Origin of the sequence: Xenorhabdus sp. NBAII XenSa04, from assembly GCF_963866145.1 — a bacterium.
GTDB lineage: Bacteria > Pseudomonadota > Gammaproteobacteria > Enterobacterales > Enterobacteriaceae > Xenorhabdus > Xenorhabdus indica.
In genome coordinates, this window is sequence record NZ_CAWMEB010000453.1 from 1 (window position 1) to 41380 (window position 41380).

33 protein-coding genes are annotated in these 41380 nt (G+C 41.3%); 10 read left to right on the forward strand and 23 right to left on the reverse strand.

The annotated features are described in order from the left end of the window. Window positions 1–131: 131 nt before the first annotated feature. Entirely contained in the window at window positions 132–947 is an 816-nt protein-coding gene (gene rlmA, locus AAC147_RS19810) for a 23S rRNA (guanine(745)-N(1))-methyltransferase (protein ID WP_047684294.1), read from the reverse strand. A 159-nt stretch (window positions 948–1106) separates the two neighbouring features. Between rlmA and AAC147_RS19815 the strand changes: the two genes are divergently transcribed. After that, window positions 1107–1676 (forward strand): GNAT family N-acetyltransferase, encoded by a 570-nt coding sequence (locus AAC147_RS19815; protein ID WP_047684214.1) that lies wholly within the window; start codon window positions 1107–1109, stop codon window positions 1674–1676. Here the strand turns inward: AAC147_RS19815 and AAC147_RS19820 are convergent. The 9 genes from AAC147_RS19820 to guaB all read right to left on the reverse strand — a co-directional run bounded on the left by AAC147_RS19820 (window position 1673) and on the right by guaB (window position 12908). Continuing rightward, on the reverse strand, window positions 1673–3001 hold the full coding sequence (locus AAC147_RS19820; RefSeq protein ID WP_047684217.1) for an MFS transporter: 1329 nt from the start codon (window positions 2999–3001) through the stop codon (window positions 1673–1675). The two genes, AAC147_RS19815 and AAC147_RS19820, sit on opposite strands and share 4 nt — an antisense overlap. Window positions 3002–3010: 9 nt before the next feature. Continuing rightward, window positions 3011–4534 carry a signal transduction histidine-protein kinase/phosphatase UhpB gene (uhpB, locus tag AAC147_RS19825; protein ID WP_047684219.1) on the reverse strand — a complete coding sequence of 508 codons (1524 nt, stop codon included), beginning with the start codon at window positions 4532–4534 and terminating at the stop codon, window positions 3011–3013. Beyond that, window positions 4534–5142, reverse strand: a complete 609-nt coding sequence (gene uhpA / locus AAC147_RS19830; protein WP_047684297.1) for a transcriptional regulator UhpA — start codon at window positions 5140–5142, stop codon at window positions 4534–4536. The genes uhpB and uhpA overlap by 1 nt, the downstream gene beginning before the upstream one ends. A 139-nt stretch (window positions 5143–5281) precedes the next feature. Then, a complete protein-coding gene (gene uhpT, locus AAC147_RS19835) occupies window positions 5282–6658 on the reverse strand; it encodes a hexose-6-phosphate:phosphate antiporter (protein WP_047684221.1) in 1377 nt (458 codons plus the stop codon). A gap of 267 nt (window positions 6659–6925) precedes the next feature. Beyond that, window positions 6926–8089: an AAA family ATPase gene (locus AAC147_RS19840; protein ID WP_047684224.1), complete on the reverse strand. Its 1164-nt coding sequence runs from the start codon at window positions 8087–8089 to the stop codon at window positions 6926–6928. A gap of 144 nt (window positions 8090–8233) precedes the next feature. Next, complete coding sequence (locus AAC147_RS19845; protein WP_047684227.1) at window positions 8234–8989, reverse strand: OB-fold protein; 756 nt, start codon at window positions 8987–8989, stop codon at window positions 8234–8236. 278 nt (window positions 8990–9267) lie between these two features. Continuing rightward, window positions 9268–9471 carry a hypothetical protein gene (locus tag AAC147_RS19850; RefSeq protein WP_047684229.1) on the reverse strand — a complete coding sequence of 68 codons (204 nt, stop codon included), beginning with the start codon at window positions 9469–9471 and terminating at the stop codon, window positions 9268–9270. Between the two features lie 311 nt (window positions 9472–9782). After that, on the reverse strand, window positions 9783–11360 hold the full coding sequence (guaA, locus tag AAC147_RS19855; RefSeq protein WP_047684232.1) for a glutamine-hydrolyzing GMP synthase: 1578 nt from the start codon (window positions 11358–11360) through the stop codon (window positions 9783–9785). An 81-nt stretch (window positions 11361–11441) separates the two neighbouring features. Next, window positions 11442–12908: an IMP dehydrogenase gene (gene guaB / locus AAC147_RS19860; protein ID WP_047684234.1), complete on the reverse strand. Its 1467-nt coding sequence runs from the start codon at window positions 12906–12908 to the stop codon at window positions 11442–11444. A 173-nt stretch (window positions 12909–13081) separates the two neighbouring features. On the opposite strand from guaB, the gene xseA reads away from it, so the two are divergent. Next, window positions 13082–14449, forward strand: coding sequence for an exodeoxyribonuclease VII large subunit (gene xseA / locus AAC147_RS19865; RefSeq protein WP_047684236.1), 1368 nt, complete (start codon window positions 13082–13084; stop codon window positions 14447–14449). 128 nt (window positions 14450–14577) lie between these two features. Next, the gene (locus tag AAC147_RS19870) at window positions 14578–15057 is read left to right on the forward strand and encodes an Hcp family type VI secretion system effector (protein ID WP_047684239.1); all 480 of its coding nucleotides are present in this window, start codon (window positions 14578–14580) and stop codon (window positions 15055–15057) included. 26 nt (window positions 15058–15083) lie between these two features. Here the strand turns inward: AAC147_RS19870 and AAC147_RS19875 are convergent, their stop codons facing one another. The 7 genes from AAC147_RS19875 to maeB form a co-directional block, all read right to left on the reverse strand. Further along, window positions 15084–15503 (reverse strand): WapI family immunity protein, encoded by a 420-nt coding sequence (locus AAC147_RS19875; protein ID WP_047684242.1) that lies wholly within the window; start codon window positions 15501–15503, stop codon window positions 15084–15086. A gap of 13 nt (window positions 15504–15516) precedes the next feature. After that, complete coding sequence (locus AAC147_RS19880; RefSeq protein WP_047684244.1) at window positions 15517–16221, reverse strand: hypothetical protein; 705 nt, start codon at window positions 16219–16221, stop codon at window positions 15517–15519. A gap of 238 nt (window positions 16222–16459) precedes the next feature. Then, a complete protein-coding gene (locus AAC147_RS19885; protein WP_047684247.1) occupies window positions 16460–18712 on the reverse strand; it encodes a TonB-dependent receptor domain-containing protein in 2253 nt (750 codons plus the stop codon). 123 nt (window positions 18713–18835) lie between these two features. Then, entirely contained in the window at window positions 18836–21025 is a 2190-nt protein-coding gene (locus tag AAC147_RS19890; protein ID WP_197056404.1) for a S9 family peptidase, read from the reverse strand. A 24-nt stretch (window positions 21026–21049) separates the two neighbouring features. Next, window positions 21050–21853 (reverse strand): TonB family protein, encoded by an 804-nt coding sequence (locus AAC147_RS19895; RefSeq protein WP_047684250.1) that lies wholly within the window; start codon window positions 21851–21853, stop codon window positions 21050–21052. A gap of 112 nt (window positions 21854–21965) precedes the next feature. Then, window positions 21966–22868, reverse strand: a complete 903-nt coding sequence (locus AAC147_RS19900; protein WP_047684253.1) for a ChaN family lipoprotein — start codon at window positions 22866–22868, stop codon at window positions 21966–21968. A 151-nt stretch (window positions 22869–23019) separates the two neighbouring features. Further along, a complete protein-coding gene (gene maeB, locus AAC147_RS19905) occupies window positions 23020–25299 on the reverse strand; it encodes an NADP-dependent oxaloacetate-decarboxylating malate dehydrogenase (RefSeq protein ID WP_047684256.1) in 2280 nt (759 codons plus the stop codon). A gap of 553 nt (window positions 25300–25852) precedes the next feature. Between maeB and AAC147_RS19910 the strand changes: the two genes are divergently transcribed. The 5 genes from AAC147_RS19910 to AAC147_RS19930 all read left to right on the forward strand — a co-directional run bounded on the left by AAC147_RS19910 (window position 25853) and on the right by AAC147_RS19930 (window position 29420). Then, window positions 25853–26488 carry a response regulator gene (locus AAC147_RS19910; protein WP_047684258.1) on the forward strand — a complete coding sequence of 212 codons (636 nt, stop codon included), beginning with the start codon at window positions 25853–25855 and terminating at the stop codon, window positions 26486–26488. Between the two features lie 456 nt (window positions 26489–26944). Continuing rightward, on the forward strand, window positions 26945–27367 hold the full coding sequence (locus AAC147_RS19915) for an ArsC family reductase (RefSeq protein WP_047684263.1): 423 nt from the start codon (window positions 26945–26947) through the stop codon (window positions 27365–27367). An 11-nt stretch (window positions 27368–27378) separates the two neighbouring features. Then, window positions 27379–28506, forward strand: coding sequence for a succinyl-diaminopimelate desuccinylase (dapE, locus tag AAC147_RS19920; RefSeq protein WP_047684266.1), 1128 nt, complete (start codon window positions 27379–27381; stop codon window positions 28504–28506). After that, entirely contained in the window at window positions 28503–29180 is a 678-nt protein-coding gene (locus AAC147_RS19925) for a M15 family metallopeptidase (protein WP_047684269.1), read from the forward strand. Before dapE ends, AAC147_RS19925 begins: the two co-directional genes overlap by 4 nt. 30 nt (window positions 29181–29210) lie before the next feature. Further along, window positions 29211–29420: a YpfN family protein gene (locus AAC147_RS19930; RefSeq protein WP_072032546.1), complete on the forward strand. Its 210-nt coding sequence runs from the start codon at window positions 29211–29213 to the stop codon at window positions 29418–29420. On the opposite strand, the gene AAC147_RS19935 is transcribed toward AAC147_RS19930, so the two are convergent. Both AAC147_RS19935 and AAC147_RS19940 read right to left on the reverse strand, forming a co-directional pair. Continuing rightward, a complete protein-coding gene (locus AAC147_RS19935) occupies window positions 29350–31620 on the reverse strand; it encodes a tRNA(Met) cytidine acetyltransferase TmcA (protein WP_047684271.1) in 2271 nt (756 codons plus the stop codon). The two genes, AAC147_RS19930 and AAC147_RS19935, sit on opposite strands and share 71 nt — an antisense overlap. After that, window positions 31617–32069: a DUF441 domain-containing protein gene (locus AAC147_RS19940; protein WP_047684274.1), complete on the reverse strand. Its 453-nt coding sequence runs from the start codon at window positions 32067–32069 to the stop codon at window positions 31617–31619. Before AAC147_RS19940 ends, AAC147_RS19935 begins: the two co-directional genes overlap by 4 nt. Before the next feature lie 302 nt (window positions 32070–32371). Between AAC147_RS19940 and AAC147_RS19945 the strand changes: the two genes are divergently transcribed. Beyond that, complete coding sequence (locus AAC147_RS19945; protein ID WP_047684277.1) at window positions 32372–32707, forward strand: hypothetical protein; 336 nt, start codon at window positions 32372–32374, stop codon at window positions 32705–32707. A 141-nt stretch (window positions 32708–32848) separates the two neighbouring features. Here AAC147_RS19945 and purC read toward each other — a convergent pair whose 3' ends face one another. The 3 genes from purC to dapA all read right to left on the reverse strand — a co-directional run bounded on the left by purC (window position 32849) and on the right by dapA (window position 35629). Further along, on the reverse strand, window positions 32849–33562 hold the full coding sequence (gene purC / locus AAC147_RS19950) for a phosphoribosylaminoimidazolesuccinocarboxamide synthase (RefSeq protein WP_047684280.1): 714 nt from the start codon (window positions 33560–33562) through the stop codon (window positions 32849–32851). A 104-nt stretch (window positions 33563–33666) separates the two neighbouring features. Further along, complete coding sequence (bamC, locus tag AAC147_RS19955) at window positions 33667–34713, reverse strand: outer membrane protein assembly factor BamC (RefSeq protein WP_047684283.1); 1047 nt, start codon at window positions 34711–34713, stop codon at window positions 33667–33669. A 16-nt stretch (window positions 34714–34729) separates the two neighbouring features. Next, window positions 34730–35629, reverse strand: a complete 900-nt coding sequence (gene dapA / locus AAC147_RS19960) for a 4-hydroxy-tetrahydrodipicolinate synthase (protein WP_047684286.1) — start codon at window positions 35627–35629, stop codon at window positions 34730–34732. 246 nt (window positions 35630–35875) lie between these two features. Between dapA and AAC147_RS19965 the strand changes: the two genes are divergently transcribed. Next, window positions 35876–36433, forward strand: a complete 558-nt coding sequence (locus AAC147_RS19965) for a glycine cleavage system transcriptional repressor (protein WP_047684291.1) — start codon at window positions 35876–35878, stop codon at window positions 36431–36433. 112 nt (window positions 36434–36545) lie between these two features. Here AAC147_RS19965 and AAC147_RS19970 read toward each other — a convergent pair. Then, window positions 36546–41380: non-ribosomal peptide synthetase (locus AAC147_RS19970; protein ID WP_047684303.1), on the reverse strand; the 4835-nt coding region annotated here is incomplete at its 5' end.

Sequence of the window (41380 nt, forward strand, 5' to 3'; positions counted from 1 at the left end):
ACGGATTGAATACGTGACCTGCTGCGAGTCATGTTAACAGATATTAGCAGCAGCCAGTTAGCCGGAACACATTGGCCTGTATTGATCTGTGCCAGATATCAATCAATAAAACGAGCTGTTGAAAAAATAAATTAAATACGACGATAAACTTTCAACATAAAATCAACTTCACAATTAAATGATGGCTTAGCTATCAAATTGTTTTTGATCTCTTCAGAGGCTCGCCAGGCAAACGGCGTCATCTGTAATAAATTATAGGATTGTTCACCATCCAATTGCATTTCATACGCCAGAGTTTCCGCCGAAATCAATTCAAAACCTTCCAATTGTTCAGTATTCTCAGGATGCAGATGAACTTCCTGATAAATTAATTCTTTCAATTGATATAAATGACGCGGGCCAGGTGTAACAGTCAGGACAATGCCTTCCGATTTTACTACTCTGGATAATTCCGCCGCTTTGCAAGGAGCATAAATTCGCAAAATCCCATCAAGAGAGCTATCTGTAAACGGCAATCGATGGCTGGACGCCACACAAAAGCTGACATCCGGGTAACGTTTCGCCCCATAACGAACAGCGATTTTCGCCACATCCAAGCCATACACTGTAATATGCCGTTTAAGGTTCAACGCCTTTTGTACCGATGCAGTGTAATAACCTTCTCCGCAACCAATATCCAGCAATACCTTAGTTCGTTCAGGTAAAAAACAATCAAACAATTCAATAACTTTTTGTTGTAGTATTTGATAATAACCTGCTTGTAAAAACACCCTTCTCGCCTGCATCATCTCAGCACTATCACCCGGTTCTTTTGAACGTTTATGCTGAACTGGTAACAAGTTAACATAACCTTCTTTTGCACAATCAAACTGATGATTCTTTTCACAGCGCCATTGATGATGAGAAAACAGCAGTGGCAAATGGCATAATGGGCATTGATAAGACATAGCATTCCGATGGGATAAAAGACAGAACAAAAAGCTACTATACCATGTTTCGTTTAGCATGTTTTTATAAAACCGGGGTGATATCAGATTGACGGCTAACCCTTTAAAACCCATTATATCCCTCACAAGAAATTAACATTTGATTGAACGGTTAAAGGTATGTCATTTAATGATCTGGAAACTAAACGCCTTTTGTTAAAAAAGTTGGCTTATGATGATGCTTCTCAAATTCAACAAAAGTTTCCTCACTGGGACATCGTAAAATATTTAGACAGTCACGCCGTACCCTGGCCATATCCTGATAATGGCGGACAATATTTCGTCAATAACATTGCTATGCCAGCAATACAAGATCAAAAAGCCTATATCTGGTCACTCAGAATTAAAACTAATCCTAATGAGCTGATTGGTATCATCGGGTTATATAACAAACACGATAATAATCGCGGTTTTTGGCTCTCTTTGGAATATCAAGGGCGCGGATTAATGCGCGAAGCATGTGAAAGAGTTACGAGTTACTGGTTTAATGAATTAGGCAACACCGTGCTCAGGGTATCTAAAGCCAAAGTTAATGATAACTCAAGAAAGATTTCATTAGCTGAAGGCATGAAAGTGATAAGAACTGAGACAAAAGAGTATGTATCGGGCAAATACGATTGTGAAATATGGGAGTTAACTCAAGAAGATTGGTGTAATCGACAGAGATTACACCTTAGTGAGAATAATTAACTCTGCTCCCTTTGCCGGGGAAATTGGGCTTGCAAAAAAGGCAATAATAATAAGCCAATCATGACAGCACAAACAGAAATCGTAATAAATAAGCCAGTCCAGTGGTAATTTTCTAAGATAATTGCAAATGGATAGCCACTCAGTGCTGCACCAGTATAGGCAAATAAGCCAACAAATCCCGTTGCTGCACCCGCTGAATCTTTATGCGAGCATTCCGCTGCGGCCATACCAATCAATAGCTGTGGACCAAAAACGAAAAAACCAATAGAAAAAAAACCTAACGATTGGAAAATTAAATCGGTCATGGGCATCAACCATAACGCAGCTACTGATAAAAAAATACCTATCGAAAATATTAAATTAATAGGGCCACGATTGCCGCCAAATAATTTATCAGAACCCCAGCCAGCAACCAGTGATCCTATAAATCCGCCGACTTCAAAGAGCGATACGGCAAAATTTGCACTTACCAAATCATAGTGATGGTATTCAGTTAGATAAAGATTTCCCCAATCGTTGATAACAGTGCGAACGATATAAACCAATATATAACTACAGGAAAGTAACCAAATGTATTTATTCCGGAAAACATAAGTTCTCAATATTTCTCTGGTACTTAATCCTTTACCTTGATTTTCATGCTTTTTTTCCAAAAAATCATTGCGGTACTGACCAACAGTCGGTAATCCCATAGAGGTCGGTTTATCACGTAATCGCCAACACAATAAAATTCCACCTAAAATCCCCAGACAACCCGGCACGATAAACCCTTCACGCCAACTAAAATTCCAGGTCAAATAACCAACAAAAAGTGCAACTAATGCGCTTCCAACATGATGCGAAGTATTCCATAGAGACCACCAGAAGCCACGCTCTGAGCGTGAATACCAAGTGGTGAGTAATTTAACACACGAGGGAGAAGCCCATCCCTGAAACCAGGCATTTAATACCCATAGACAGGTAAACATAATAATGGAACTGGACAAACCGAAAAGAATGTTAATGATACCTGTAGCAATAAGTCCGATCCCCATGAAGTAACGCGGGTTAGAGCAATCGGAAAGAATACCGGAAATGAATTTCGAACAACCATAAGTAATATAAAATAACGTGCCAATCAAGCCGATATCCCCTTTATCAATGCCCAGATCACTAATCATAGCGGGCATTGCATAATTAAAACTTTTGCGGGTGAAATAAAACAGCGCATAACCCACATACAGGCTTAACATAATATGAAAACGCCAGTAACGATATTGCTCCCGGATTTCTACAGCAGACAAATTATTTGGATTTATTGGCTTAGGTTGAGAAAAAATTATCATGACCATTTCTTAAAGTTTGGGCAAAATGATCGATAAATTCGTACCCGTGCGTGTCGAATCATCCTGCTGTTTTTCGCTATAAACTGAGAAATTACCGCCGAGTACCTGTACACGTTCACGCATACCGCGCAAGCCAAACCCTTTCATCTGATCTTCTGTTTTACAGCCAATACCATTGTCTTTAATCAATAAACGGATCATTTCTTCAATGGAGAAATGTAATTTAATACTATCGGCTTGGGAATACTTTAACGCATTATTCAATGCTTCCTGACAAAGACGATACAACGTGGCTTTCGTCGCATCACTTAATTGTTCTATAACAGTATCGGAATCAACCTCCCAATGGATTTCGACTGATATTCCCAGAGCTTCAAATTCCATATCCCGCAGTAATTGTTCAATAGCCTCTTTCAGCCCCAAATCATCAAGTATCTTAGGACGTAAACGGCTTAATAACATTTTAGTAGTATCATAAATATTAAGAGATAATGATTCTATGGTCTTGGCATAATTAACAATAGTGGAAGTTGCCTCAACTCGCTGAATAATATTGGCTTGTGTACGAATAGCTGTAATATTTTGACCTATTTCATCATGCAGCTCTCTGGCAATATCTCGTCTCACCGATTCCTCTGCTTTCACCAATTGGCGTGACAAACTGTGATTACGATGCAACTCTTTCTTTAACTGTGCATTGAGATCACGCTGACGCTGAACCGCCATCCCAAGCAGTATTCCTGTCAAGGTTTGAGTCAGAAGAGATAACAGCAAATCGGTAACTTCCATATTAGAAACACCACTACGGGCGGCAATTAACGCAACACTGTTAAGTAAAGTACCGAGCAAAGCTCCCTGCCAACCGTACCGAAAGGCCAGCAAAATAATCGGAATTGCGAGACAAAACGGCGCAAAATAATGTAACTCACTGGGTATCCAGATTTGAAGAAAGATGTTCAATAAAAATAGCAGGCTATAAAAAACTATCTGATTCCAATGAAAACGAATTCGGGAAGCAAGGATATTGGCAGTCAACGGTAACCAGACATTTTGGAATAAATAGTGCCAGACTAAGTAACACAAAGGAACCAACATGACTCCTCCGGTTAAGCTTACCAAAAGTGCGATAGTTAAAACCGGGTTATGGTGAATAACGGACATAACATTAATGATTGAAGTCACTACAATCACAAATGCCATAACAGCCAATCGTTGCCATTGATTACCATGGTAATAACAGCCAGCAATCCAAACAATAGGAAGGCTCACTATGCTGGCTGTTAACACGGTAAGCCATTGAGGCTGCCCCATTAACAGAGCCAAACCAATAGTAAGTAGCCATTCTGTACCATATAATGTCGGTAAATACCGTTTGGGAATATGCAAAGCGATGCCAAGACGCAGGGCAAATGGAAAAAATAAAATAGCCAGCTCTAAATCATTAACAAAATAGTAGGCTATCACCCACAAACAGAACCACCAACAAGAAAACAATAACCCACCGCAAAACGAATTGATCAGGTATCGATACATTAGATATCACTAGAAGCAAAATAATTCGCTAAGCCCACGTTATTTGTCACACCCAATTTACTCATCGCATTGGCCCGATGAACATGGATCGTTTTATGACTCAAGCCTAACTCAACCGCCACCTCTTTAACGTCCATCCCTCTGGCAAGCATTTCTGCTACTTGCCTTTCCCTCTTAGTTAAATGTTGTAATGAAGCAGGGTTATTTTTTGGTGAAGTCAATTTAAGCACAATATCCGGGGTGAAATAACAACCATTATTCGCAATAGTACGTACAGCCTGTACCAATTCATCTGGGCTACAACGTTTACTAAGATAGCCACGTGCTCCCGCCTTTAACGCACTTTCCACCATTGTGGCTGAATCGTGGACACTCAACATAATACAGCCAATACCGGAAGGAATATCCTGTAATAATGAAAGCCCACTTTCATCTGTCATTGAGATATCAAGAATACAGACCATTGCTCCAGATCCAGGAAGCCCATGCCTCGCTTCAGCACACGAACTAAATTCACCAACAACCTCAATATCAAGTTCTAAACTCAGTAACTGAGCAAAACCAGAGCGTACCACTACATGGTCATCAACTAACGCTACTTTAATCATCGTCATTTATTATCAGATCAGAAAAACCGTATAAATTACTCTCATTAATATAGCTGTGCAATAAACCAGGAACGGATACGTTTCGCCCAAAGACGCTACTGTAGATGAAACAGTAGCGTCAGAATATTTTCTATAGAATTTACTGTAATTTTCTGCTGCTTCGGATTTTTCGCTCTTCAGCAATGGCAACAAAAACAAGTAAGCCGATACAAATAAATGCAGAAATATCAAGTGCTGCAAAAGTGCCTTTCCATCCCGTTAAACCAAAAATAGGCACACCATCTGCAATCATCCCCAAACCTAATTTAGCAAAGCTGTCACCGATTAAATACGCAAAAGTACCTTTAACACCATCTGCAACGCTAATTGCCTTTTTGGGTACAAAACCAACGGCTGCCACACCAATCAACAACTGTGGGCCAAATACCAAAAATCCGAGTACAAACAGGGAACCTAAATACATAAACTCGCTGGTTGCATATTGATAGAATTCAAGACTGACAATGATTAAGCCTAATGAAATACATGCGACCAGAGCACGACGACCATTTGCCAAATCTGATAAATAGCCCCACATTAGCGTTCCCACCAACGCGCCGACTTCAAACATAGTAAAACCAGAAATCGCAATCTCTTTAGAGTGCCCTAACTCCTGATATGCATATACTGTTGACCATTGGTCGATACCAATCCGCACGATATAAAGGAAAATATTGGCAAAGCAAAGAAGCCAAATCACTTGGTTTTTCAGGACATATTCAACAAAGATCTCACGCTTGGTCATTTTGTTTTCTTCTGCCGCAATATCTTCTTCGCTGACCTTCTCACCAAACAATTCTTCAACTTTGCCCAAGCCGTAACTTTCCGGTGAGTCGCTACCGTAACGTAAGCCGATAAAACCAATGATCAACGCAATAATAGAAGGGAAAATAAACATCCCTATCACATGACCATCAAACAAATAGTTAGCACCAAACAATGCAACCCCTGCTGCGCCTGCACCACCAACGTTATGTGACATATTCCACAGTCCAAGATAAGTTCCCCGCTTACTACGGGGCGTCCATTTGGTAATGGTGGAATAGCTTGCCGGGCCTCCTATACTCTGAAAAAAACCACTCAAAGCATAAAATGCTACCATCAAGAAAACACTGATACCTGAATTGCCCATACTCATACTAAAACCAAGCATGGCAAGGCCAGATAAGATCAACATAAATGGCAAGAATTGCTTAGTATTCTTCCCATCAGCATAGTAAGCGACTAAGGTTTTACCAACACCATAAGTAATAGAAAAACCCAACCCTATCAGACCAAGCTGAGTCATCGACAAACCATAAGTGGAAACCATATCGTTCTGGGCAATATTAAAGTTCTTTCGCACCAGATACATAGCCATATAACCAATAAAAACCACCAAATAGGACTGTATAAAGGGCTTAAACCACATTTTGCGGCGTACTTCGATTGGTAAATCCAACGTCGGTTGGCGGACTTGTTCAAGAATTTTAAGCATGTGAAATCCTCAGATAATCACGATAAAAAGAGCCTTTTTAATACAGGTGGAAAAAAGGTGGATCGCTGAAACGCGAAATTTTTCGTAGGAATTATTGTTACTGTCAGTATAAAGAAGTGATAAAAGGTTGGCTTGAGCTATAGTCTTAGTCAAGCTAGGAATATTTCCTAGCTTTAGGTTTATCTACTGTAAAACGTGAAAAGAGTCACAATCTCTGTTTGGTAAGGCGTGGTTAGTAGAGAAAAGTACGGCTCAGAAAACAAGTTATTAATTCTTATCTGGCCAACGCCATAACGGTTCTTCCAACATATTTATATCAGTCACATGGGTTTCACCAAGTTGCTTTTTGAGTTGAATATGCTGACAGTGTGAAGATTGCTTTAGTGCCGCAATCAAGACTGGTGAATGTGAAATGACCCACACTTGTGTTTGACTGGATGCCTTTATAATCAATTTAGCTAGTGAAGGCAAAAGTTCTGGATGGAGACTCGTTTCTGGTTCGTTTAATACCATCATTGACGGTGGGCGTGGAGTTAGTAATGCCGCGATCCATAATAAATAACGCAGTGTTCCATCTGACAATTCCGCACCAGAAAGAGGACGGATTAAACCATGTTGCTGAAACTGTATAGTAAACAGCCCTTCTGTGGGGCGAGAAATTGCTACCAAAGCGCCTGGGAAAGCATCATCAACAGACTCATCCAGCAATTGTGCGTCACCAATTTCACGAATTGTTTGCAACGCAGCAGCCAGATCACGTCCATCATGACGCAATACAGGAGTTCGTGTCCCAATCTGCGCCTTACGAGCCGGAGCATCACTATCAGTACGGAAATGATCATAGAAGCGCCAACCACGAATAAATTCACGCATATGAAAAACTTCCGAAGCAGTTAAAGGATCAGCCAGCTGATCAAACATGCTGGTAAAATTGTTAATGTGTCCTGATACGATTTGCCATCTTCGGCCTTCCCGAACCCGGATGATCGGGCCTTTGCGCTCAACCAGTAAACCAGCCGGATGATAACATTCTCCACCCCAAATACCTTCTTGTTTAATTTCAGGATCTAACGCAAAAGCAGACTGTGACGGCTCAGGTAAACCAAGGGAAATAGAATAACCAAATGAATCTGTTGCAAATCCGAGACGTAACCGCTTTACCTCTTTTCTCACTCCCCCTTGCACTACCCCTCCCGCACGCGCTGTTCTCGAAAAAGTTTCCGGCCCTGCCCAAAACGCAGAGTCCAACCCACCTTCAAGTGCCAGAGAATTAACAACACCACCTTGTGCTGTCTCAGATAGCAAGCGTAGTGCGCGGTATAAATTAGATTTACCGCTACCGTTTGCTCCTGTAATCACATTAAGGGGACCAAGTACGATACGAAGATCGCGAATAGAACGATAATTATTGATAGCTAATGCTGAAATCATAATGTTCCAAATGCAAATTATTGGGGGAAATTCACCATATCAGATTTCAACCGCTGTGTATGAGAGGCAGTCGGTATAAGTTTACGATAATCAGTTGAAGGCATAATATCCATAATGATTCTGATCGCTCTAATCGAAGTCCGTTTATTTTTGATTATCCAACATTTTTTTATACTGTTCTATTTGCTCTTTGTTTTCTGCTGCAAACTTTTTCCACTTTGGATTATTTGCTTGTTGCAGGCAAGATATATCAATTCTCTTACAAATAGAGAAGTTGTTAGTTGATAAACTAACTAATTTTGATAACGCCACTATAACAACACCTTTCTTATTAGATTCATCCCTATCACCATTAATTGCCTTATTAACTTGGAATACCAGAGACTGGATTACTTGCTCTTTCGCGTTACTTTCTGGTATGCAATCCTTCACAACAGGCTCACCAACGACCGTCCCAACCACTTCGCATGCCAGGGTAATCTTTTGCCCCTTATGTAATTCAAGGACATAATCTTGAAAATTATTACTTAATGTTACATGCACAGTATCTAAGAAACTGCCGGCACTTAATGCAATAAACGATTTACCATCAGAAGGATAATTATTTATACTTTTAATTTTTCCGGAAATAATAACTTTTTTATATTTTAATTCTCTGTTTGCTCTTACTTCATTTTCAGAATATTTTCTGTATAAATCTCTTGCAGTTATGTACTTATATCCATAATCACTGGATACCTTACCGCCAGAAAATAACTTATTGACATCATTATCAACTAAAGATTTCGCAAACCTCGCATCATTCTCAGTAAAAGGAATAATTTTGCTGCTTGCCAACGCCATTTGGCAAAATAATACAGAGGCAATGGCAATACCTATTAACATCATTTTTTTATTCATAATCAACGACCTAATGTGAATATGATAAATTCAATTTTTTGTATGAGACTCAATTCACATTACATTGAATAATAGTCGATGTAAAATATAATATTTAATTATTATTATCACTATATACGTTATTGTTAACTAACAAAGCACATAGAAAAGATAAATATATGCAGGCATAGCAGTTCTCATTGACTGGATGGAACAATCAGTGGATCACATGATGCTATGCCTGTCCATTTTTCGGGAACTTCTTAGCGCTGAAGCAAGTTATTAAATATGGTGGTATATTAAAGTTGGTATATTCCAACAATAGCAACTCTTGCTACAGAGCTATCCAATTCTGTAGCATGGGTTAAAGCATTATTTTCCAATAGACCTAGAAAATCAGCAGCCGAGGTTTTGCTCATATCAATATCCAGCGCGATTTGAGTACTCACTGAAGTGTCATTATTACTATCAACACCATTATAAACAACAATATACTTATCCATACATTCTCACCCCTTATTTTTTCTTATATACGCTACATCGAGTATTTTTTTGCCATTTAATTAATACTTGTTTTAAATTTTATTTAAAACTGTCCTTAGCTTAGAGCCAGAATACATGAATTAATTTATCATCTCGCGTAGCATCTGGCTATTACGATTATTTTACCACTTACTATATATTTTTATAATACCGAGAGAAATGACCTGCTGGTACGGTGTGATTTTGTGAGATATGAGTATAAAAAGACCCTGATTTCAGGGTCTTAATTAAAAAATCATGATGATTTGGTGAGGCTTAGGAAAGCTTTAGATTATTCCCACTCGATTGTTGCGGGCGGTTTACCGCTGATATCATAAACAACTCGCGATATGCCATTGACCTCATTAATAATACGATTCGATACGCGACCCAGGAAATCATATGGCAAATGTGCCCAATGCGCGGTCATAAAGTCAATGGTTTCTACTGCACGCAGAGATACAACCCAGTCATATTTACGACCATCGCCCATTACACCAACAGAACGAACTGGCAGGAATACGGTGAATGCCTGACTGACTTTATTATACAGATCCGCCTTATGCAGTTCTTCAATAAAAATAGCATCGGCACGACGCAGCAAGTCACAGTATTCTTTTTTCACTTCACCCAGTACGCGAACACCAAGACCGGGCCCTGGGAATGGGTGGCGATACAGCATGTCATATGGCAGGCCCAGTTCCAGACCAATGCGACGAACTTCATCTTTAAATAGCTCTTTCAGTGGCTCAACCAGACCCAGAGCCATATCTTCCGGCAAACCACCCACATTGTGGTGAGACTTGATCACATGCGCGTTACCTGTCGCAGAGGCCGCAGATTCGATAACGTCCGGATAAATCGTGCCTTGCGCCAGCCATTTGACCTGAGTCTGTTTTGCAGCTTCTTCATCAAATACATCAATAAACACATGACCAATAGTTTTGCGTTTAGCTTCTGGATCATCAATTCCCGCCAGCGCAGAAAGAAAGCGATCTTCCGCTTTAACATGGACAATATTCAGGTCAAATTTACCCGCAAACATTTCCATCACCTGATCGGCTTCATTCAGGCGCAGCAGTCCATTGTCTACAAATACACAAGTCAGACGCTTACCAATTGCACGATTCAGCAACAGCGCGGTTACAGAAGAATCAACACCACCAGACAGTGCCAGAATAACGTGATCATCGCCAATCTGTGCACGCAGACGTTCTACGATATCGTCAATAATGGAAGCTGGTGTCCACAGCGCTTCACATTGACAAATATCCAGCACAAAACGTTTCAGGATATTCAAGCCTTGATGAGTATGAGTCACTTCCGGGTGGAATTGCACACCATAAAAACGTTTTTCATCATTTGCCATGATAGCAAATGGACAGCTATCTGTGCTGGCTACAGTTGTGAAACCTTCGGGAATAGCGGTTACTTTATCACCATGGCTCATCCACACATCCAGTATCGGCGTACCTGATGCATTCAGTGCATCCTGAATACCACGGAACAGCTTACTGTCACCTTTGATCTCAACCTGAGCATAGCCGAATTCACGCTCATTAGAATTAGAAACTTCTCCGCCCAGTTGCATGGACATGGTTTGCATACCATAGCAAATTCCCAATACCGGCACGCCTGCATTGAAAACATACTCTGGGGCACGTGGACTGTCGTTTTCAGTTGTGCTTTCGGGGCCACCAGAAAGGATAATGCCGTTCGGGTTAAATGCGCGGATTTGTTCTTCAGTGACATTCCATGTCCAAAGTTCACAATAAACACCAATTTCACGAATACGGCGGGCAATTAGCTGCGTGTATTGCGAGCCAAAATCAAGGATCAGAATGCGATGTTGATGGATATTAGTTGTCATTCGAGGTGGATTCCCAAAACAAGTGGCAATAAAACAATAAAAGTTAGTGACCCGCAATTGCGGGCCACATTAATAAATAAATTACAAACCTAAACGATAGTTCGGTGATTCTTTGGTAATAGTCACATCATGGACGTGGCTTTCCTGAATACCGGCACCACTGATGCGAACGAATTCTGCTTTAGTTCTCAGTTCACCAATCGTGGCACAACCCGTCAATCCCATGCAGGAGCGCAAACCACCCATTTGTTGGTGGACGATATTTTTCAGCAGTCCTTTATAAGCAACACGGCCTTCGATACCTTCTGGCACCAATTTGTCAGCCGCATTATCAGTCTGGAAGTAACGATCAGAAGAGCCTTTGGACATCGCGCCTAAAGAACCCATTCCGCGATAAGATTTGAATGAGCGGCCCTGGTAAAGTTCGATTTCACCCGGAGATTCTTCTGTCCCCGCCAACATTGAACCTACCATCACACAGGATGCACCCGCTGCAATGGCTTTGGCAATGTCACCTGAGAAACGGATACCACCGTCAGCAATGACTGGAATCCCCGTTCCTTCCAGCGCTTCTACTGCATCAGCGATTGCAGTAATTTGCGGAACACCAACACCAGTAACGATACGAGTCGTACAGATAGAACCTGGACCAATACCGACTTTAACTGCGTTCACACCTGCTTCTACCAGCGCTTTGGCACCTTCACCCGTCGCTACGTTACCACCGATAATTTGCAGATTAGGATACTTGGCACGCGTTTCGCGGATACGCTGCAAAACACCTTCTGAATGGCCATGGGATGAGTCAATCAATAGCACGTCTACACCTGCGGCAACCAGTGCATCAACACGCTCTTCGTTGCCCGCACCAGCACCAACCGCAGCACCAACACGCAAACGCCCCTGTTCATCTTTGCAGGCATTCGGTTTACGTTCTGCTTTCTGGAAATCTTTCACCGTAATCATGCCAAGCAAATGGAAGTTATCATCAACAACCAGCGCTTTTTCAACACGCTTCTCATGCATTTTCTGCAACACGACTTCGCGGGCTTCACCTTCTTTTACAGTGACTAAACGCGCTTTCGGCGTCATAACTGCTGTAACAGGCAGATCCAAATCAGTCACAAAACGGACATCACGACCAGTAATGATACCCACCAACTCATTCGCTTCTGTCACTACCGGGTAACCGGCAAAACCATTACGCTCAGTCAGTTCATTGACTGCACGCAATGTCGTTTGTGGCGTTACAGTTACGGGATTAGTCACAACACCGCTTTCATGCTTTTTCACGCGACTGACTTCTTCAGCCTGACGCTCGATAGACATATTTTTATGAATGAAGCCAATTCCCCCTTCCTGTGCCAGTGCGATAGCCAGTGCAGATTCCGTCACGGTATCCATTGCCGCAGAAAGCATAGGCACGTTCAAGCGAATAGTAGATGTTAATTGCGTGGACAGATCTGCTGTATTAGGCAAAACTGTAGAGTGGGCAGGAACCAACAAAACGTCGTCAAAAGTTAATGCTTCTTTTTTAATTCGTAACATGGGCAATATCTCACCAAGCTATGTGGCAATTAAGGGATAAAATATTGCCGCGGCATTATACAGGCCGTAATCGGTTGCCTCCAGCATTTTCTGAAAAAAATTTCTTGATTAGTAATGATGAGTAGTTATTATCAGTCAATTAAGTCCTTGTTTTAAAATTTGATCTAGCTCACATGTCACTGCCAACCAACACTGGAATTTTTTCTGTTAGTCGTCTGAATCAGACGGTTCGTCAGCTATTGGAGCTGGAAATGGGTAGAATTTGGCTCAGTGCTGAAATTTCTAACTTTTCCCAACCTTCATCCGGACACTGGTATTTCACGCTGAAAGATGAACGGGCGCAAATCCGGGCAGCGATGTTTCGTAGTTATAATCTACGAGCCGCATTCCGGCCACAAAATGGTCAGCAAGTGTTGGTCAGAGCACAAATCACCCTGTATGAACCACGTGGTGATTATCAACTGATAGTAGAAAGCATCCAACCTGCTGGTGACGGATTATTGCAACAACAATTTGAAGTATTGAAACAGAAACTCGCCGCAGAAGGATTGTTCGAGCAAATCTATAAAAAACCACTACCCTCACCTGCCAAACGTCTTGGAGTGATCACCTCAGCCAGTGGCGCAGCATTACACGATATTCTGAATATTCTGAAACGTCGTGATCCTTCTTTACCCATTATTATTTATCCTACTGCGGTTCAGGGTGCAGAAGCTCCATTGCAGATTATTCGGGCTATTGAACTGGCAAATATCCGACAAGAGTGTGATGTTTTAATTGTTGGGCGTGGTGGCGGTTCGTTGGAGGATTTATGGTGTTTCAATGATGAGCAGGTAGCACGTGCGATATTTCAGAGCCAAATACCTATTGTCAGTGCTGTTGGACATGAAACCGATGTCACAATTGCAGATTTTGTGGCTGATTTGCGTGCTCCGACGCCTTCTGCGGCGGCAGAATTGGTTAGCCGTAATCAAATTGAATTGTTGAGACAAGTTCAGTCCCTGCAACAGCGTCTCGAAATGGCGATGGATTACTTTTTTGCCAAAAAGCAGAGGATTTTTAATGGATTACAACATCGTCTCCAACAACAACGGCCTGATTTGCGGTTGGCACGTCAACAAAATCGTTTATCTGAATTACGTCAAAAATTGATCGATGGTTTATTACGCTGCCTGAAACAAAATTCAATGTCCTATGAAAAATTAAATCAAAGACTTTTACAAAATAGCCCTGAGCAAGAAATACGACATTATAGCCAACATATTCAACAATATGATTTTCGGCTCAAACAGGCAATAGAGCGACAGTTATCCCGTTATAAAGAGAGATTTGCGGTTTCCTGTTCACGCATGGAGGCCGTAAGCCCGTTGGCAACGTTGAGTCGTGGTTATAGTATCAGTGAAACTCCAGATGGGAAGTTGTTGAAGCAGGTTAAACAGGTCAAAGTTGGTGATTCGCTGAAAACCCGATTGCTGGATGGCTGGGTTGAGAGTCAAATAATCCAAGTGAAAAAAGTTAGTCAGAGAAAAAATAACTTATAAAAGTGTCTTATCTGTTTTGTGATAAGTTCCAATAAACTTTATAAGTTTGGCGTGGTGTATAAAAAAACTCAACATATTATGATGAAAAACCATAGAGATTATGAACAATAACTCAGGATATACACTGTATGGCCAATTTAATTTATTTAACATTAACAGGGAAGAAACAAGGACTTATTTCTCAAGGCTGTTCAACTTATGCTTCTATAGGAAATCAATATCAGCAACGCCATGAAGACGAGATATTCGTTTTATCAATTAGGCATAGCATAATTAGAAATCAAAATGTTATGCATCATCCTCTGGAATTTATAAAGCTTATTGATAAGTCTTCTCCGTTGTTAGGAATGGCAATTTCAGATAATGAAAAACTGGAGGGGATCTTTGACTTTTATAGAACATCAATGGATGGTAATCAAGAAAAATACTACACTATCCATTTAAGAGATGCATCACTTGTTGAAGTCTCTACTGATTATCCTCACTCTATTACTCATAATGATCGACAACCGCAAGAAATAATATCCATAATTTATAAAGACATTATGTGGAAAAACCATGCTGCAAATACTTCTGGTTACAGTATCTGGAGTGACAGGATCTTATGATATTCAGATTAGCAGCATTATCGCTGCTAATCTTGCAGCAATGATCTCAACCCCTGAATAATCAATGGAATATAACTTTGATCAATTCTGGTTGTTCCAGACAACACAATTTCTGAGCGAATTTCACTTGAAAATTCAAAACCTAATGTATAACTCCCAATTGCATCATTAGCTTTGGATAATTTAAGTTTAATCATTCCTTCCATAGGACAAAAAGTTAGAGAATAATTTTCCTGATTTTTTTCTGATTCGATAATTTTATTAATAAAATCATTCAATTCTCCAGTAAATATATTCCATTCAGTCGCAAAACTTATCCCCTTGGATTTAAATTCAACATATAAATTTATCGTAGACTGATAATATTCATATTTATCTTCACATGCAAAAGTTTTATCTAACAAAAATATTTCCAGCATTATATCTTCATTTTTTATTACTAACATAAATCACCTCAAACTACTTATACAGAAAATGAACTATCGTCCAATTTTTCTCATCTACAACAACTTCGAGATTATACTCTTTATTCTCATATTTATGGGATTTGCTATTATATCTATTTTTATACATCTTTATCTCATACCTTTGAAGTTTTACTGATGATTTCCCTATAGAATCAGGCATACGTTTACCATAGCGTATAGCCTTTTCAAGAATATGTACAGGAACATACCTTCCGGGTTCACGCATATGTTTTGCGGGCACTAAGGCAAATTTGATTTTTTTTGCTGATAAACCTATCTTTAAGCGACCTTTCAGTATATTAATTAAATGTTCACCTAACCTTATGGATAAGTTTACATATGCACCTCTGCTGGTTAAAGCTTGGAAAAAACGCCCTCCTGAAGCGAGTTTTTTTATTATAAAACCACCAAAGAAAATTAAATCAAAGGGATCTATTAATGGTGTTTCCAGTGGTAATTCATGTAGACCTATATACTCTCCATTGACATCATAAACATCATATACCCCGCCACCTCTACTATAGAGATAGCCAATACAAAGACCTGTTTCATCGTCGATGATAGGAGATGATTTTGTTATTTTATCTTTATTTTTTTGTGGTTCAGTTGAAAAAAACTCATTCCCGGAAAGCGGAGAGTTGAAAGTGTAATATCTCCCATTATCACTAAGTTTTAAATACCCATTTTCATCATTCATTATAATCCTTATGATATTATTTTAATTAGAAATAAAACTTATAAATAAGAATGCATACTATATATAGTATGGCGAACATCTAAAAAATAAACAATTTTAAAATTTGTGGTAATAATAAGAAAACGAAAGATTTTTGATACAATAATATATAAAAAAGATATGTAAAAAAGTGGTGCATACGCACCACTATTATTTCTATTAATAGTTATCAAAAACATAGTTATCAGAAACATAGTTATCAGAAGCGAACTTCTGCACTCATAACATAAGTTCTGCCGCGGGCTGTTTGAGCTACAACTTCCCCTTCCGATATATTTGGTGAAGAATTCATGCGATTCAGGGCATCTGCATAGTTTTTGTTAGCCACGTTCTGTACAGAAAATTTAACAGAAATATTCTTATTGATTTGATAATCCGTATATAAATCAATAATGGTCGGTATCTTATGATCTTCTACCATTTTATTACTGATTTCCGCATTTCCATCTACATTAGAATCTTGGTGATAAGACTGACCTGTATATTTCACTATCGCACCAACACGAATTTTTTCTTCCAGTAAACGAACGCCAGTATCCAATGTCATATAACGCTTCGGTAACTGAGATGCGTAGCTTGTTCCCATAATACTTGCCGAAAGTGAGGCTGGCTGTTGTGTTTTCTGCTGGCTATATGCTAATAAGCTATAGAATATTCCAGCATCATAATTCGCCGAAAGCTCATAGCCACGCATAGTTACCGGTGTCAGACTATTACCATAAATATATATATTAAAGTTAGGATCAACCCCTCCCCACTCTTCATCTGTCAATGTTCCATCATTTTTACAAATTTTACCTTCTGCACAAACCAGATAAGATTCACTGAAGATATAATTTTTGATTTTGGTATGAAACATCGTTGCTTTTAAACGGAATGAATCCCCTTCTATAAATAAATTCGGACGATAACTATTAAACCCAATCTGATAAGTATCTGCCGTTTCTCCTTTCAGGAATGGATTCATAGAAATTCCGCCTTCATTGGAATAGAAAACTTCCTGTGTATTTGGTGCCCGCATTGCATGAGTATAAGTTATGAATGGCTGGAATGCAGGTGTAATTTCTGCTGATAATAGAATACTTGGATTAAATCCACGTGATTTAATATCTAATTGTGCTTCTCCCTGTGGGAAACAGTTTACTCTCTTATCACAAGCTGGTTTTTTTCCCTTTATGCTGGAGTCTAAATAGCTTAATCCCAAATTAGCAGTATAAATACCATTTTCAATTTTTAACTGACTGTAAATACTTTTAATATCTTGCTTCCCGCTTGGTGAAAATGGATTGCGTTTCTCTGAGGATTTATATTCTCCACTAAGTCCGATGCCTGTTTTTCTTTTGTACTCACTGTGCATCAATTTACTACCAAGAGTAAACGCAAAGTCTGTATCACCATAATTAAACCGGCTGGTATTTTTAATATCAATAGCATCAGATTTATTATGTGATTCACCTTTACCTAATCCACTCATAGGATTAACAAAGGACTGCGTATTCTTTCCTGAACTAAGTAAAATCTTAGTATCAATTAATTCACTAAATGGTGTGTAGTGATATTTCAAATAATAATCATAGCTATCGACATGACGTTTAGTAAACTTATTATGATAAAAACGTCCAGACAACTCCAAATCATGAAAATCATTTGGCTTAATATTTATTTTCATCAATTGTGAATTTGGTCTCTGTTTAAATGCCTTATCCGTACCAAATTCTTCGCTGCTGATACCCATGCCATTTTTGTAGTGAGCATCAATACTGTGACCACTAACAGCAAGCATAGCACCAATGGAACCTTCTGAGCTGAACGCCTGCTTTTTTCCTGCAATAGTAACCATGCCGTTTTTACCTATGCCATTAGTACCATAAGTTGATTTAGCCCGTATACCCAGTTTGTTGCCCTCGAAAATAACATCATCAATCCCAATGGTACGAAAGTTAGCACTTCCCACCAACGCATTGACTGAATCACCATCGTTAGCCTGCCCACGATCAATATCTGTCCGGATAATAAAATTAGGGTCAATCAAAGTACCAAACTGATTATAAGGCATTCCCCCGTGCCCAAATGAATTCGGAGCTATACCATAAAAACTCTGGCTAACACCGTCTACCATCATATTGACACGGCCAAAACCACTTAATCCACGGATATTGACAGCGACTGTTCCCTGACTTGCATCCATCTGAGTGTAAGTCCCCGGCAAACTCCGCAATACGCTATCCATAGATTCAAGTTTATTATCTTCCCCTACAGAACTATAAGCACCGGGTTTTTCCATTGCTTCAATTTGCGGCGAATTCTTATTATCCTGAGAACCTGAAACTTTCAGTGTGCTAAATCGCATGACTTTTTGATTTTTATTGTCATTTGTATTTTCAGCATAAGCCAATCCCTGAAGCCCAATAAATACTGCGCTGGCTCCAGCTATTTTTGCCATGATTTTCATTAATATCATCCTAAATCAAAAAATATTCATTAAGGCTCACATTGCTTCGCAAATTTGGCGATAAAAAATCCGGATACTGATAAATAATTACCAGCATCCATAATTATTAATATATATTTTTTATTAATCTTTTAAGGTTGGAAAATATGTTTTAGCATCATCCAACATAAGCAGAAAACTATAATCAAGAGCGATATCATTTAATCGGTTAAAACGCCCCGGCTTTCCGCCATGACCGGTATCCATGTTGGTTTCCAATAACAACAGGCTATTCCCTTTTTTCATTTCCCTTAATTTAGCCACCCACTTTGCAGGCTCCCAATATTGTACCTGAGAGTCATGTAAACCCGTCGTCACTAATAAATGGGGATAACGCTGGTGTTTAATATTATCGTAAGGGCTATAAGATTTAATACGGAAATAAACTTCCTTATTATTCGGATTTCCCCACTCGTCATATTCACCTGTCGTTAAAGGAATAGAGGGATCAAGCATGGTAGTCACAACATCAACAAAAGGAACTTTAGCAATCACACCACGGTATAACTCCGGTGCCTGATTAATCACCGTACCCATCAGTAAGCCGCCTGCACTGCCTCCTTCCGCATAAACACGCTTACTGTCACCATATCCTTCGAAAATTAATGTCTTAGTCGCATCAATAAAATCGTGGAAACTGTTCATTTTATTTTCGAGCTTACCTTGCAGATACCAGTTCCGGCCTAAGTCGCCACCACCACGTATGTGCACCAAAGCATAAACAAAACCACGATCCAGAAGACTCAGCATTGGAGAGCTAAAATACGGGTCCATGCTGATACCATAAGCACCATAGCCATAAATCAGAATTGGGTTCTGGCCTTTTTCAAACAGAGACTTACGGTAAACCAGAGAAACAGGGACTTCCACACCATCTCTGGCTTTTATCCAGATACGCTGGCTTTCATAGTTCTCTTTATTGAATCCTTTAACTTCTTGCTGTTTCAGCAATTCACGTTCGCCCGTTTGCATATTCCATTGGAATACAGAACTTGGAGTTGTCAGAGATGAATAGCTATAACGCAGTAAATCAGTATTTGGCTCCGGGTTATAACTTAGTGATGCCATATAGGCTGGATCGTCAAACTTAACCCGTTTTTCCTGCTGCGTTTTCCAGTCAATCTGACGGATTGAAGTTAATCCCTTTGTACGCTCCTGCACCACTAACCAATTGTTGAACAGTTCAAAATCTTCTAAATCAGTATTTTCCTGTGGCGCAATCACCGTTTCCCATGGCTTATCGAGAGCTTCTGTCCGGTATAAACCAAATAATGGATTTTCATAGTTGGAGCGGATATAAAATTGGCCACGGAAATGATCAACATAATATTCACGTCCAGCCTGACGAACAGAGAAAATCTGTGGTTCTAATTGTGGGTTATTAGCATCAATCAGTCGATATTCTGACGTTGAATAACTGGTAACCGAAATCAGAATATAATCAAGAGAAGTACTTTTCGAAATTGACAAACGGAAGCGATCATCATCTTCTTGATAGATTTTTTTATCCTGCTTCGTGTCTGTACCATATTGATGGCGAAATAGCTGGTAAGGCAGCAGGGTTTGTGGATCTCTGCGTACATAAAACAAAGTATTACCCTCATTAGCCCACAAAATATTGCCTGAAGTATTTTCTATGACATTATTCTGCCATTCATTATCAGCAAAATTTTTGAAAGAAATTTGGTAGTTACGACGGCCTTGAGTATCTTCTGCTACAGCAATACGCTTATTGTCACGAGTAATCGCAAATCCACCGATTTGATAAAACTTATGGCCTTTTGCTCGTTCGTTACCATCAACCATTACCTGCCAGTCAGTTGAATTATCAACTGGCTTACGCTGATAGATTGGAAAATCTTTTCCTGCCTGATAAACGGTACGATAAATATAACCATTGTAAGTATAAGGAACTGACTGGTCTTCTTTACTCATTCTGCCAGTCATTTCGTTATACAGTGTTTTCCGCAACTCTTGCCCAGATTCCAGCACCTCTGCGGTATGCTTATTTTCAGCCGTCAAATAATCAATGACTTCTTTATCCTGACGGTTATCGTCACGTAACCAGTAATAATTATCAATGCGAGTATCACCATGAATAGTTATTGCATGTGGCTGTTTTTTTGCCATAGGCGGCACCATGTTTTCCTCCATCGCGATGGTCGTAACACTATTACTTAATAAACTTCCCCCCAACAAAAAACTAAGTATGATCCTTTTTGTTAGCACGGCTTTTTGGTTTTTTGGTGAAAACACCGTTTTATACTGTGACATGCCATTCGTCCTATTTTTTTATTGTTAGTGAGATAAAGTGAAATCAATTGGCAGTTCAACTGTAACACTGCCATTGGTTAAAATGACATCAGGTGGAGCTGGTAAAGGCTGTGCTCTTTCCAATACAAGCCTTGCTTCTCGGTCAAGTGAGTTCGTCCCGGAACGTCTTACTAATTCACCGTCAATCACTGCACCAAATTGATTAACCGTGAATTTCACCATTGGACGCCCTGTCCGTTTTCTTCTCTGAGCATCTGCCGGATATCTTTTATAACGGTTTAAATGACCACTAACCTCAGCCTGCCAAACTGCTTTTGCATCAGCAACTGCATCCGAGTTACTTTCATAAGATGCGGCTGTTCGGGAAGTCACATTATCCGCTGTAGCGCTACTGGTTGTTGGCGCTGAACGACTCTGGGATTTTTCACTTTCCTGCTCTTTTGCCTTCACTCGCTTAACAGGTTGGGCTTTTTTAGGTGCATCCTGCTCTTTTTGTTTTTTCTTTGGCTTATGAACTAAAATCTGTGCTTCTTCATTCACCGCCAATTTGGGCATACTGATTTCATCAACCTTGCTTTCTTGTTGATGGCTGGCAACAGATAATAATTGTTCAATACCAATCGGTTGTTTTTCGACCTTACGTATTGCTTCTGTCTGTAGTGATACTTCCATCATAACCGCAGGTGGAGGCAAAAATTCCTCAAGATCAAGATCCTGCGGTTTATAAATCAACCATCCGACCAATAAGGCATGAAGTGTGATAGCAGCGAGAAAGGATTTTGTCACGTGACCAACGTGAGTGGTTTGATACGTTGTATACGTCAACATTTTTTATAACACATTATGTCAAAGATAAATTCAGATAATGATAATCAATTGAATATATAAATGAAAACTATTTTTATTTATTAAGTTCATCACATCCTTGTGATAGATACCACTAATTATTTACGTTACTGGTCACTTTAGGGGTAAACCAGACAAAATCAGCATATTCGTTGTTCAAAGAAACCCCTTGTTCAGCGATAACAAGCACAACAACCCGTTCATTGGGCGCTATTTTTTTCACATGCTGAGGTACACCCATCGTTTTTACGGCGTGATACCCTCCTGCAAATAACAACGCTGGTGATGGCGCTTTCATCAATTGTTCTGCCATTCGCTGATCACGTAATTGCTGAATTTTGCTCATGGCAGAGAGAGATAGTTCATCTATATTTCCACCATGGGAATTTTTGATAGTGTCGTCGATACGTTTTTTGACATCACCGGAAACTAGTGAAGTTCTATCTCCAGCCCTGTAATTTTTGTATGCCTGATCGACTTCACTACGATCCAAGTTTGCCGCTAACAATGGGTAAGGTGCTTTCATCAGCTCCACAACCAGTTTTCCATATAACACCCAAGGCCAGCCTTGCTGCCACGCTAATAGATTTTTAATGCGTTCATCTCTGACTATTGGATTTCCCTGCAACCAGCTTTTCACTTTGTTCACTTTCTCTTGCTGGTCTGGGTTTATCATTTCCAGTAATACAGAGCCATGAGGGCGTTTTTGCTCAAGTTGTTGAACCAGCCATAACTCGATTTGATGATGATAAGGATTATCGTGTTTTTCACCCACAATGATTCTGGGATAGGTTGCCAATTGTTCGAGCAATTCATCAGAAGTGATAGATTTACCTGCGTCCATATCAAGCAAAACACCTGATTGGGTTAACTCACTGGGAAGAGATTGTTTTACTTCTTGAGAGTTATTTTGAGTGGTAGTCAATGATGTTGCACAACCACCAAGCAGGAAAGCACATACCAAAAAAGTTGTTTTTATACAGATAGATGTTTTCATTGATATTCATTATCACATTAAAAATTTTCCTGCATATTATAGATAATGAGAATTATTTACAAATAAAATACCCTGCCAGGCAAAGGCCCGGCAGGGCTGCTTACTTATTCATCCTGTTTATTACTTCAACCAGAATATTAATACGAATGAGTTATAGAGGGTCGGTTTGTGCTTCAACGGCGGCTAATGCCACCATGTTAACAATGCGACGAACAGAAGCGATCGGGGTCAATACATGTACTGGCTTTGAGACCCCCATCAATACCGGGCCAACCGTTACACCATCTGAGCCGGTAACACGTAATAGGTTATAACTAATACGTGCCGCTTCCATATTCGGCATAATCAACAGATTAGCAGAACCTTTTAATGGACTGTCCGGCATGATGTCACGACGAATACTTTCTACCAAGGCTGCATCACCATGCATTTCACCGTCAATTTCCAGTGACGGAGCCATTTGCTGTACCAGTTCCAGCGTCTTACGCATTTTTTGTGCAGAAGCACAATCAGAAGAACCAAAACTTGAACGCGATAATAAAGCAACCTTTGGTTCAATACCGAAACGACGTACAGTTTCAGCCGCCATCAGTGTGATTTCAGCCAATTCCTCTGGTGTCGGATCTTCATTGACATAAGTGTCAGCAATAAAGGTATTCCCCATTGGCAACAATAAGGCATTCATTGCACCAGCTGTACACGCTCCTTGACGGAAACCAAGGACATCTTTTATAACTTGATAGTGTTCACCATAGCTGCCAACCGTACCACAAATTAGGCCATCCGCTTCACCACGATGTACCATGATGGCTCCGATCAATGTCGGATTACCAATCACGGCGCGACGAGCCTGTTCCTGAGAAACACCACGACGTTTCATCAGTTGGTAATATTCCTGCCAGTATTCTTTGAAGCGCGGGTCATTTTCGTTGTTGACCACTTCAAAATCTTTATCGGCTTCAATGTGAAGCCCTTGCTTTTTGATACGCATCTCAATCACACTTGGACGACCAATCAGAACAGGGAATGCCAATCCGAGAGACACGAGTTCCTGAGTTGCATGCAGCACCCGAATATCTTCCCCTTCCGCCAATACAATGCGTTTCTTCTCTTTTTTCGCCTGAGCGAAAATCGGCTTCATAAATAAGTTGGTTTTGTAGACAAACTCACTCAGTTTTTCAATATAAGCGCCAAAATCAGTAATAGGACGTGTTGCAACACCAGAGTCCATCGCTGCTTGCGCTACAGCAGGCGCAATTTTTACAATCAGCCGTGGATCAAATGGCTTCGGTATGATGTATTCAGGGCCAAAGAACAGATCCTGATCGCCATATGCAGAAGCAACTTCCTGACTCTGTTCAGCCAATGCCAGATCTGCAATTGCATGCACACAGGCCAGTTTCATCTCTTCATTAATGGTTGTTGCACCAACATCCAGTGCGCCACGGAAGATGAATGGGAAGCAGAGTACATTGTTAACTTGATTAGGATAATCAGAACGGCCAGTGCAAATAATCGCGTCAGGACGCACAGCTTTTGCCAGTGGTGGCAAGATCTCAGGTTCTGGATTTGCCAAAGCCATAATGAGCGGATCTTTCGCCATGGTTTTGACCATTTCTGGTGTCAGAACACCCGGCCCGGAACATCCGAGAAAAATATCAGCATCGGGAATGACATCAGCGAGTGTACGGCTACCATTATCCTCAATAGCATAATCAGCTTTGGTTTTTTCCATGTTTTCTTCGCGACCACGATAAATAACACCTTTCGAGTCACAAACAACAATATTTTCACGTTTTAAGCCCAAAGCCACCAGCAGATTCATACAGGCAATGGATGCTGCACCCGCACCAGACACTACCATCCGTACTTTACTGATGTCTTTATTAACAACGCGCAACCCGTTAAGTACTGCCGCAGTACAAATAATTGCCGTACCATGCTGGTCATCATGGAATACAGGAATTTTCATCCGCTCACGAAGTTTCTGTTCAATGTAGAAACATTCTGGCGCTTTGATATCTTCAAGGTTGATACCACCAAAAGTCGGCTCCAACGCCGCAATGATATCGATTAATTTATCAGGATTGGACTCTTCAATTTCAATGTCAAAAACATCAATACCCGAGAATTTTTTGAATAGCACCCCCTTCCCTTCCATGACAGGTTTACCCGCCAATGCCCCGATATTACCCAACCCCAATACGGCACTACCATTGGAGATAACAGCCACCAGATTACCACGTGCAGTATATTTATAAGCCGCCAATGGATTTTCTGCTATTTCAAGACAAGGAGCTGCGACACCTGGCGAATATGCTAAGGCTAAATCACGCTGTGTAGTCAGCGGCTTAGTCGGAGTAACAGTGATTTTCCCCGGTTGTGGGAATTCATGAAAATCAAGGGCACTTTGTTTTAATTTTTCGTCCATCGTCTGATCCTTTATGAGTCATGTCTAAGTAAAAATCTGCTCAGTATAATAGTTAAGGAAGGTTATATCATGATACTAACAATATTTTTATTAATAGCCACTGAAATAACAGATCATAAAATGATCTGTTAATGGTTTAATATTAGTCAATAGTATATAAAAATACCTCAATTATACTCATAGAGAGGTATTCCCATTTTCCATTCATTAATAACTCACTAAATTAATTAAGAGAGACATCTAAGAAACAACTTAAAATGAGTTTACAAAAACAAAACTTAATCGATAAAATAATCGTAGACATTTGATTTGGAAAATTATTAGCAATTAGGGAAACTCATTTTCTTATGCCTGTGAATTTTATTTCACCTAAATGGATAAACCTGTTTGCGATATTTCTTTTTTTATATCAGGATATATTTTCAGGATCTCTATTATAGATGATTCAATATACTCCATAAAAATCACACAGCTATTTAACATAAAGCAGAATTCTGTTTTTTTATGTTTTATCAAAACATAAGATCTGCATTTCTATTATGGGAGAAGGAACATGCATAATCATACAGTCATGATAGTCGATAATCATCCTATCATTCGTCATGGTTTAAAAGGGTTGATTGAATCAGAGCGCGAACTCATTGTGACTGCTGAGACCGATAACGGCGAAGATGCCATTAATATCGCTTGCCAAATAAAACCAGATATTATTTTAATGGGTTTGGAAATCAACGGCTTTTCCGGGATTGATACGATTAAATCACTCCGCCGCAAAGGGCTTGATTCCTACGTTCTGGTACTTTCTGATTCAGCTAGCCGAAGCGATGTTTATGATGCTGTTGATGCAGGTGCGAATGGTTATTTATTAAAAGATATTGAACTATCCCCCCTGCTGGTTAACATAAAAAAAGCTGTAAATGGGCAAGCAGTATACAGTGAAAAAGTTTACCAATATTTATCTACTCGTCATCTTTATGTTGATCCTTTATCAAAATTAACTAAACGTGAATTAGACGTTTTAAAAGAAATCTCAGAAGGAATGACAAATAAAGAAATTGCTGATTTTCTTTTTATCTCAGAAGAAACTGTGAAAGTCCATACCCGTAACCTATTGAAAAAACTTAAATCCCGCTCCCGTCTCGAAGCTACCATCATCTATCTGAAACATAGAAAATCAGATTTAATATAACATCTGACAGTCAATCTCTATAATAGAGAGACACAATTTCCCTGTTGATAAAAATCAGGGAAATTGTGAATTAAATCAGATAAAAGTTAATTATAATTAATTCAATATAATTCATAGTCAATTATATTATAATAAATGCAATTATTGTATTTATTCGAAACTAATATTTTAGAATTAATTTGTTTATGAAATATATATATGGAAATTATGCCTAATGGTTCTTAAATTGCCGTATGTTGTTGAATGAGTATAAGCAATCAGAACATTATTTGACAGACAACCAGGTAAAATACAGCGTTTGGTTCAGCCAGAGTATATGAAAGGTTCGTGTTATCTGGATAAAATGGTAAATTTGCCGCATTATACCCAATGGACTTCAAGATGCGACCAGCAAAGCGGCAACCTGGCAGATGACAAATATATGCCGGATGTGTAAACAAAACTAAGGATCTCATAATGTCAGATACCACTCCTCAAAAAACATTCACTCTGTACGGTATCAAAAATTGCGATACTGTGAAGAAAGCTCGTCGTTGGTTAGAAGATCAAGAGATCCCATATCAATTTCATGACTACCGTGTTGATGGCTTATCCCCGGAACGACTGCAAATATTCATTGAACAAGTAGGTTGGGAGGCTTTACTGAATACCCGTGGCACAACCTGGCGCAAATTGACTGATGAGCAGAAGTCCACTATCAACAACGCTGAAACAGCTAAGGCACTGATGCTGGAACAGCCCGCTATCATTAAACGCCCACTGTTAGTTTCAGAATCAGTAACCTCAAAACCATCAGCAACAGAAAGCTACTTACTGGGTTTCAAGGCTGAACAATACCAACAGTTTTTTTCTCATGACTGTTCTCTTACGGCTAAATAAGGGCTTACATAATGACTTGTCCAGTGATTGAACTGACTCAGGAATTAATTAAGCGGCCTTCCGTCAGCCCCGATGATCAAGGCTGCCAGGAACTTCTGATCCAACGTCTGCAAAATACGGGTTTTACAATAGAAAGGATGCCTTTCGGTGATACGCTGAATTTCTGGGCCTATCGTGGAACCGGCGTAACTTTTGCTCTCGCTGGGCATACTGACGTTGTTCCCGCTGGTGATACCTCAGAATGGCAAAGCCCCCCATTCGAGCCAATTATCCGTGACGGTATGTTGTATGGTCGTGGTGCAACAGATATGAAAGGCTCCCTGGCTGCGATGGTAGTTGCAGCAGAACGCTTTGTTGCTGATAACCCTAATCATCAGGGTCGCCTTGCTTTTTTGATTACTTCAGATGAAGAAGCTAATGCAGTAAATGGCACTGTCAAAGTTGTTGAAACATTAATGTCACGTCATGAACGACTGGATTATTGCTTGGTGGGCGAACCTTCCAGCCAGAAACGTCTCGGTGATATGATCAAAAATGGACGCCGTGGCTCCCTGACTGCCAATGTAACCATTCACGGTGTTCAAGGGCATGTTGCATATCCTCAATTCGCTGATAATCCTATTCACCATTCCCTCCCCTTCCTACAGGAGTTAGTCAATACTCAATGGGACGACGGTAATGAATTCTTCCCTGCCACCAGTATGCAAATCGTGAATATTCTGGCAGGCACGGGAAGCAATAATGTCATACCGGGTAAATTGCAGGTTCAGTTTAATTTCCGCTTCAGTACCGAGCTGACAGACACCAAGATCCGCCAGCAGGTCGAAGACATGCTGAAAAAATATGAGTTAACACATGAAATCGAATGGTGGTTATCCGGTCAGCCTTTCCTGACCTGTAAAGGAGAACTTGTTGATGTTACGGTTGAAGCCATCAAACATTATTGCGGATATCAGCCAGAACTATCGACAAGCGGCGGCACATCTGATGGACGCTTTATTGCCAAAATGGGCGGGCAGGTCGTGGAATTGGGGCCTATTAATGCAACTATTCACAAAACAAATGAATGTGTCAGTGTGTCTGATTTACAGGAATTAAGCCTGATCTATCAACGTATCATGGAGCAATTAATCAAATGATGACGTCTGAAATGCTGACTGGTGTATCAACAGATCACTTGGTGACACTATCTGGTAATCATCGTTTACAATTTGACGCCACCAAAGCATTCCTTGCCATGCAACGAGACGCTGTCAGGGCAGGCTTTAAGTTACAACCCGCCAGCTCTTTTCGGGATTTCACACGCCAACAAACTATCTGGAATGAAAAATTTCGCGGTCAACGACCGGTATTAGATGTCAACAGCCAGCTTCTTAATATTACTCAAATGACCGAAGGAGAAATTTGTGAAGCTATTCTCCGTTGGTCTGCCTTACCGGGGGCCAGCCGTCATCATTGGGGAACTGAGCTGGATATTTATGATCCTTTTCTGTTGCCACAAGGCAAACAGTTATTATTGGAACCGTGGGAATATGAAGATGGTGGTTACTTTGAACCGCTATCAGACTGGTTAACAGAAAATATGTCACGCTATGATTTCTACCGGCCATTTACCCATGCCACGGTGCGAGGTGTAGCTTATGAACCATGGCATATTAGTTACTGGCCGCTATCTCACGAAGCCGAATGTTTATTCAATGAGCAAATTTTATTAGACGTCTGGCAGGATCGTGACATTGCCGGCGTTAATTGGTTGACAGCAAACCTCTCCTATATTTTTGAAAAATACATCAAAATAACAGAAAAGGTTTAAGGTCAATCACAATATTTAGAGGAGCTTGTTATGCACTGGCTAACGGATTATTGGTGGGGAGTTCTGCTGTTACTCGCAGGCATTATTATCAATGCGATAAAAGAACTGAGCCGTATCAATACAAAGCGTTTTTTGGATAACAAACCTGAACTCCCTCCTCACCGGGATCTTAACGCTGCATGGGATGATGAGGACGACTGGCCTCAGACGGATGGCAAGAAGACAAATCACAAGAAATAACTCGACCTTTCCATTGCCTGGCAAGTATTTCATCAATACTTGCCAATGCACTTGCTGTCTCTTCTCGCCAGCATTTTAACAACGCCTTACGTCCATTCAGAGACAAATCACTCACACATTGTTCAATCTCGATCTTCTGTTGGAGATGTTTTCTCAACGCAGGCAGAGCCAGATCATTCGCTAACAATAAGCGTTGCAAGGCAAAATAAGAAGCGGATAAAGGACGATGTGCAAATGCAAAACCAGCCAGCTCTTGCCAATCATTCTCATTAAGTTGGCTATCATCTTGGTGCGCAATAGGCAAAACAAACCCAATTAATGACTCCAACCAATTCGCATCACGGGATAAGTGTTGCTGTGCAGACTGAGCAAGCCATATCCCTTGTTCACTCAACGGCAAAATTGCCATCGCGGTATAGCAACCACTGCTCGCTTCAAGGTATGTTCCCATCCGCACTAACCGAAAACCGCATTTTTGCCAAAGTGCCCAAAGTTCAGCAGTGTAACCAAAACTGACCGACAAGAAGTCCAGATTTTGCTCGTGTGCTGCCTGACATTGTTGAGTAATCAACCCCTGCGCGATGCCAAGACGACGATATTGTGCTTGTACAGCAATGCGACTGACTCTTTGTGACCGCATTGTAGCAGCCTGCGGAAAACCACTGTGCGCAGCCAGCGATTGAGCCACCAGATTTCCCCTTGGACGACGGCGGCCAGCCCATATCTCATGCGCCAGTGCCGGTGACAACCCTCCTTCATTCACCATCCACAGTGCACCAATCAGTTGTGGGTTATCATGCACAGCACAAGAAGACATAGCAGCCAGAAATGTCATTCCATTGCCATCCAGCAAACGACGCAAATCAAGGGGGGAAGTTCGATAATGGGCACTTGTTAATAATCCATAGAACTGGCGCAATAACCAAGGTTGCTGTAACCACGTTGCTTGTTCAATGAAATTGAAGGATAAATTTTTTTCAATATCAAAATGAGGCGCTTGTTGAGAAAATAATCGGCTATCATCAATACCGTTATCAAATAACAATGCGCTATCCAGCCATGTTTCTAATGGATCATTTTCGGCCCAACGCATTGGTGTTTTCAGCTCTCTGATATGACAATCGGGTAAAGCAGAACAGAATTTCAATAAAAATCCTCGTCCGGTTCCTTCATAACCTTGTACAGTCGTGGTTAATAACACACGTGGAAAATGCCGAATAAGTTCCGTTAACTGTGGAATTGGCATTGCAGCCGCCTCATCAATTAAAAGCCAGTCTGCCGCTATCTTCTGCTCTGCACTATTGTTGTCTATGATATTGTTGTCTATGATATTGTTGTCTGTGCTCTGAAATTCTTTCAGTCGAAAAAATTTCAGTAAATTATCGGCCGACCAGAATGGTGTCCCCTGTTCATCAAGATCAGAATGATCACTCCCCCTGGAATAACAACGAATAATTTCTGTCGTTACTTTTGCTGGTGCACATAACCAACATTTTCCTTGCCACTGACGCACCAGCATTCCGGCAAGCGCAGATTTTCCTCGCCCACGCGGTGCAGTGATCACCCAAACACCTTGTGAAACTTGTAACAACTGTTCAAGGATCAACTGCTGACTGATTGTCGGATTACCATCCGGCATGTTCCACGGCTGAGTTTGAGGCAATAACTCCGGATAAAAAGACGTTTCTTGCCGCCATAATAAACAATGCGGAGAAGTAAGGAGCTGCCATTGAATATGCTGAATAAAGCGCGGCGTGGGGATCACACCAACAGACTCATTCCAGCGAGAACTATCTTCATCTGGCAAATTAGCCCATTGTTTCCAGACAGGGACGCGCATCACCAGCCAGCTTCCTGCTTTCAGCGTCCCCGCCAGTATCGCTAACGCTTCAGCATTAAAGCCACGGGTTGCATCAAAAACCCCATGTAAAAATTCTCTTCCCAGTAAACCAGCCGATTTTGTGGGCTCAACAGCATTTATGGGTTCAACAACACCGTGAGTTTTAATCGTATCGGAAGTGTGGATAACATTATGAGCGTTGGAAGTTATTGTGATCCAATCTCCTTGAAACACCCCTTTCAAATAAGTGACGATCTGTTCACTCCACTGACTCTCACCGCTTAATACCAGCAAACGGCGCTGCCCTTGTCGTTGCATTTGTTCCTGCAACGCTCTCCATTTCAAATCCAGTTCTGTCATGATTTACCAATTACAATGGACAATATGCCTGCCGCAATCAATGGGCCGACCGGAACGCCTTTAAACAATGCTACACCTAACACCGTACCGACCAATAATCCCGCGACTGTAGCAGGTTGATTTGACATCAGGGATACACCCCGACTACCTAGCCACGACACAAGAATACCGACGACAATAGCAAGCAACGATTTCCAATTCAGGAATGAACTGAAAATTTCTTGCGTAGAAATTTTCCCACTGGCGATAGGAGCCATGACTCCTATTGTGAGAATCAAAATACCCAGAGTTAAACCATACTTTTCGACCCAAGGGAAAAATTGGTTCAATGGGGTAATGCGGACGACCAGCAAAAACAACATGGCCAATGTTATCGTCATGTTGTGGCTAATAATGCCAAGTCCAGCCAGCATTAATAAGATAAGTAAAGTGGGATCAATCTGACTCATAAATTCCCTGTTTTCTATAAACCTGTTTACTACAAAAATAGAAGATCATGCTTCTGACAATAAACCAATGTATTATCTGACGCAGCGCAGAATAATAGCTTAATCGTCTGGCATGTAAGCAAACCTATTGATGTTCTGTGGAAATATACCAACGAATAACTATATTTTCATAATAAAATAGTTGCTAAGATATCTTTAATCTTTCAAGTTACCTCTATGATAGATATTAATGCTTTTATTAAGGTGAATGCGGAAAGGTTGTGGGGAATACCTCGCAAACAGGATGCGTTCGTACAGGAAATATGAAAAAATCAGCACTTTTAATCACTATAAGTATGCTATTAACCGGTTGTACCACTCAATGGGTACCCGCAAGGAGTAACCCCACACCTTTTCACGAAGCAGATGCAGAGTGTAATATAAGCGCTATGCAACAATTTCCGGTGAAAAACGAAGTGGCTCAAACTTCCCACCTCCAAAAAGTCAAAAATTCCTGCGGTAAAGATTGTTTTTATGAACAAAGTGTTCCTATGACCCAAAGTTATATCATTGACGTCAACACGCGTCCCAGGAATCAGGTTTACCATTTTTGTATGCAGCAGAAAGGCTGGCAGCAAAAAACAAAATACCTGCTGTAACCCGTAGTAACTAATACATAATTGCTTTCACTTTCATACACTTCATCTTTCAAGTTGCAGCTTTGTTAGCTGCAACTTGAAATTTATTGGAATATAAATATAGCCCATTGGCTATATCCATTTAAGTAATCGTTTGCGTCATCAATCCAAAATAACGCCAATACGGTGAGCTACCTCTTCATACGCTTCAACTAAGCCACCAAGACTTTGGCGAAAACGATCTTTATCCATTTTATCCATCGTTTGCTTATCCCATAAACGACTACCATCTGGTGAGAATTCATCACCTAATACGATTTTCCCTTTGAACAGACCAAATTCCAGCTTAAAATCCACCAAAATTAAACCGGCATCATCAAATAACTGACTTAAAACTTCATTGGCTTTGTAACTCAGTCGCTTCATCTCAGCTAAATGTTCCTTGCTGACCCAACCGAATGTTTCGCAATACGATTCATTAACCATCGGATCATGTCTGGCATCATCTTTCAGGAACAAATCAAACAAAGGTGGATTCAAAACCATCCCCTCTTCCACACCGAGGCGTTTCACAAGTGAACCAGCCGCACGGTTACGAATAACACATTCAACAGGCACCATATCCAGTTTTTTGACCAGAGATTCATTGTCTGATAACAACTGTTCCATCTGGGTCGGGATACCTGCCTCTTCCAATCTACGCATAATGAAATAGTTGAATTTATTATTCACCATTCCCTTACGATCAAACTGTTCAATGCGTTCACCATCCAATGCTGATGTATCATTACGGAATTCCAGCACAAGCAAATCAGGATTATCAGTAGCGTACACTGTTTTTGCCTTTCCACGATACAACTCAGCTTTTTTCTGCATATTACACTCCAGAGATGCGACATCTTTAAACGGAAAATTAAACAAAACATCTAACCTAAAACATTTCACTCAAATATATAAAGGGGCTTAAGCCCCTTTATATGTTATTTGTTTGTGGTCTTGCTAAATGCTGCTTGCAGCACCGCGACCATTTGATCATTTTCGGATTGAGTCAGTGGCTTACCTTTTTCGTTAATAAATTGCAAACTGCTTCGGTTATCCAGATCACCTACCTGTAACTTGTAGTTTCCTGCACTGATAGTCGGTGCCTCAACACCTAATGCTTCCCAACCTGAAGAAGATAGTTCCTTATATGTTAGCGTTATCGCGCCTGTCGAACGGGAGCGATCGGTAACTTGCATACCAATGCTTTCCAATGCATATGGCAGCCTGTTCCAGACTGTATTGTATGTTGCACGGACAATAATTTGTGGCAATCCTGTGTTATCACTACCACTTTGTACCGCCAAAGCACCAGCATCTGGCGTGCCGTTCTGAGCCAACAATTCTTGTTGTTCACTCAAACCACTAACCAGTTCGTTAAACATTAATGCGTTGTAATGCTGGATTTCCAGTGGGTTGTCAACAACCTTGCCGCTATGTTCCAAACCTGCATTTGAAACAGTCAAGGCTATCTGATAACCCTGCTGAGCAACCGAAATATGGTAACGTCCCTTATAAGGAACATTTTCATCTGACCGTGGCCACAAAATCCAGTCAGTTGTCAACGTCTTAGTGGCATCATTTCGTTGACTGACCGGATAACCTTTCTTAGCCAAGAAACTATTCACTTGTGACCACAATTTGCTGTATTCAGGCGTATTTTCAAGCAACAGCTTACTGCTTTGGGCGCTATTTTCAACACGCGATCCTGTCAATAACGCCAATGTCTGCAATGGTGGACGTATATCAACAGCCTTTCCAGTTGCCCCTTGTGAAGCCACTGGCGGAATATCATATTCACCATTTTGTAGTGGTAAGTTCATCCCTGCGGGAATATTCAATATCTTCAGAGGAGGAGTTTCAAGATAAGACTCATCCCCACTTACCTGACGTTTATAGCGCTGATCGCTGGAGCAAGCTGCCAGCAAAACAACCAATGACAGGCCAGCAACCTTCATGACCTTCGATTTTTGCAATAATGTTGCCATTAAAATTCCCTAAATTTTACAATAATTCAGCCGCTTTCAAGGCATTCTCAACTGAAATTTGCCCTTCTTGCGTCAATGAAATCATTGGCAGACGCAATGTGTCACCGGCAATTAACCCCAGTTTATGACAGGCCCATTTAGCTGGCGCCGGGCTAGGTTCAACAAATAATTTATGATGCAATTCCATCAATCGGCTGTTCAGGCTACGCGCTTGCACAAATTCGCCGCGACGAGCCAACTCGCAAATTTGTGCCATTTCTGCGGCAGCCACATTCGTTGTTACCGAAATAACCCCTTTTCCACCAAGATGCATGAAATCGAGAAAACTTGCATCATCACCACTTAGCAGAATGAAATTTTCATCATTAACCAATTCTCGGATCTGACTGACACGACTTAAGTTCCCTGTTGCTTCCTTGATTGCGATAATATTTTTCAATTTCGCCAAGCGTGCAACAGTCGATGGCAGCAAATCACATCCAGTACGAGATGGTACATTATACAGAATTTGTGGTAAGTCGGTATTCTCAGCTATCGCTTTATAGTGCTGATATAAACCTTCCTGTGATGGTTTATTATAATAAGGTGTCACAGACAGGCAACCAACAACTCCCGTATTTTCAAAGCACCGGGTCAGTGAAATTGCTTCCGCAGTCGCATTTGCGCCTGTTCCGGCAATAATCGGAATACGGCCATCAGCTAATTCAAGTGTTGTCAGTACAACATCGACATGCTCATCATGAGTCAGTGTGGCACATTCTCCGGTTGTCCCAACAGAAACAATTGATGATGTACCACTGGCGACATGATAATCAATCAATTTTTTCAAACTGGCTTTGTCAACCTGACCAGTTGAATCCATCGGTGTGATTATTGCAACCATACTGCCCGTAAAATCGAAGTGACCACTCTCCATTACCATTTCCTCTTAACTGAACCTTACACTGCAAACAAGAAAATCATGGTACTTTCTTGTCATAAGGAAGGAAACTCTTTAACCATACGATTTCAATGAATTTTGTTAATACCAAGTGTAGACGATTAAACAGAGATTATAATCATGCTCTTTCTCCCATAAATGCCATTGACCTTCTCCTGATCATTTTTTATGTTTAATAACGACATGTATAGCAGACATCTACCATAGATAAGGAAAATCGCTTTGCCAAAACCAAAACAACATTTTTTAGTGATCACTGCTCTCGGTGCAGATCGCCCTGGTATCGTCAATACCATTACCCGTCTTGTGAATACATGCGGCTGTAATATTGAGGACAGCCGTCTGGCAATGTTTGGCGAAGAATTTACCTTTATCATGCTGCTATCTGGTAGCTGGAACTCGATTACCTTGATTGAATCCACTCTGCCCCAAAGAGCGGCTGAACTTGAATTACTTGTTGTGATGAAACGTACTCGCAGCGGCGCTCAGACAAAATTTCCTTCAATGGTTTCAGTCCGGGTAGATGTAGATGATTCTCCTGGTATTGTTGAACGTTTCACTAATCTGTTCACAACCCAGAATTTCAATATTGCTGAACTGGTATCAAAAACCCATCCAGTTGATGAAAATATGCCCGCTCGTTTGCAGATCCAAATTACAGGCCATAATCCACTGGATGATAATGGGATTGTATTTAAAGAAACCTTTTATCGCCTGTGCACCGAATTGAATGCGCAAGGCAGTATTAATGTGCAGGAAGCGTTGGATGGTAAAGCTTGAGTACACTCGCCATGATAGGAGTTGGCCCCAGAGCAGATTTTCCGCATGGACACCTTTAGTTAAAACCCCACCTTACTTTATCGAATAAAAATAAGGTGGGATCACCGGATACTTACCTTGCTAACGCCGTATTAAGCGCCTGAGATAAAACAATTCTATTTTCTTTCTCCTCAAATAAACTGGAATGATTACCAGGTATCGCAATCAACCGCATTAAAGAAGTTGGCATCACTTCGCGCCATCCTAATGAACAGTCCATAATTAAAGAGGTCTGTTCGGAATCTGTGGAAGCTGACGGAGATATAGAAGGAGAAGTATCTATCGCATAGAACTGATGTAATGTCACTGTCAATGTTTCTGGCACATAATCTTTCACTATTTGCGCATAATTTTCTCTCTGTTCCATCTGTTTTGCGGCTAAATCTGCACGCAAATTTGAGGGGTATAATCCTAATTTCTGAGCAAACTCAATTAATTGAACCCAATTTAATTCATCAACTTGTGGATACAATGCTGCTATCACCTCAGTGTGTTTGTTACCTGATTGCCTTTCCAACTCTGCCAGGAATTGATGTTTTTGAGTTCCCTGCTCCCTGAAACAGTGAGGAGCATATGTATCAATCAGTCCGAGGAAATTGACCTTATCACCACTATTCAACAGTTGCTGAGCAATAGCATAAGCCAGTATCCCACCAGAAGAATAACCACATATCCGGTATGGGCCCTCAGGCTGAACGGCTTTCATAAAGGTGATAACTCTGGCGGCCAGCATTTCCATTGTCGATATCAGTTCCTCATTCATAGAGGGCCAGGGTAAGGCATAAATCGGATAACCTGACTGGATATGTTCAGTCACCCCGAAAGCATAGGAATAATCACCTATTCCAGTGGGGACAAAGAATAAAGGTGGCAATGTTCCGCCAGAACGTACAGTAACGGCCCTGTTTTGTGGCTGAGACAATCCGTCTGATATGATTTTTGCAGCCAGTTCTGCCAGCACTGGGAATTGGAACAGTGCATTCAATGTACAATACAGACCACGTTTTGTTGCAAGGTTTATCATTCTCATAGCAAGTAACGAATGACCACCCAATACGAAGAAATTATCATACCGTCCCACCTGCTCGACGTTCAGCAACTCTTGCCAAATTGCTGCAAGAGTAATTTCCGTCTCCCCTTGTGGTGCTTCATACACCTGACGAGCAAATGCCGCTTCGCCCGGTGCCGGCAACGCGCGGCGATCCAGCTTGCCATTTGGTGTTAACGGCAGTGCTTCCAAACGGACAAAGGCGGCCGGCACCATATAATCAGGTAAAAGAGCACTCACATAATTACGCAGATGATTAACCAACTCGTCATCGGGTTCTGCCACGACATAGGCAACCAGACGCTGCTCCTGCCCTTCTCCCAATGCCAGTACCACGGCGTCATTCACTGCCGGATGCTTTGTCAGTTTGGTTTCAATTTCTCCTGGCTCTACCCGGAAGCCCCGGATTTTGATCTGATCGTCATTGCGTCCCAGGAATTCTAGATTGCCATCCGGCAAATAACGCGCCAAATCGCCGGTTCGATACATCCGTGCATCAGGTTTATCACTAAATGGATCTGGCAGAAAACGTTCAGCCGTCAGTTCTGGTTGGTTCAGATACCCCCGTGCTACCCCCACTCCACCAATATACATTTCTCCAATGCAACCTAATGGCACGGGTTGCCCATATTTGTTCAGCAAATAAATACAAGTATTACTTATCGGTTGACCAATTGAACGAGCATCCTCTGGGGAGAATATCTCCTGACAAGTCGCAATTACGGTATTTTCAGTAGGGCCATAAGTATTTAATAACTGTAGGTGATGGGTTTCCTGTGCAAACCAATCCTGAATAGCGCGCTTTTTCACCGCCTCGCCACCAATAATGATTAACCGGAGGCAATCCGGTAATTGTAATGTATTATTTCTGGCGGCCAGTTCAGACCAAAACAGGGTCGGTAATGACATGATCGTGATACAGTACTGCCGGGCCAAAGAAATAAATTCTTGTATAGAAGACAACCAGCTATCATTACGTATCACCAACGTAGCCCCATTACATAACGATGCGAAAAATTCTTCGATCGATGCATCAAATGCAAATGATGAAAATTGCAGCATCCGGTCTTGCTCTGTGACAGCGTAGATCTCATTAAAGCCGAGAATACGTTGGTAAACAGCCTGATGTTCTACCATCACCCCTTTCGGTATGCCAGTCGAACCCGAAGTATAAATCACACACGCCAAATGCTGTGGTGTCAGTGTTGCTACCCATGGATTATCGACCGGTTGCTGATCGAAAATCGTATTCGGATCAAGTATCACCAAATCAGTAAACCGTTTCCCCCCCAATGCTACTTGCCCTATCCTGTCTGCTAATAATACTAACGGGGCTGTGTCAGCCAAAATATGCACCAAACGTTCACTTGGATAAACGGGGTCTAGAGGTACATAAGCTCCTCCCGCTTTTAGCACCGCCAGCAATCCCACCACCATAGCTGGTGAACGAGTCACACAAATTGCCACTCGCTGCTCCGGCTTTATACCCAATGCAATCAGCCGATGAGCTAACTGATTGACCCGGATATTTAATTCGGCATAACTGAAGGTTTGTTCTTCATATACTAACGCCGTAGCATCCGGTGTTTTCTCCACCTGTTGTTCAAATAACTGATGAATACATAACGTATTAGGATAAGTTATCTCTGTGACATTCCAGGTTTTTAACAACAGATTCCATTCCGCTTGTGGCAAAATTCCCAATTCCCGTATCGGGGTTTTGGGCGCTTGTTCAAGGGCCTCTACCAAACTTTCCAGTGCTTGTTGCATATAACTGCATATCCGTTTCGGATCAAATGGCTGTACTACCTGAGCCGTTAGGCCCAAAGCATCACCCAGATCCTCTACTGACAATGTTAATGGATAGTTAGTACGCTCCTGTGCGTCAATAAATTCAACATCGGCCATCATTTCATCGACAGTGGTTGACGGCACATTATGTCGGTAGTTTAGCAATGCACTAAAGAGTGGAGTGTCACCCTGTACACCACTGCAACGCTGAGCCAGCGCCAATGACGCATGTTCATGCTCTAACAAACCAGCCAGTCGGCTATGCGCTATCTGTACGCTCTCGCATACGGAGGTCTCATCCATATCCAACCGCAATGGCAAGGTATTGATAAACATCCCCATACCACTATCAGTCCCTTTTCCTCCCGCCATACGCCCAAACAGCACCGTACCAAACACCACCTTTTCCTGCCCGCTGGTATGTGATAACACCTGTGCCCAAGCCACGTGACATAAAGCTGCTAAACTGATATTCAGGCGTCTGGCCTGATTACGAAGGCTGTCATTCAGAGTGAACGTCAGCATCTGGTGATATTCCGTCATTTGTAAATCACTGCGATACACTTCCGTCAGTCCAAACGGTAACGTTGGCTCTTCCACCTCAACCAGCATATCGGTAAAGAAATGAATATGTTCTTCTTGACTTACCCCCATCCGTGCCTGAGCAATCAAATTCCGGAAGGGAACCGGATCAGGCAGGTGATTCTCTTCACCAGACAGATATGCCCGAACTTCCCGATTCATCACATCCAGTGTGGTATGGTCACCGATCAAGTGATGCTGATGCCTCAACAAGAGCCAACGGCCATCCGTTTTTTCCTGTGCAATCACAAAGCGCAACAACGGTGCCTGCCTCAGATCAAGGCGATAGTGACGTGGATCAAAGCGTTGAGCCAGTTGCTCACTCACCGGGCCATCAGCCGGATCTAATGTCAGTTCCGTGACTGATAAAGAAGCCTGACGCCAGACTACCTGAACCGGAACCGATAAGCCTTGCCAGATAAAAGCGGTACGCAGGATATCGTGCCTATCAACGACCCGTTGAACGGCTGTCAAATAACGGTCCAATAAGGCTCTGTCAGCGAAAGCTTGTTGAGTTATCAACAGGTAGGTATCCCCTTTATTTTCCAATAAATGGTGGAACAAGATACCATCCTGTAGCGGAGACAAAGCATAGATATCCTGAATATTAGCAAGCCCACCCGGTACTTGCTCAATAATGGAGTCGATGTCAGATTGCGTCAGATCAACCAGAGGTAACATCTCTGGGGTAAGCGTCGTGGTTGCCGAGGTAATGATATTAGGTGGCACTTCCACAACCTGATGCTGACCTAATGACTGAGCCAGTTCAAACAGCACCGGAGACTGAAACAGATCACGCACCGTCAATGCTAAGTCCTGGTGACACAAGCGTTCTACCATCCGTACAGCCAGCAATGAATGACCGCCCAACGCAAAGAAATTATCATATCGACTTATCTGTTCAACACCCAATAACTCCCGCCAAATCGCCGCCAAAGCCGTTTCCAGTTTTCCACTTGGTGCTTCGTAAATCTGGTGAACAAAGGCTTCATTGTTCAGAGCAGGTAATGCCTGACGATCCAATTTTCCGTTTGGCGTCAATGGAAATGCATTCAGTCGTACAAACGCGGTTGGCACCATATAATCTGGCAAGAGGGTACTCAAATAGGTATACAGACTATTAGGCAACGCCTCATCAGCGTGTGCTACCACATAAGCCACCAGACGTTTATCCGGTCCATCATCTAAGGTTAATACCAGCGCTTCACGTACCAGCGGGTGCTCTTCCAATCGGGTTTCAATTTCACCCGGTTCAATGCGGAAACCACGGATTTTCACCTGCTGGTCATTACGGCCGACAAATACCAGATTGCCATCCGGCAGGTAACGAGCCAAATCTCCGGTGCGGTACATACGTGCCCCCGGTTGATGGCTAAATGGATCCATCAGAAAACGTTCCGCTGTCGGCTCAGGGCGATTAAAATAACCGCGGGCTACACCTGTACCACCAATATATAACTCGCCTACTGTTCCCAATGGCACTGGCT

Coding starts and splice junctions, on each gene's coding strand:
- AAC147_RS19895 (WP_047684250.1), bottom strand. CDS start 21,853: ATGTTGACGTATACAACGTATCAAACCACTCACGTTGGTCACGTGACA.
- guaB (WP_047684234.1), bottom strand. CDS start 12,908: ATGTTACGAATTAAAAAAGAAGCATTAACTTTTGACGACGTTTTGTTG.
- AAC147_RS19850 (WP_047684229.1), bottom strand. CDS start 9,471: ATGGATAAGTATATTGTTGTTTATAATGGTGTTGATAGTAATAATGAC.
- dapE (WP_047684266.1), top strand. CDS start 27,379: ATGACTTGTCCAGTGATTGAACTGACTCAGGAATTAATTAAGCGGCCT.
- uhpB (WP_047684219.1), bottom strand. CDS start 4,534: ATGTATCGATACCTGATCAATTCGTTTTGCGGTGGGTTATTGTTTTCT.
- AAC147_RS19815 (WP_047684214.1), top strand. CDS start 1,107: ATGTCATTTAATGATCTGGAAACTAAACGCCTTTTGTTAAAAAAGTTG.
- rlmA (WP_047684294.1), bottom strand. CDS start 947: ATGTCTTATCAATGCCCATTATGCCATTTGCCACTGCTGTTTTCTCAT.
- uhpT (WP_047684221.1), bottom strand. CDS start 6,658: ATGCTTAAAATTCTTGAACAAGTCCGCCAACCGACGTTGGATTTACCA.
- AAC147_RS19875 (WP_047684242.1), bottom strand. CDS start 15,503: ATGTTAGTAATAAAAAATGAAGATATAATGCTGGAAATATTTTTGTTA.
- dapA (WP_047684286.1), bottom strand. CDS start 35,629: ATGGAGAGTGGTCACTTCGATTTTACGGGCAGTATGGTTGCAATAATC.
- purC (WP_047684280.1), bottom strand. CDS start 33,562: ATGCAGAAAAAAGCTGAGTTGTATCGTGGAAAGGCAAAAACAGTGTAC.
- AAC147_RS19940 (WP_047684274.1), bottom strand. CDS start 32,069: ATGAGTCAGATTGATCCCACTTTACTTATCTTATTAATGCTGGCTGGA.
- maeB (WP_047684256.1), bottom strand. CDS start 25,299: ATGGACGAAAAATTAAAACAAAGTGCCCTTGATTTTCATGAATTCCCA.
- xseA (WP_047684236.1), top strand. CDS start 13,082: ATGTCACTGCCAACCAACACTGGAATTTTTTCTGTTAGTCGTCTGAAT.
- guaA (WP_047684232.1), bottom strand. CDS start 11,360: ATGACAACTAATATCCATCAACATCGCATTCTGATCCTTGATTTTGGC.
- AAC147_RS19845 (WP_047684227.1), bottom strand. CDS start 8,989: ATGAATAAAAAAATGATGTTAATAGGTATTGCCATTGCCTCTGTATTA.
- uhpA (WP_047684297.1), bottom strand. CDS start 5,142: ATGATTAAAGTAGCGTTAGTTGATGACCATGTAGTGGTACGCTCTGGT.
- AAC147_RS19885 (WP_047684247.1), bottom strand. CDS start 18,712: ATGAAAATCATGGCAAAAATAGCTGGAGCCAGCGCAGTATTTATTGGG.
- bamC (WP_047684283.1), bottom strand. CDS start 34,713: ATGGCAACATTATTGCAAAAATCGAAGGTCATGAAGGTTGCTGGCCTG.
- AAC147_RS19930 (WP_072032546.1), top strand. CDS start 29,211: ATGCACTGGCTAACGGATTATTGGTGGGGAGTTCTGCTGTTACTCGCA.
- AAC147_RS19880 (WP_047684244.1), bottom strand. CDS start 16,221: ATGAATGATGAAAATGGGTATTTAAAACTTAGTGATAATGGGAGATAT.
- AAC147_RS19900 (WP_047684253.1), bottom strand. CDS start 22,868: ATGAAAACATCTATCTGTATAAAAACAACTTTTTTGGTATGTGCTTTC.
- AAC147_RS19820 (WP_047684217.1), bottom strand. CDS start 3,001: ATGATAATTTTTTCTCAACCTAAGCCAATAAATCCAAATAATTTGTCT.
- AAC147_RS19840 (WP_047684224.1), bottom strand. CDS start 8,089: ATGATTTCAGCATTAGCTATCAATAATTATCGTTCTATTCGCGATCTT.
- AAC147_RS19870 (WP_047684239.1), top strand. CDS start 14,578: ATGGCCAATTTAATTTATTTAACATTAACAGGGAAGAAACAAGGACTT.
- AAC147_RS19915 (WP_047684263.1), top strand. CDS start 26,945: ATGTCAGATACCACTCCTCAAAAAACATTCACTCTGTACGGTATCAAA.
- AAC147_RS19945 (WP_047684277.1), top strand. CDS start 32,372: ATGAAAAAATCAGCACTTTTAATCACTATAAGTATGCTATTAACCGGT.
- AAC147_RS19890 (WP_197056404.1), bottom strand. CDS start 21,025: ATGTCACAGTATAAAACGGTGTTTTCACCAAAAAACCAAAAAGCCGTG.
- AAC147_RS19910 (WP_047684258.1), top strand. CDS start 25,853: ATGCATAATCATACAGTCATGATAGTCGATAATCATCCTATCATTCGT.
- AAC147_RS19925 (WP_047684269.1), top strand. CDS start 28,503: ATGATGACGTCTGAAATGCTGACTGGTGTATCAACAGATCACTTGGTG.
- AAC147_RS19935 (WP_047684271.1), bottom strand. CDS start 31,620: ATGACAGAACTGGATTTGAAATGGAGAGCGTTGCAGGAACAAATGCAA.